General features: G+C 63.7%; 53 protein-coding genes, 1 pseudogene and 1 riboswitch (1 of these 55 cut by a window edge). Of the genes and pseudogenes, 13 read left to right on the forward strand and 41 right to left on the reverse strand.

Features of this window, described 5'->3' with window-relative positions:
* Positions 1-254: 254 nt before the first annotated feature.
* From BJD99_RS04000 to disA, 3 genes are all read left to right on the forward strand, one after another.
* Positions 255-914, forward strand: coding sequence for a copper chaperone PCu(A)C (locus BJD99_RS04000; protein WP_084345497.1), 660 nt, complete (start codon positions 255-257; stop codon positions 912-914).
* Between the two features lie 35 nt (positions 915-949).
* The gene (gene radA, locus BJD99_RS04005) at positions 950-2,359 is read left to right on the forward strand and encodes a DNA repair protein RadA (protein WP_084345498.1); all 1,410 of its coding nucleotides are present in this window, start codon (positions 950-952) and stop codon (positions 2,357-2,359) included.
* 112 nt (positions 2,360-2,471) lie between these two features.
* Positions 2,472-3,569 carry a DNA integrity scanning diadenylate cyclase DisA gene (gene disA / locus BJD99_RS04010; protein WP_084345499.1) on the forward strand — a complete coding sequence of 366 codons (1,098 nt, stop codon included), beginning with the start codon at positions 2,472-2,474 and terminating at the stop codon, positions 3,567-3,569.
* A 16-nt stretch (positions 3,570-3,585) separates the two neighbouring features.
* On the opposite strand, the gene BJD99_RS04015 is transcribed toward disA, so the two are convergent.
* Entirely contained in the window at positions 3,586-4,320 is a 735-nt protein-coding gene (locus tag BJD99_RS04015; protein WP_084345501.1) for a hypothetical protein, read from the reverse strand.
* Positions 4,321-4,418: 98 nt separating this feature from the next.
* Positions 4,419-5,042, reverse strand: coding sequence for a carbonic anhydrase (locus tag BJD99_RS04020; RefSeq protein WP_084345881.1), 624 nt, complete (start codon positions 5,040-5,042; stop codon positions 4,419-4,421).
* Positions 5,043-5,110: 68 nt separating this feature from the next.
* Between BJD99_RS04020 and BJD99_RS04025 the strand changes: the two genes are divergently transcribed.
* Positions 5,111-6,007: an A/G-specific adenine glycosylase gene (locus BJD99_RS04025; RefSeq protein ID WP_084345880.1), complete on the forward strand. Its 897-nt coding sequence runs from the start codon at positions 5,111-5,113 to the stop codon at positions 6,005-6,007.
* A gap of 15 nt (positions 6,008-6,022) precedes the next feature.
* On the opposite strand, the gene BJD99_RS04030 is transcribed toward BJD99_RS04025, so the two are convergent.
* Both BJD99_RS04030 and BJD99_RS04035 read right to left on the reverse strand, forming a co-directional pair.
* Positions 6,023-6,829, reverse strand: a complete 807-nt coding sequence (locus BJD99_RS04030; RefSeq protein WP_084345502.1) for an alpha/beta fold hydrolase — start codon at positions 6,827-6,829, stop codon at positions 6,023-6,025.
* A 5-nt stretch (positions 6,830-6,834) separates the two neighbouring features.
* A complete protein-coding gene (locus BJD99_RS04035) occupies positions 6,835-7,572 on the reverse strand; it encodes an alpha/beta fold hydrolase (protein ID WP_084345882.1) in 738 nt (245 codons plus the stop codon).
* 44 nt (positions 7,573-7,616) lie between these two features.
* On the opposite strand from BJD99_RS04035, the gene mhuD reads away from it, so the two are divergent.
* Complete coding sequence (gene mhuD, locus BJD99_RS04040) at positions 7,617-7,925, forward strand: mycobilin-forming heme oxygenase MhuD (protein WP_084345504.1); 309 nt, start codon at positions 7,617-7,619, stop codon at positions 7,923-7,925.
* Positions 7,926-8,041: 116 nt separating this feature from the next.
* Here the strand turns inward: mhuD and BJD99_RS21400 are convergent.
* From BJD99_RS21400 to ftsH, 18 genes and pseudogenes are all read right to left on the reverse strand, one after another.
* A pseudogene (locus BJD99_RS21400) lies at positions 8,042-10,204 on the reverse strand (putative bifunctional diguanylate cyclase/phosphodiesterase); the annotation flags it as partial.
* Between the two features lie 134 nt (positions 10,205-10,338).
* Positions 10,339-10,776: an OsmC family protein gene (locus BJD99_RS04050; protein WP_084345513.1), complete on the reverse strand. Its 438-nt coding sequence runs from the start codon at positions 10,774-10,776 to the stop codon at positions 10,339-10,341.
* Positions 10,777-10,831: 55 nt separating this feature from the next.
* Complete coding sequence (locus BJD99_RS04055) at positions 10,832-12,430, reverse strand: MFS transporter (protein ID WP_084345515.1); 1,599 nt, start codon at positions 12,428-12,430, stop codon at positions 10,832-10,834.
* Positions 12,431-12,791: 361 nt separating this feature from the next.
* Complete coding sequence (locus tag BJD99_RS04060; protein ID WP_084345516.1) at positions 12,792-15,332, reverse strand: ATP-dependent Clp protease ATP-binding subunit; 2,541 nt, start codon at positions 15,330-15,332, stop codon at positions 12,792-12,794.
* A 310-nt stretch (positions 15,333-15,642) separates the two neighbouring features.
* Complete coding sequence (gene lysS / locus BJD99_RS04065; protein WP_084345518.1) at positions 15,643-17,163, reverse strand: lysine--tRNA ligase; 1,521 nt, start codon at positions 17,161-17,163, stop codon at positions 15,643-15,645.
* 39 nt (positions 17,164-17,202) lie between these two features.
* Complete coding sequence (locus BJD99_RS04070; protein ID WP_084345520.1) at positions 17,203-17,625, reverse strand: rhodanese-like domain-containing protein; 423 nt, start codon at positions 17,623-17,625, stop codon at positions 17,203-17,205.
* A complete protein-coding gene (locus BJD99_RS04075) occupies positions 17,622-18,170 on the reverse strand; it encodes a cysteine dioxygenase family protein (protein WP_084345883.1) in 549 nt (182 codons plus the stop codon). The genes BJD99_RS04070 and BJD99_RS04075 overlap by 4 nt, the downstream gene beginning before the upstream one ends.
* Positions 18,171-18,317: 147 nt before the next feature.
* A complete protein-coding gene (locus tag BJD99_RS04080; protein ID WP_084345531.1) occupies positions 18,318-19,118 on the reverse strand; it encodes a type III pantothenate kinase in 801 nt (266 codons plus the stop codon).
* Positions 19,119-19,120: 2 nt separating this feature from the next.
* A complete protein-coding gene (gene panD / locus BJD99_RS04085) occupies positions 19,121-19,552 on the reverse strand; it encodes an aspartate 1-decarboxylase (RefSeq protein WP_084345532.1) in 432 nt (143 codons plus the stop codon).
* A gap of 11 nt (positions 19,553-19,563) precedes the next feature.
* A complete protein-coding gene (gene panC, locus BJD99_RS04090) occupies positions 19,564-20,466 on the reverse strand; it encodes a pantoate--beta-alanine ligase (RefSeq protein WP_084345533.1) in 903 nt (300 codons plus the stop codon).
* Complete coding sequence (locus tag BJD99_RS04095; protein WP_084345534.1) at positions 20,463-21,407, reverse strand: Rossmann-like and DUF2520 domain-containing protein; 945 nt, start codon at positions 21,405-21,407, stop codon at positions 20,463-20,465. Before BJD99_RS04095 ends, panC begins: the two co-directional genes overlap by 4 nt.
* Before the next feature lie 155 nt (positions 21,408-21,562).
* Positions 21,563-22,780: a DUF6779 domain-containing protein gene (locus tag BJD99_RS04100; protein WP_084345535.1), complete on the reverse strand. Its 1,218-nt coding sequence runs from the start codon at positions 22,778-22,780 to the stop codon at positions 21,563-21,565.
* 100 nt (positions 22,781-22,880) lie between these two features.
* Positions 22,881-23,348, reverse strand: a complete 468-nt coding sequence (locus BJD99_RS04105) for a DUF3180 domain-containing protein (RefSeq protein ID WP_084345536.1) — start codon at positions 23,346-23,348, stop codon at positions 22,881-22,883.
* A complete protein-coding gene (gene folK, locus BJD99_RS04110) occupies positions 23,345-23,863 on the reverse strand; it encodes a 2-amino-4-hydroxy-6-hydroxymethyldihydropteridine diphosphokinase (protein WP_084345537.1) in 519 nt (172 codons plus the stop codon). Before folK ends, BJD99_RS04105 begins: the two co-directional genes overlap by 4 nt.
* Positions 23,860-24,222, reverse strand: a complete 363-nt coding sequence (gene folB / locus BJD99_RS04115; RefSeq protein ID WP_084345538.1) for a dihydroneopterin aldolase — start codon at positions 24,220-24,222, stop codon at positions 23,860-23,862. The genes folK and folB overlap by 4 nt, the downstream gene beginning before the upstream one ends.
* Positions 24,219-25,073: a dihydropteroate synthase gene (gene folP / locus BJD99_RS04120; protein ID WP_179142178.1), complete on the reverse strand. Its 855-nt coding sequence runs from the start codon at positions 25,071-25,073 to the stop codon at positions 24,219-24,221. Before folP ends, folB begins: the two co-directional genes overlap by 4 nt.
* Complete coding sequence (gene folE, locus BJD99_RS04125) at positions 25,070-25,675, reverse strand: GTP cyclohydrolase I FolE (RefSeq protein ID WP_179142207.1); 606 nt, start codon at positions 25,673-25,675, stop codon at positions 25,070-25,072. The genes folP and folE overlap by 4 nt, the downstream gene beginning before the upstream one ends.
* Positions 25,676-25,791: 116 nt before the next feature.
* A complete protein-coding gene (ftsH, locus tag BJD99_RS04130; RefSeq protein ID WP_084345539.1) occupies positions 25,792-28,491 on the reverse strand; it encodes an ATP-dependent zinc metalloprotease FtsH in 2,700 nt (899 codons plus the stop codon).
* Positions 28,492-28,826: 335 nt separating this feature from the next.
* Here ftsH and BJD99_RS04135 point away from each other — a divergent pair, with 335 nt between their 5' ends.
* On the forward strand, positions 28,827-31,133 hold the full coding sequence (locus BJD99_RS04135) for a serine/threonine-protein kinase (protein ID WP_084345540.1): 2,307 nt from the start codon (positions 28,827-28,829) through the stop codon (positions 31,131-31,133).
* Positions 31,134-31,359: 226 nt separating this feature from the next.
* Here BJD99_RS04135 and BJD99_RS04140 read toward each other — a convergent pair whose 3' ends face one another.
* The 5 genes from BJD99_RS04140 to dacB form a co-directional block, all read right to left on the reverse strand.
* On the reverse strand, positions 31,360-33,519 hold the full coding sequence (locus tag BJD99_RS04140; protein WP_084345541.1) for an acyl-CoA dehydrogenase: 2,160 nt from the start codon (positions 33,517-33,519) through the stop codon (positions 31,360-31,362).
* 378 nt (positions 33,520-33,897) lie between these two features.
* Positions 33,898-34,452 (reverse strand): hypoxanthine phosphoribosyltransferase, encoded by a 555-nt coding sequence (hpt, locus tag BJD99_RS04145; RefSeq protein WP_084345542.1) that lies wholly within the window; start codon positions 34,450-34,452, stop codon positions 33,898-33,900.
* Positions 34,453-34,499: 47 nt separating this feature from the next.
* Entirely contained in the window at positions 34,500-35,480 is a 981-nt protein-coding gene (gene tilS, locus BJD99_RS04150) for a tRNA lysidine(34) synthetase TilS (protein ID WP_373270516.1), read from the reverse strand.
* 14 nt (positions 35,481-35,494) lie between these two features.
* Positions 35,495-36,562, reverse strand: a complete 1,068-nt coding sequence (locus BJD99_RS04155; protein ID WP_084345886.1) for a zinc-dependent metalloprotease — start codon at positions 36,560-36,562, stop codon at positions 35,495-35,497.
* Positions 36,559-37,968, reverse strand: coding sequence for a D-alanyl-D-alanine carboxypeptidase/D-alanyl-D-alanine-endopeptidase (gene dacB / locus BJD99_RS04160; RefSeq protein WP_084345544.1), 1,410 nt, complete (start codon positions 37,966-37,968; stop codon positions 36,559-36,561). The genes BJD99_RS04155 and dacB overlap by 4 nt, the downstream gene beginning before the upstream one ends.
* A gap of 132 nt (positions 37,969-38,100) precedes the next feature.
* Here dacB and BJD99_RS04165 point away from each other — a divergent pair, with 132 nt between their 5' ends.
* Entirely contained in the window at positions 38,101-38,592 is a 492-nt protein-coding gene (locus BJD99_RS04165) for an inorganic diphosphatase (protein ID WP_084345545.1), read from the forward strand.
* Positions 38,593-38,710: 118 nt separating this feature from the next.
* The gene (locus BJD99_RS04170; RefSeq protein ID WP_084345546.1) at positions 38,711-39,184 is read left to right on the forward strand and encodes a PAS domain S-box protein; all 474 of its coding nucleotides are present in this window, start codon (positions 38,711-38,713) and stop codon (positions 39,182-39,184) included.
* Between the two features lie 67 nt (positions 39,185-39,251).
* Here the strand turns inward: BJD99_RS04170 and BJD99_RS21200 are convergent, their stop codons facing one another.
* Genes BJD99_RS21200 through BJD99_RS04190 form a run of 4 tightly spaced genes read right to left on the reverse strand, consistent with a single transcriptional unit; the run spans position 39,252 to position 41,406 of the window.
* The gene (locus BJD99_RS21200; RefSeq protein WP_084345547.1) at positions 39,252-39,704 is read right to left on the reverse strand and encodes a MarR family winged helix-turn-helix transcriptional regulator; all 453 of its coding nucleotides are present in this window, start codon (positions 39,702-39,704) and stop codon (positions 39,252-39,254) included.
* A 6-nt stretch (positions 39,705-39,710) separates the two neighbouring features.
* Positions 39,711-40,538: a crotonase/enoyl-CoA hydratase family protein gene (locus tag BJD99_RS21205; protein WP_084345548.1), complete on the reverse strand. Its 828-nt coding sequence runs from the start codon at positions 40,536-40,538 to the stop codon at positions 39,711-39,713.
* Between the two features lie 35 nt (positions 40,539-40,573).
* Complete coding sequence (locus BJD99_RS04185) at positions 40,574-40,795, reverse strand: DUF6480 family protein (protein WP_084345549.1); 222 nt, start codon at positions 40,793-40,795, stop codon at positions 40,574-40,576.
* A 29-nt stretch (positions 40,796-40,824) separates the two neighbouring features.
* Positions 40,825-41,406, reverse strand: a complete 582-nt coding sequence (locus tag BJD99_RS04190; protein WP_084345887.1) for a TetR/AcrR family transcriptional regulator — start codon at positions 41,404-41,406, stop codon at positions 40,825-40,827.
* A gap of 131 nt (positions 41,407-41,537) precedes the next feature.
* Here BJD99_RS04190 and BJD99_RS04195 point away from each other — a divergent pair, with 131 nt between their 5' ends.
* Both BJD99_RS04195 and BJD99_RS04200 read left to right on the forward strand, forming a co-directional pair.
* Positions 41,538-42,530, forward strand: a complete 993-nt coding sequence (locus BJD99_RS04195) for a hypothetical protein (RefSeq protein ID WP_084345550.1) — start codon at positions 41,538-41,540, stop codon at positions 42,528-42,530.
* A gap of 39 nt (positions 42,531-42,569) precedes the next feature.
* Entirely contained in the window at positions 42,570-43,043 is a 474-nt protein-coding gene (locus BJD99_RS04200) for a YbaK/EbsC family protein (RefSeq protein ID WP_084345551.1), read from the forward strand.
* A gap of 63 nt (positions 43,044-43,106) precedes the next feature.
* Here the strand turns inward: BJD99_RS04200 and BJD99_RS04205 are convergent, their stop codons facing one another.
* Together BJD99_RS04205 and BJD99_RS04210 are read right to left on the reverse strand one after the other, a co-directional pair.
* Complete coding sequence (locus BJD99_RS04205; protein ID WP_084345552.1) at positions 43,107-43,646, reverse strand: hypothetical protein; 540 nt, start codon at positions 43,644-43,646, stop codon at positions 43,107-43,109.
* Between the two features lie 141 nt (positions 43,647-43,787).
* Entirely contained in the window at positions 43,788-45,200 is a 1,413-nt protein-coding gene (locus BJD99_RS04210) for an aminotransferase class V-fold PLP-dependent enzyme (RefSeq protein ID WP_084345888.1), read from the reverse strand.
* Positions 45,201-45,254: 54 nt separating this feature from the next.
* A riboswitch (SAM riboswitch) is annotated at positions 45,255-45,370 on the reverse strand.
* 221 nt (positions 45,371-45,591) lie between these two features.
* Here BJD99_RS04210 and BJD99_RS04220 point away from each other — a divergent pair.
* Together BJD99_RS04220 and BJD99_RS04225 are read left to right on the forward strand one after the other, a co-directional pair.
* Entirely contained in the window at positions 45,592-49,521 is a 3,930-nt protein-coding gene (locus BJD99_RS04220; RefSeq protein WP_143542045.1) for a Pls/PosA family non-ribosomal peptide synthetase, read from the forward strand.
* On the forward strand, positions 49,518-50,861 hold the full coding sequence (locus tag BJD99_RS04225) for a M1 family metallopeptidase (RefSeq protein WP_084345555.1): 1,344 nt from the start codon (positions 49,518-49,520) through the stop codon (positions 50,859-50,861). The genes BJD99_RS04220 and BJD99_RS04225 overlap by 4 nt, the downstream gene beginning before the upstream one ends.
* Before the next feature lie 122 nt (positions 50,862-50,983).
* On the opposite strand, the gene BJD99_RS04230 is transcribed toward BJD99_RS04225, so the two are convergent.
* The 4 genes from BJD99_RS04230 to BJD99_RS04245 form a co-directional block, all read right to left on the reverse strand.
* A complete protein-coding gene (locus BJD99_RS04230) occupies positions 50,984-52,219 on the reverse strand; it encodes an MFS transporter (RefSeq protein WP_084345556.1) in 1,236 nt (411 codons plus the stop codon).
* Complete coding sequence (locus tag BJD99_RS04235; RefSeq protein ID WP_256895477.1) at positions 52,216-52,878, reverse strand: GntR family transcriptional regulator; 663 nt, start codon at positions 52,876-52,878, stop codon at positions 52,216-52,218. The genes BJD99_RS04230 and BJD99_RS04235 overlap by 4 nt, the downstream gene beginning before the upstream one ends.
* A 207-nt stretch (positions 52,879-53,085) precedes the next feature.
* Positions 53,086-53,535 (reverse strand): DUF2752 domain-containing protein, encoded by a 450-nt coding sequence (locus BJD99_RS04240; protein ID WP_084345557.1) that lies wholly within the window; start codon positions 53,533-53,535, stop codon positions 53,086-53,088.
* An 18-nt stretch (positions 53,536-53,553) separates the two neighbouring features.
* The gene (locus BJD99_RS04245) at positions 53,554-53,907 is read right to left on the reverse strand and encodes a cupredoxin family copper-binding protein (RefSeq protein WP_256895478.1); all 354 of its coding nucleotides are present in this window, start codon (positions 53,905-53,907) and stop codon (positions 53,554-53,556) included.
* An 83-nt stretch (positions 53,908-53,990) separates the two neighbouring features.
* Between BJD99_RS04245 and BJD99_RS04250 the strand changes: the two genes are divergently transcribed.
* Complete coding sequence (locus tag BJD99_RS04250) at positions 53,991-54,425, forward strand: hypothetical protein (RefSeq protein ID WP_084345559.1); 435 nt, start codon at positions 53,991-53,993, stop codon at positions 54,423-54,425.
* A 10-nt stretch (positions 54,426-54,435) separates the two neighbouring features.
* Here BJD99_RS04250 and BJD99_RS04255 read toward each other — a convergent pair whose 3' ends face one another.
* The 4 genes from BJD99_RS04255 to BJD99_RS04270 form a co-directional block, all read right to left on the reverse strand.
* Positions 54,436-55,611: a Dyp-type peroxidase gene (locus BJD99_RS04255; protein WP_084345560.1), complete on the reverse strand. Its 1,176-nt coding sequence runs from the start codon at positions 55,609-55,611 to the stop codon at positions 54,436-54,438.
* Positions 55,604-56,083 carry a copper chaperone PCu(A)C gene (locus BJD99_RS04260; protein ID WP_084345561.1) on the reverse strand — a complete coding sequence of 160 codons (480 nt, stop codon included), beginning with the start codon at positions 56,081-56,083 and terminating at the stop codon, positions 55,604-55,606. The genes BJD99_RS04255 and BJD99_RS04260 overlap by 8 nt, the downstream gene beginning before the upstream one ends.
* Positions 56,080-57,486, reverse strand: coding sequence for a PepSY domain-containing protein (locus BJD99_RS04265; RefSeq protein ID WP_179142179.1), 1,407 nt, complete (start codon positions 57,484-57,486; stop codon positions 56,080-56,082). Before BJD99_RS04265 ends, BJD99_RS04260 begins: the two co-directional genes overlap by 4 nt.
* A gap of 84 nt (positions 57,487-57,570) precedes the next feature.
* Positions 57,571-57,671: the 3' portion of a hypothetical protein gene (locus BJD99_RS04270; protein WP_256895479.1), read on the reverse strand. Its footprint extends 427 nt past the window's final position; 101 of the gene's 528 nt are visible here — the last part of the coding sequence; its start codon lies beyond the right edge, outside the window; its stop codon occupies positions 57,571-57,573.

A 57,671-nucleotide genomic window follows, 5' to 3' on the forward strand; every position in this document is an offset into this window, starting at 1 on the left:
AACGTGTATCCGCAGCCCCCCAGGCGGGCAACTCGGCACCCTCCGCCAACGTGGTCCACGTAACAGCAAACACCGGTCAACATGCCGGTCGGAGCCCGATACCGCACGTTCCGGACGCCCCAGAGGTCTACCCTCGAAAGCTGACTACTACTCTGCCTAGTGGACCTGGAGCTACCGGCCTAGGCTCGGCAAAGGCACTGGCCCGGAACCGCATCGGCACCCCCGGACACACCGGCACAACTGGAGGACGACCCGTGACTGCGTTCAACGCTGCGACCACGCACCGAAAGACCCGCCTGTGGGCAACCGCTCTCGCGGCAGGCGCAGCACTGACTCTGACTGCCTGCGGCTCCGGCCAAATTTCTCAGACCGCCCAGCAGGTCTCGGCCGTCAACGGAAACTTCGCCAATGTCGGCGACATCTCACTGCGCAATGTGCATGTGGTGTACCCGCAGAGCGAGGAGTACTCGATCGAGCCGGGTGGCAAGGTCGAACTCGGCTTCGTCGCCGTCAACAACAGCGCGACGACCCCCGATCGCCTCACACGGATCTCCACGACAGCGGCGTCCTCGGTGACGGTCGGCGAGGAGCCTGGCGGAAGCGAGATTGCACCGTTGACCGCCCTCGGGGCCGGAGCGCCCACCGACACCGAGGTCGATGACGAGCTGATCCCCTTGCAGATGATCGTTGTCGAACTCAACAGCATCAGCGAGGACGTTCGCCCAGGCCTGACGGTTCCCGTCACGTTCACGTTCGAAGAAGCCGGTGACGTCGAGGTTCTCGTCCCCGTCGATGCAGGCCCGGTTCTCCCGCGCGATGTCTCGACCAAGTCGCCCGTCGAAGCCGAGGCACACAGCGCCGAAAACCGCGTCGTGGAGACTCAGGTCGAAGAAGGCGCCGACGGCAACAACTGACGTTTCTGTCAGTACCGTCCTCTAGCGTTCGCCACGTGGCCAAACTGAAGACGAACTACCGATGTTCGGCCTGCAGGCACACCGTAGCCAAATGGGTAGGCCGATGCCCGGAATGCGGTAGCTGGGGATCGATGGACGAGGCGCCCGTGCTGACTCCGGTTGCAAGCAGACCGGGCGCATCAGGTCTGGGCGCCGGCAACACACGGTCGGCGACCACCGCGATGATTCCGACTTCGCCTGCAACCGCCCTCACCCAGGTCAGCAGTAGCACTGCACAGGCGAACTCGACCGGTATCCCGGAGTTCGACCGCGTACTCGGCGGTGGACTGGTCCCCGGCTCTGTAGTACTGCTCGCCGGTGAGCCTGGGGTGGGCAAATCGACGCTCCTTCTCGAGGTCGTGCACCGCTGGGCCCGTACCGGTGAAGACCGGCGTGCGCTCTATGTCACGGGCGAGGAATCCGCTGGTCAGGTTCGGTTGCGGGCAGACCGGACAGGCGCGGTCCACGAACGCGTCTTCCTCGCCGCAGAATCCGATCTTGCGACGGTGTTCGGCCACGTAGAGCAGGTCGCGCCGAGTCTGCTGATCGTCGATTCGGTCCAAACGATGCTTGCCGCGGACGTCGACGGGGTCATCGGCGGTGTCACCCAGGTCCGCGCGATCACCAGTGCGCTCACGTCGCTGGCGAAGACGACCGGCGTCGCCGTCCTCCTGATCGGTCACGTCACCAAGGACGGAGCCGTCGCGGGTCCGCGTTCACTCGAGCATCTGGTCGACGTAGTTCTCCATTTCGAAGGCGACAAGCACTCCACTCTCCGCATGATCCGCGGGGTCAAGAATCGCTTCGGTGCTTGCGACGAAGTGGGGTGCTTCGAACTGCGGGATACCGGCATCGAGGGCATCACCGATCCGTCGGGCCTGTTCCTGCATCACCGCACCGACGCGGTACCCGGGACGGCCGTGACTGTGACCATGGACGGTAAGCGTCCGTTGCTCGCCGAAGTGCAGGCACTCGTCGTCGATACACACATGCCTTCCCCGCGTCGAGCCGTGAGCGGCCTCGACCATGCGCGAGTAGCCATGATTCTGGCCGTCCTGGAGCGACGCTGTGGGGTGAAAGTTGCACGGAGCGAGGTCTATGCGGCAACGATCGGCGGAATGCGTACCAGCGAACCTGCTGTGGACCTGGCACTCGCGGTGGCAGTGGCGTCGGCCGTGACGGATCGTCCGATACCTACAGGGCTCGTCATCCTCGGCGAGGTCGGGTTGGCGGGAGAAGTCCGTCGGGTATCTGGGCTGGGTCGACGCTTGGCCGAGGCGGCGCGGCTCGGTTTCACCCACGCCATCACCCCCGAACACGACGACACCGTGCCGAAGGGAATCGAAGTCCGCACCGTCACCAATCTCGGCGAGGCACTCGATTACGCACATATGCGGACGGTTTGATCAACTCCCGTAGCCTCTAGCTGCGAGACTGTGAGACACCACTGTTGTAGAAGTAGTGCCGATGCAGCCGACAAGCCGTTGTGGAAGTAAATGCTGGGACGAGGGGACGAACGTGGACGAGAACGCACGCGATGCCAGTGCATCCCCGGCGCTACGTGAAACCATCGCCCGGTTAGCACCGGGCACAGCCCTGCGCGACGGGCTGGAACGAATACTTCGAGGCCGTACCGGCGGTCTCATAGTCCTCGGCTACGACGAAGAAGTCGAGAAGATCTGCGACGGCGGATTCGAACTCGATGTCGAGTTCGCGCCCACCAGGCTGCGTGAACTCTCAAAGATGGACGGCGCCGTCGTCCTGTCCACGGACGGCAAACGAATCGTCCGCTCCAACGTGCAGCTTGTGCCGGATCACAAGATTCCTACAGTCGAATCAGGAACGCGGCACCGCGCCGCCGAACGTACCGCCATGGAGACCGGATACCCGGTTGTCTCGGTCAGCCAGTCGATGAGCATCGTCAGCGTCTACGTGGCCGGAGTTCGACATGTCATCGAGGGCTCGGCAACCATCCTCTCGCGTGCGAATCAGGCCGTAGCAACGCTCGAGCGCTACAAGCAACGTCTCGACGACAACACCCGTCAGCTCTCGGTCGTGGAAATCGAGGACTTCGTAACACTGCGTGACGCACTCACGGTCGCTCAGCGTTTGGAGATGGTTCGCCGTGTCTCGGTCGAAATCGAACAGAACGTCCTCGAACTCGGCACCGACGGCAGGCAGTTGGCGCTGCAGCTCGAGGAACTACTCGGCGACAACGACGTCGACCGTCAGCTCGTCGTCCGCGACTACCTTGCCGGCCCGGAACCGTCGACGACGGCAGCCGTGGAGAAGGCCTTGGCTGCTCTCGACAAATTGACCGACGTCGATCTGCTCGACCTCACGACGCTCGCACGCGCGTTCGGCTACCCGGCGACCATCGAAGCACTCGACACTCCGATGAGCCCCCGGGGATACCGTGTCCTCACCCGGGTACCGAGGCTGCAGTTCAGCCAGATCCATCGACTGGTCGTCTCGTTCGGCACGCTGCAGGGGCTTCTTGCCGCAACAGCGGCAGACCTGCAGTCGGTCGATGGCATCGGCGGATTGTGGGCGCGCCATATTCGTGAAGGGCTTTCACGTCTGGCCGAGTCGTCCATCGCGGGCCCGTTCGACTGACCGGACCCGCACCGGATCAGGTCATGTTGAACGGCTCGGGAGAGCTACGCAGCTCACCGAGTTGAGCGATCACCTTGTACGAGCCGACGCCGACAGGTATCCGCTCCTCACCACAGCCGGGAACCGAATTGGTACCGGACCACTTGACCGTGAACCCAGCCTGCTCGCCGGGCTTGAACGTCCGCAGATCGGATTGCGCGTCGGGGAAGCAATCGGTGTTCGACCAGATCCGCAGATCGTCGAGCGTGTACACGAGGGCCTGCTGCAGACCTGCACCCACGTCGCGCTGGCACTCCGTGGAACTGATGTTGGTGATGACGACGGTGAAGCCTGGCTCTTCGCCGACCTTGTACGACGCTTTGTCCGGCGTCGCCTTGATGGCGAGGCTTTGATCCGAGCACTGATTGCTCGGGACGGCAGCTGCCCCGGCCGGCTTCGAGGGCGTCGTGGACGCTCCGGTGCTCGCCGGCTTACCACTTCCGGATCCACCCGATGCCGATGCGCCTGAACCAGCGCCCGAACCGGCCGAGGATGCACCCGACTCCTTCGCGGCGGAGGCACTCGGCGTTGCGGCCGGACCCGGCGAAGTCACGACACCTGCCGGCTCCGCCTGCGGCGGTTCTTCGCTGCCACCACTGAGAGAGGAGATGAACCACACGATCAAACCCAGCACCACAACAGCCGCACCGATGGCGAGTGCGCGACGACGCCAATAGATTTCGGGGGGCAACGGCCCGCTTGGTTCCAACACAGACCAACCGTAGGCGTTACGCAGCTACGATTCTCTGAAGCGCCTACGGCGTGTCGCCTTGTAGGTCACGAAGAAACCGTCTGAAAAGACGAACAAGCTCAGGGAAGCTCGCCGATATCGCCGATTACCCCACGCAAGCGAGCGTTACCTTCGGACAACTGATAGGTCAGGCCGACGATGGCAACTTCCCCGGCGTCGACCTTCTCCGCGATGATCCGCGACCGCTGCATCAACAGATTGCCGGTCTCCTCGACGTGCCGTGCCTCGAAATCGTCGACGTTGGAGTAGCCGTCACGGCGGGCGGACAGCACGGACGGGGTGACGCGTTCGACGAGGTCACGAATGTAGCCACCGGGGATGTCACCGGTGTCCAACGCGTCGAGAGTTGCTTTGACTGCCCCGCACCCATCGTGTCCGAGCACGACGATGAGCGGCACATCGAGAATCGCCACACCATATTCGATCGAGCCGAGGACGGAGGAATCGATGACGTGACCTGCGGTTCGGACTACGAACATGTCGCCGAGGCCCTGGTCGAAGATGATCTCGGCGGCGACGCGGGAGTCCGCGCAACCAAAGAGCACGGCGCGTGGGTGCTGCTCGTCGGCGAGACGGGCACGGTCCTCGATACCCTGGCTCGGGTGCAGAGATTCGCCTGCAATGAACCGCTGGTTACCCTCTCGAAGAGATTTCCAGGCCGTTATCGGATTCGTCGAAGGCATAAGCATCATTGTGCACCGATCCCACTGTTACCGGCGAGTCGGATACCGAAGAACCCGAGGAGACAAGCGTGCCGATCAGTCCAGTTGCACTTCTCGGGTGGTTCGACACCGAGGAGCGCGACCTGCCGTGGCGACGGCCCGGTGTCAGCGCTTGGCAGATTCTGATGAGCGAAATCATGCTGCAGCAGACGCCTGTGTCCCGCGTTGCTCCGATCTGGGAAGAGTGGGTCGTACGGTGGCCCGTCCCGTCGAAGATGGCGGCGTCTTCGCAAGCCGATGTCCTGCGCGCATGGGGCAAGTTGGGCTATCCGCGTCGGGCGTTGCGTTTGCATCAGTGCGCGGGAGTGTTGGCTGCCGAGCACGGCGACGCCGTGCCGCGGGACGTCGAGACGCTGCTGTCGTTACCCGGGATCGGCGCTTACACGGCTCGCGCTGTCGCATGCTTCGCGTACGGCCAACGCGTTCCCGTCGTCGATACCAATGTTCGACGCGTCGTCGCTCGGGCAGTGCACGGCGCTGCGGAACCGGGCAACCCGTCGACGACACGGGATCTCGCCGACGTCGAGGCGTTGCTTCCCGCAGGTAACGCGCGCGCGGCCAGGTATTCGGCGGCACTGATGGAATTGGGCGCGTTGATCTGTACCGCGAAGAATCCTGCGTGCCTGCTGTGTCCACTGCCCGAGTGCTCGTGGATCGAAGCAGGCCGCCCGGCCTACAGCGGACCCGCCAAGAAGGTGCAAAAGTTCACGGGCACCGACCGGCAGGTACGCGGGAAACTGATGTCTGTTCTACGTGAAACCGACGGTCCGGTAGAGCGGGCCCGGTTGGACGTCGTGTGGCTCAGCGATCCCGGGCAACGCGATCGCGCCTTGGATTCCCTGCTCGTGGACGGCTTGGTCGAGCAGACCGCGGCAGGGCTTTTCGCTCTGGCCGGTGATGCGGGGTCCCCGACCGGTCTCGGATAGCCGATGCCCCGGGTATCAGCGCAAGAAGTCGATGAGCACTTCGTTGATCTTCTCGGGACGCTCGAGGTAGCCGAAGTGTCCGGTGTCCGGGATCTCCTCGTACTGAGCTCCCGGAATCGCCTGCGCGACTTCGCGGCTCAGATGGACGGGGATGAGTCGGTCGTCGGCGAACCCCACCACGAGGGTCTTGGCTGCAATCGTGCGATATGCGGTGAGTCGTTCGGATCCGGCACACATTTCGAGGCCGATCTGCGCGCGCTTGCCCGCCGATCTGGTGCCACCGGAGAACTCCATGACGGCGAGCCAGTCACCGATAGCCGCCTCGTCGCGCAGGGTTTTCGGTGAGAAGTTACTCAAGGCGGTGATTGCCGCGCGGTAGGTGGCCGGGAGTGCGATGCTCGCGTCGTACAGATCTCTTTCGCCCTGGGCCATGGCCTTCTGCATCGTCGACGAACGGCCGTACGTCGCCATCATCACTGCATGCGAGACGAGGTCCGGCCGCGCCAACGCGAGTTCCTGGGTGACACGCGAGCCCATCGACGTTCCGACGACTCGTGCCGGCGCAGCGCCCACATGCTCGATCAACGCAGCGGTGTCGGCAACCAGATCGTCGAGCACCATCCCGGCGCCGCACTCCGACGACGGCGCTATCCCCCGGTTGTCGAACGTGAGGACCTGGAAGCCTGCCTTCACCAAGGCCGGCACCTGGTGCGTCTGCCACACCCGCCCCGGGCTCCCCGATCCCATCACCAATACGACGAGCGGGCCGGTACCTTTGACGTCGAAGTTGATATCGATTCCGTTGAGCTTCACCAGGGACATTCGCGTCATAGTAGTTGTCGGAGGAACACTTCCACAGCTGCGCGGTAGAGCTCGGGCTGCTCATCGTGCACGAGATGCGCCGCCCCTGGAATCAGTACGTAGCTCGACTTGGCGTTCCTCTCGTGCATCCGACGCATTTGCCCCGGCGGTGTGATTCCGGACGCACCCTCGATCAGTAACGACGGAGCGGTGACGGATTCCCACTCGTTCCAGAAGTGCCTCGCACCCCACTCCTGCGAGATCGCCTCGAACGTCGATATGTCACCGTGCAGATACCAGCCGTCGACTCGACGTTGGAAGGAATCCAGGAAGTACTGCCCTGCGACGTCGCCGAAGAACTCACATACCGCCGATTCGGTCGCGAACGGCTGTGGCCACCGACGAATGAGTGCAGCCCAGTCATCGGCCGTGCGCCCGCGGAAGTCCGGTGCGATGTCCTCGACGACCAGACCTGCCACCAGATCGGGTCTCGCCGCGGCGAGACACCAGCCGTGCAGCGATCCCATCGAATGCCCGATGACGACACATTCCCCGAGTTGCTCCGCGTGAGCGGTCAGGTCCTCGACGAACGCCTCGGTACCGATCCCGCGCGGAGCGGGCCTGCCGTGCCCCGGCGCGTCGTAGGTGTAGACGTGGCCGAACGCACGCAACCACGGCACTTGGCGTCGCCACGTTCGCGCGCTGCCCATCAACCCGTGCAACAGCAAGATCGGTCGCCCGTCCCCACCCTCGTCGTGCAGCATCGTCACGACTGTAGCTCTCCGCAGGACCGAGTAGCCTCTCGGTCATGGCTGTCGTGAAGATAAATGCAATCGAAGTTCCCGAGGGTGCAGGCGCGGAATTGGAGAAGCGTTTCGCTGCCCGCGCCGGCGCTGTCGAAGGTTCGCCAGGTTTTCTCGGCTTCCAACTCCTGCGCCCGGTCAAGGGTGAAACCCGCTATTTCGTAGTGACGCAATGGGAGACCGAGGAGGCATTCCAGGCGTGGTCGGCGGGCCCAGCCAGGGCAGCGCATTCGGGCGAGCGCGCCAAGCCCGTCGCCTCCGGAGCATCGCTACTCGAATTCGAAGTAGTCCTGGACGTCGCAGCCAAGGCCTGACGCCCCGTCGGAGTGCCAGTCGTCGGCAATCGTTCCTGCAACGCTGCGACGGAGAGCTCGCGTTCGATGCGAGTGATCGACTCCTCCAGCTCTTCGGCCGGCACCGGACGTCCGATATAGAAGCCCTGCGCGCCATCACACCCGAGTGCGCGAAGTCGATTCAACGTGTCCCCGTCCTCGACCCCCTCCGACACCACGTTCATTCCGAGACTGCGTGCAAGGTCGATCGTCGACCGCACGATCGAGGCATTGATGGGCTGAGAAACCATCGCCGTCACGAACGACTTGTCGATCTTCAGAGTCTGAACGGGCAGCGAACGTAAATATGCCAGCGAGCTGTATCCGGTCCCATAGTCGTCGATCGCAATGGTCACACCCAGATCGCGAAGCGCGACAAGGGAATCCACCGACCGACGTGTATCGGTCATGGCCGAGGTCTCGGTCACTTCGAATTCCACCGCGTCCGGAGGCAGATCGTGACGCTGGAGTGCCTTGGCGACCTGCCCGACGAGCGTGGGGTCGATCAGATTCCGGACCGAGAGATTGATCGCGACCCGAATGTTGGATCCCTTGCGACGCAGCGCACTACAACACGCCAATGCATCCTCGAGGACATACGCGGTGATCGCGGGCAGCATGCCGGTGCGCTCGGCATCGGGAAGAAACGACGAGGGGGCGATCAACCCCTCTCGTGGATGCTGCCAACGAATGAGCGCTTCGACGCCGGTCACCGATCCGGACCCGAGATCGAGACAGGGTTGAAAGAAGACTGTGAGCTGGCGTTCGCTCAGCGCTGTCTTCAATTCCCCCAGCAAACGCATCTGCTCATGGCGATCGCAGTCCATGGAGGGTGCGTACACCGATAATCGAGTGTGCTCGTGCTTGGCCGACGTCAGGGCAACATGCGCATGTTGCAACAACCCGTGGGCATCGACACCGGGTTGATCTGCGGACAAGGCCATTCCGACCGTTGCCTCGAGCGCGATGTTGATATCGGTGACGAACATGGTGCAATTCACCGCGCGCTGAAAGTGCTCGGCGCACCGAGACGGCGACAGCTCCATCGAGTCCGAGGGGACGGATACGACGAACTGATCGCCACCCAATCTTCCGACGACCGCATCCACGACGGCGGCCGAGACCAATCGGTCCCCGATCTCCCGCAGCACCCGATCGCCGACGGCATAGCCGAACGTCTCGTTGACGTGGGCGAACCTGTCGATGTCCACGACCATCACCACAATCCCGGCCTCTCCTGCGGACTGGATCGAGAGGTCGAGCAGCTCCCCTAGGTGAGTGCGATTCGCAAGCCCGGTGACAGGGTCGGATATGGCCGCATGGGTCAGCGCGGCAGCCTGCCTGCGTAGCACCAACAGGAAACACGCTATCCGGGCCGCTGCAAGCGCGATGATCACCATCGTGGAGCCGAGCACGACCCATCCCCACTCGGCCGCAGGTAGCCCACGCGCCAGCTGCACTGCCATCACCGTGGGAGCCATCAGAATCGCCGAACCCAACCCCACCAGACGGGTGCGATCGAGCACGAAATGCGACTTCGGACCCCGACGCGGTTTCCATGCACGAGAAGGTGGATACAAGGCCACCGATCCCGCGAGGACGAACCCAGCGAGCCAACAGGCCTGGACGACGGCCGAGTCGCGCACCTCGACGCTGACGGCGACACGCGAAATCCACGTACCGGCGAAGAAGAACAGAAATGCGCAGGCAGCCAGCGCGAACGGCGCCTTCCGTGCCCTTTTCGACAGCAGCAGAATCACCATCAGCGATACGAGAAAACCGTCGGCTCCGGCGTAGACGATCGCCTGCCAGTGGCGAACGAACGACGTGATATCGAGGCTTGTTTCGACTCGCGCCTGAATGACGACTATCCAGGTCGCCAGTGCGACACCGCTGGCGACGATCGCGCCCTCGAGGATGTCCTCAACCCGGAACGCCCGAGCGGTGCCCACCCGAAAAAGAAGTAGCCCGGCGATGAGGGCAACGTGGCCGCCGACCCACAGAACGTCCGCCCAGGACATCACCATCGTATGACTCGGGTTGCCGACAAGATTGCCCAAACCCCACGCGAGCAGACCTACCACCCATAACGTCCAGCTGACGCCGTTCACCGAACGATTCATCCGGGCGCCGAAGACGACGAAGGCGAGCGCTACCGCCATCAGTACGCCATTGGCGATCGAGCGCGGCAGGCCTGCGGGCAGTACCAGGTACAACCCAGTGCCCGACAAGCCCAGCAGCAGAAACCTCGACCAACGCATCCTTTTCAGAGCGACCCCTTGTCCACCGACTACAGCCGTGCCCGACACCGAGTAGAAACGGTCCAACAGGGAGCATTCGGAGCGAGAAGCTCAGCGGATTGGTCGAACATCAAGATGAGCAAAGTCCGATGGAATCAGGATTCGAGTGCAGCGTCCAGAGTGATGTCGACTCCGGTCAGCGCCTTGCTCACCGGACAGGTTTCCTTCGCGGCCTGCGCAGCCTTCGCGAAACCGTCGGCGTCGAGACCGTCGACCTCGGCTCGGACGGTGAGCTTGATCCCAGTGAGTTTGAAGCCTGGCGTATCCGGTCCGAGCGAGACCTCTGCGGTGACGTCGAGGCTCTGCGGAGTACCGCCCGCCTCGGCGATCACGGCCGAGAGCTGCATCGCATAACAAGCCGAATGCGCTGCAGCGATGAGCTCCTCCGGACTCGTCGTGCCATCAGCGTTTTCAGCCGCGCGCTTGGGGAAGGACACGTCGAATGTCGCAGCACCGGAACTGGTCAGCTCGACCTGACCCGAACCCTTCTCCAGTGTTCCGTTCCAGGCTGTGCGTGAAGTGCGTGTAGGCATCGCTTTTCGACTCCTCGTTCGAATTCAGGCTCGGACGAGCCCGAAGAATCCCAGGCTAACCGGGTTCGTCGATCGGCGTTGCAGATCGACCCGCGTCGATCGAATGATATTGAGCGAGAAGCTTTTTCTCCTCGTCGCGCCCCGGAAAAGCGAAGAAGACCAGTACGGCACCGACCAGGACCACGATTATCGCGGCGGCGTAGGACATTTGATCACCGTCGAGAAACGCTTGTTTGGCTGCGCCGATGATCTGATCGGCGTACTGCGGATAGCTGCTTGCCAAATCGGTTGCCGACGAGAACGACTTGGTGAGAATCGACTGGGTTTCCGCGCTGATATTGCTCGCCTCGGGCGAACTCGAAATCTGCGACGTCAACGATGCCGCGTACCCAGCAGTGAGCAGTGCACCCAACGTCGATTGCATGATCGCTCCGCCGAGATCGCGTTGGAGATCCGCTGTTCCCGACGCCATTCCGGCGCGATCGACCGGCACCGAGCCGGTCAAGGAACGCGAGGCAGGTGTGCCTGCGAGGCCAACGCCGATACCGAGCAACACGTAACTGATCGCCACTACTGCATAGGACACGTCTTCCTTCCATGTCAGCCAGGCCATCACCAATCCGAGAACGATGAAGACGTAACCGAGCAGCAAAGTGAATCTCGACCCCCGATGCTCCACCAGCTTCGCCGACTGCGGCGCCACCAGCACCATCGCGACGGCCGCAGGTAGCGTCGACGCACCGGCGGCAAGTGTCGAGTAACCGAGCACGTTCTGCAGAAACTGCTGACCGACGAAGATGACACCCATCAGCGAACCGAACACGATGATCCCAGCCAGGGCCGCAACCCAGAACGTCCTCCGACGAGCGATTTTCAGATCGAACAGCGGGAACGACGTGCGGTTCTGCCGGACGAGAAATACCGCCCCTGCTGCAAGAGCGATCGCACCCAGCCCGAGCGCGACGGTTCCCATCCCGTCGACCGGCGCGAAATTAATGCTCAGCACCAGCGCTGCAATGAACACAACCGACACGATTCCACCGAGATTGTCTACCGGATCGGTTGTTTCGTTCACATGCGCTGGCACGAACGCAGCTGCCAGAACCAGGGCGACCAACGCCAGCGGTGACGTCACCAGGAAGACCGATCCCCATTGAAACTTCTCCAGCAACGCCCCGGACAACAGTGGTCCGAGCGCGGACATGGCGCCGCCGAGAGCCGACCACAACGCAATTGCTTTCGTGCGCGAAGCCCCGGACCACAACGCAGTGATGAGTGCCAGGGTCGTCGGGTAGGCCAAGCCTGCGGACAGACCACCGAGCAACCTCGCACCGAACAGAACTTCGAAATTGGGTGCGAAACCGGCAATGACACAGGCAGGTATCGACAACGCCATACCCAGAACCAACAACAGTTTGCGTCCGTAGCGGTCCCCGAGCGCACCGAGATAGAGGACCGAACCAGCGAGGCCGAGCGAATAGGCGACCGCGATCAGATTGAGCTGCGTCTGACTGGCGTCGAAGTCTCTACCGATTTCCGGCAGTGCGACGTTGGCGACCGCCAAATTCAGGTTTGCGACGGAAGCAACAAGGATGAGTACGAACAGAACCAAACCGGCTCGCGCGGGCGCAGTGTGCCTGTCGACTGTAGTCACGCACTCAGTAAAACCCAACGTTGCGTTCTCCGCCTCACCTATTGAGTGCGAATCCGACGGTTCCGCCGCCGCTTGAATGTGACATCGAAGCCATCAGATCGTATGAGTGGACCATTGAAGCGGTGGGGCGGGCGAATCCGACGGTTCCGCCGCCGCTTGAATGTGACATCGAAGCCATCAGATCGTATGAGTGGACCATTGAAGCGGTAGGGCGGGCGGGGAAGTGGGGCGGGCGGGGAAGCGGCGGGGCGGGCGGGCGAACCACCCAGCCCACAGACGACAAAGCAGGCCGCACCCCTTTCGGAGTACGGCCCGCTGAGTCGAAAATACTGGGCCGAAACTACTGGGCTGAAACTACCGACTAGTCGCTGTCACTGTCGCCGGTGGCCTTGGCCAGGTCGACGGGCAGTTCGTCAGGAACACTGATCGGCTTCTTCTCGCCGCGGAACGTGAACTTCGCGTCCTCGCCCGAGCCTTCGCCGTCCCAGTTCTCGACGTCGACCAGGATGATCTGGCCGGCTTCGACCTCGCCGAACAGGATCTTCTCCGACAACGCGTCCTCGATCTCGCGCTGGATGGTGCGACGCAGTGGCCGTGCACCCAGTACCGGGTCGAATCCACGCTTGGCCAGCAGTGACTTGGCCTTCTCGGTGACCTCGATCGACATGTCCTTGTTCTTGAGCGCACCTTCGACTCGGTTGAGCATGAGGTCGACCATCTGGACGATCTCGTCCTTGGTGAGCTGGTGGAACACGACGATGTCGTCGATACGGTTGAGGAACTCCGGGCGGAAATGCTTCTTCAGCTCGTCGTTGACCTTGAGCTTCATCCGCTCGTAGTTCGATCCGGTGCCTTCACCTGAGGAGAAGCCGAGTCCGACTGCCTTCGAGATGTCCGCGGTACCGAGGTTCGAGGTGAAGATCAGCACGGTGTTCTTGAAGTCGACCGTGCGTCCCTGGCCGTCGGTGAGACGGCCATCTTCGAGCACCTGCAGGAGCGTGTTGTAGATCTCCTGGTGTGCCTTTTCGATCTCGTCGAACAGAACGACGGAGAACGGCTTGCGGCGGACCTTCTCGGTGAGCTGGCCGCCCTCTTCGTATCCGACGTAACCGGGAGGAGCACCGAACAGCCGCGACGCGGTGAAGCGATCGTGGAACTCACCCATGTCGATCTGGATGAGGGCGTCGTCCTCGCCGAACAGGAAGTTCGCGAGTGCCTTCGACAGCTCGGTCTTACCGACACCGGACGGGCCGGCGAAGATGAACGAGCCCGACGGACGCTTCGGATCCTTCAGTCCTGCACGAGTACGACGGATTGCCTTCGAGACGGCCTTGACTGCCTCTACCTGGCCGATGATCCGCTTGTGCAGTTCATCTTCCATGCGGAGCAGACGAGTGGTCTCTTCCTCGGTGAGCTTGAACACCGGGATGCCGGTCCAGTTTCCGAGGACCTCGGCGATCTCGTTGTCGTCGACCTCGGCAACCACGTCGAGGTCACCGCTACGCCACTGCTTCTCACGCTCGGCGCGCTGGGAGACGAGCTGCTTCTCCTTGTCGCGCAGGTTCGCGGCCTTCTCGAAGTCCTGCGCGTCGATCGCGGACTCCTTCTCCCGACGTGCGTCGGCGATCTTGTCGTCGAACTCGCGCAGGTCTGGTGGAGCGGTCATTCGACGGATGCGCATCCGCGCGCCCGCCTCGTCGATCAGGTCGATCGCCTTGTCCGGCAGGAATCGATCGTTGATGTAACGATCGGCCAACGTGGCAGCTGCGACGAGTGCACCGTCGGTGATGGAGACGCGGTGGTGAGCCTCGTACCGATCACGCAGACCCTTGAGGATCTCGATGGTGTGCTCGACAGTCGGCTCGCCGACCTGCACGGGCTGGAAACGACGCTCGAGAGCGGCGTCCTTCTCGATGTACTTGCGGTACTCGTCGAGGGTGGTGGCACCGATGGTCTGCAGCTCACCGCGAGCCAACTTCGGCTTGAGGATCGAGGCCGCATCGATAGCGCCCTCGGCTGCGCCTGCGCCGACGAGAGTGTGCAGCTCGTCGATGAACAGGATGATGTCGCCGCGGGTGTTGATCTCCTTGAGAACCTTCTTCAGGCGCTCTTCGAAGTCACCGCGGTAACGGCTACCGGCAACCAGCGAACCGAGGTCGAGGGTGTAGAGCTGCTTGTCCTTGAGTGTCTCGGGCACCTCACCGTTGACGATCGCCTGAGCCAGGCCCTCGACAACAGCGGTCTTACCCACGCCGGGCTCACCGATGAGAACAGGGTTGTTCTTCGTACGACGGCTCAGCACCTGCATGACGCGCTCGATTTCCTTCGCACGACCGATGACCGGGTCCAATTTGCCTTCGAGTGCAGCCTGGGTCAGGTTGCGACCGAACTGGTCGAGAACCAGCGACGTCGACGGCGTACCGGCATCGCCGCGTCCGCTACCACTCTCGGACGGCTCCTTGCCCTGGTAACCGGAGAGCAGCTGGATAACCTGCTGACGCACCCGGTTGAGGTCGGCTCCGAGCTTGACCAATACCTGAGCCGCAACGCCTTCGCCTTCGCGGATCAGACCCAGCAGGATGTGCTCGGTGCCGATGTAGTTGTGGCCGAGCTGCAGTGCTTCACGCAGACTGAGCTCGAGTACTTTCTTGGCGCGCGGGGTGAACGGGATATGACCGGACGGAGCCTGCTGGCCCTGACCGATGATCTCCTCGACCTGGCTGCGGACTCCTTCAAGGGAGATACCCAGCGACTCCAGAGACTTCGCTGCGACACCCTCACCCTCGTGGATGAGGCCGAGCAGGATGTGTTCCGTGCCGATGTAGTTGTGGTTGAGCATCCGGGCTTCTTCTTGAGCCAGGACGACAACACGCCGCGCGCGATCGGTGAACCTCTCGAACATCGCTCTCCCTCACTTCTCGGTGGGTGGTAGCACTCCGCCCACCAGGTCTTCTAGCACCACGGTATTTGGTAAATCGGGTTCGCCGGCATTTGAAGGGTAAGTCTCACGTAGATGCCGAAAGGTATCCACGCCTCCAGCCTTACTCTAGTTGGCCGAAGGTTCACTTGCCGACCCTCGACCCCCTCTACAGGTCATCTCTGATCTGTAGCGACGGACCTATGTGCCTGCTTACTGTTCATAACGCACCGTCGGGGCAATTCGTTTCCCCTCTAGTGTCCGCTGTTGGCGAACAATAAACTTTGCTCGCAAGTCAGCCCTGAGACGGCTTCACGATCGGAAACAGAATCGTCTCTCGTATTCCTAGTCCTGTCAGCGCCATCAGGAGCCTGTCGATTCCCATACCTGTGCCTGTGGTCGGAGGCATGCCCTGCTCCATCGCGGCCAGGAAGTCCTCGTCGAGAACCATGGCCTCGTCGTCTCCGGCCGCAGCCTGACGTGCTTGATCTTCGAAACGCTCCCGCTGGATGACCGGGTCGACCAGTTCGGAGTAACCCGTCGCGAGTTCGAACCCGCGGATGTAGAGATCCCACTTCTCGGTGACGCCCGGCTTGCTGCGGTGCTGACGAGTCAGCGGAGACGTCTCGACGGGGAAGTCACGAACGAAGGTCGGCGCGAACAAATCGTTACCGATCTGGTTCTCCCACAACTCCTCGACGAGCTTGCCGTGACCGTAGATCGACTTGCCGTCCTTGCGCGGCACGTCGACACCGATCTTCTCGGCGAGGGCCAAGAGTTCTTCGACCGTGGTATCGGGCGTCACGACGATGCCGAGCGCCTCCGACAGGGACGGGTACATCTCGAGTGTCGTCCACTCACCGCTCATGTCGTAGGTCGTGCCGTCGGGCAGCAGGATCACCTGAGTTCCGAGCGCGGCCTCGGCAACCTCTTGAATGAGCTCACGGGTCATCTTCGCCGAGTCGTCGTACGTTCCGTACGCCTCGTAGGTTTCGAGCATCGCGAATTCGGGAGAGTGCGAGGAGTCGGAACCTTCGTTACGGAAGTTGCGGTTGATCTCGAAAACCTTCTCGATGCCGCCCACGACGCAACGCTTGAGAAACAGTTCGGGTGCGATCCGGAGAAAAAGGTCGGTATCGAGTGCATTGGAATGAGTGACGAACGGGCGGGCGGCAGCGCCACCATGCAAGGTCTGCAGCATCGGGGTCTCGACTTCGAGGAAGCCCCGTCGCTCCAGGGCATTGCGCAGTTCGCGTACGACCGCGATGCGCTTGCGAGCGACCGCGCGTGCTTCCGGGCGGGTGATCAAGTCCAGGTATCGCTGCCGAATACGCGTCTCTTCGTTCAGTTCCTTGTGCGCCACCGGGAGCGGTCGCAGAGCCTTCGACGCGATCTCCCACGAATCGGCCATCACGCTGAGCTCGCCGCGACGCGAGCTGATGACCTCGCCGTGTACGAAGACGAAGTCACCGAGATCGACGTCCGACTTCCAGGCCGCCAAGGCGTCCTCACCGACACCCGCAAGGCTGATCATTGCCTGGAGTTGAGTTCCGTCGCCTTCCTGGAGAGTGGCGAAACACAACTTGCCGGTGTTGCGGACGAAAATCACGCGACCGGCGACTCCGACGAGCACGCCCGTCTTCGCATCGGCTTCGAGGTTGGAGTACCGGTCACGAATCTCGAGCAACGTGTGCGTCCGCGCTACGGACACCGGGTACGCCTCACGTCCCTGTTCGAGCAACCGGTCCCGCTTGGCGCGACGGATCCGAATCTGTTCCGGAGTGTCGTCGGCGGTGGAGGAAGCTGAATCAGTCACAGACGCACACTTTATCTGTCGAACCCCTCAACAGGAGAATCAGTGCGCACTGACGGCCTTGGCCTCACGGACGGTGTGCTTGGCCTTGGTCAGCACGCCGAGCAGCCCGGCCGACTTCAGTGCCTGGTACCCGCCGACGAGGTCGGTGGCCTTCGTGAGCCCCAAATCCTGCAGCGACGCCGCGGCGAGGCTGGAGGTGTAGCCCTCGGAGCAGATGACGATCCACTCGACGTCGTGATCGACTGCGACAGCGAGCCGGGCATCACTCGTTGGATCCAGGCGCCACTCCAGCACGTTGCGCTCGATGGCAAGCGCGCCGGGCAGCGTGCCCTCGACGGCCCGTTGCGCCTGAGGCCGAATGTCGACGACGACGGCACCACGGGCAATCGCGTCGCGCAGCTCGAAGACGGTGGTGCGCTCGATGCGGCTGCGCGCCTGATCCAACATTTCGACGATCGTCATTTCGATGCACCTTCGGGTTCGTCGGTCAGCTCGGTACGGGTTCTTCGGAGCGAGGACTGCTCGGTGACTTCGTAGTAGGACATTGCTGTCAGCGGTGGCGAGTACGCGTGAACGCTGAGCGTGGGGCCGGGCGCGGTGGTGTCCGGTGCATGCATGACGTCGTGGACCCACCCGAGCGGGAACGACGCTTGATCCCCGGCATCGAGGCGCCGGCTCTTCAGTTCATTTCCAGCCCAACGAGATTCGACGAGGGAGCCACTGAGGACGGTCAATGCGCCGATCGAGCCCGCATGATCGTGAAGCTCGGTGGACCTGTCCGGTACCCAGCTGATGAGCCAGACGTCCAGGTCGTCGTCGGCGTGCAAACGACTCGCCCAGCGTTCTTCGGTCGGCCAGAGGCCGCTCTCGGGCAGGATGTCGTCGAATCGGCCGTCCAGCACGTCCGAAGCGCCCTGATCGGTGATACGCAGTAGGTCATGCGGCCTGAGCCGGGTAGGTAGAGAAAGCTGAGGCGCGGAACGGGCGCGGCTGAAAACAGAGCGCACCGGTGGGGAAATGAAGACAGGTGTGGAAAGCACGGGGAGTACTCCAGAGTCGATGTTTGAACGAGGCAGCGATCAGCCTCGACAACACTCCTGGGGTCCCATGCACGTCATCACGAGAAAGATTGTTACACACGCCACCCGCAAGCGCTAGCGCATCCGTCGTTTCGCGAGATTGCGCTCGTAGACCAGTCGCAGGCCCTCTAGCGTCAGGTCGGGCTCGTGATGCTCGATTGCACTGCTCTCCCCCATGATCAGCGGGGCACTGGCGCCGGTACCGATCACGGCCACGTCCGCACCGGAGAAGTCGGCGAGTTCACGACGGATGCGGGCGATCAATCCGTCGACCAACCCGGCGAACCCGAACACGGCACCGGACTGCATGCATTCGACGGTATTCTTCCCGACCACCGAGCGGGGCCGTACCAATTCGATCTCCCGTAATGCTGCTGATCTGGAAGACATTGCTGCAGTGGAGATCTCCAACCCGGGCGCAATGGCACCGCCGAGGAATTCGCCTTTGGCAGAGACGACGTCGACACAGGTCGTGGTGCCGAAGTCGACCACGATGCAGGCACTACCGTACAAATCATGCGCAGCAAGGGTATTGACGATCCGATCGGCGCCGACCTCCTTGGGATTGTCGACCAACAGCGGAACACCCGTTCGCACACCAGGTTCGACGACGACGTGCGGAATGTGCTCCCAGTAACGGGTCAACATCGTCCGGATTTCCCGCAGCACCGAGGGGACGGTCGACAGGGCGCTCACGCCGGTGATCTGATCGACGTCGTCGCCGAGAAGGCCGCGAAGCATCAATGCCAGCTCGTCCGCCGTTATTCGCGAATCCGTACGCATCCGCCAATCACGCAACAACTTTGCGTGATCACCATTGCCGCTGAACAGGCCGAGCGTCATCGATGTGTTGCGAATGTCGATCGCAAGCAGCATCTTTACACCAGAACGGAATCGGCACGAAGCGTGCGAGGTGTGATCAGGCCCGAGCCCTCGGGTGCATATGCGGGGTCACTACCGAGTTCGACGGGCTTGTTCTTGTCGTCGACGAACACCACTCGGGGTGCGTAATCCTTGCATTCCTGCTCGTTCATCACGCCGTAGGCAATGAGAATGACCAGATCACCAGGATCGACCAGATGTGCTGCGGCACCGTTTATACCGATCACCCCGCTGCCACGCTCGCCGGTGATTACATAAGTTTCCAACCGTGCGCCGTTGTTTATGTCGACGATGGTCACCTGCTCACCTTCGAGGAGATCGGCCGCCTCCATCAGGTCCTTATCGACGGTCACCGAACCTACGTAGTGCAGGTCCGCATGGGTTACGGTCGCGCGATGAATCTTGGACTTCATCATTGTGCGAAACATGTTCTATCCCTTCAATTCTTCGGGTCGTCGGGGTATTCGAGAAAGCCGGTCCCGACAGCGACACCGACGTTGTCGATGAGTCGGGTGGTGCCGAGCGTCGCGGCCACGAGAAGTCGACCGTCGCCACGCTCGGGAGCAGGTCCGAGATCGACACCTCGAAGTTCGAGATAGTCGACCTTCACCTCGGGCACCGCCGCGAGCACTTCGCCTGCCGTAGCCAGAATCACTTCGGCTCCGCCGGCCGCGGCGTGGGCCCCGGCTACCAGCGCCGCCGACAAAGCCATCGCCGCCGTACGCTGGGCGTCGTCGAGATAGCGATTGCGAGAAGACAACGCGAGACCATCCTGCTCGCGCACGGTGGGGACACCGAAGATCTTCACGTCGAAGTTCAGATCTCGCACCAGCTGTCGGATCAACGTCAGCTGCTGGTAATCCTTCTCACCGAAGAACGCTGCATGCGGGGAGGTGATCTGCAACAACTTGGTCACCACTGTGAGCATCCCGGCAAAGTGCGTCGGCCGGCTAGCACCCTCCATCTCGCTGCCGAGCGGACCGGGGAGCACGGTCGTACGTGGCCCGGCCTGGTACAAATCCGACACCGAAGGAGCGAAGACGATCTCGACTCCCTCACTTGCCAGCAACTCCACGTCCGCGTCGAGGGTGCGTGGATAGGCGTCGAGGTCTTCCCCTTCGCCGAACTGCAGGGGGTTCACGAAGATCGACACGAACACCACGGCCCCGGTGCGCTTCGCCTGCCGAACCAAATGGATGTGCCCGGCGTGCAGCGCACCCATAGTCGGCACCAGCGCTATCTGCCTGCCGACGCCGCGCAGTGCCTTCGACACCGCGGAGACGACAGTCGGATCGTGATGAACTGTCAACTCCCCCGCCTTGTAGCTACCTGCCAGGGTCATAACTCGCCTTCCAGAATCTCGATGAGTTCGGGTTTCGATCCGATGCGTTGGGCGGATCTGAGCGAGAGCGCTCGGTATCCCGCCGCGATCGCAGGATCGACGTCGCTGAGCACGTCCAGATGCTTCTGCACGGCGGCGACGTCGCCGCGCGCCACCGGCCCGGTAAGAGCGCTCTGACCGTGCCGCAATGCGTTGTCCAACGCTGCTCGCACGAGCGGACCGAGAACTCGCTGTGCTGCTTCGGGTTCGGAATCGATCCCAGGAAAACCTGGGCCGTCGAGTGCGACTCGCAATGCGTCGACGGCGTCGGCAACCAGCGTGACGAGGTGATTGGACCCGTGAGCCAACGCTGCGTGATAGAGCGCGCGATTGTCTTCGGCGACATGAACCGGTTCACCACCGAGTTCGAGAACCAAGGCTTGCGCGACGGCATAACCGATCTCGTCCGCTGCGGTGATTCCGAAGCACGCAGCGGCCAGCCGATCGGTGTCCTCGGGCCCGCCGGTGAACGTCATGGCCGGGTGAATAGCCAACGGGATAGCACCTTGTGCGGCCAACGGGGCGAGGATGCCGATGCCGTTCGCGCCGGAGGTGTGCACGACGAGCTTTCCCCGGGCAACGACACCGGTTGCCGCCAACCCTGCGGCGATGGATGCCAACTCGTTGTCCGGAACTGCGAGGATCAGCAACTCGGCACGCCTGGCAACCTCGTCGACAGGCAAGATCTGCGAATCCGGCAGGCGCGTGCGTACGCGCTCCTTGGACTCTTCCGACACTGCAGCACAACCGAACACGACATGCCCGACGCGCTCGAGAGCCTCGCCGAGTGCGGTACCGACCCGTCCTGCGGAGACGATACCTACGCTCAAACGCGCAGGTGCCGGGTCGGCAGAGCTTGGGGGTATTCCGCGGGCACCACTCCTGAACTCAGGTGAGGTCACCGAAACTTCCTCTCGTTCGTTCCAGTCCCGCTCGGCGGGTACCAGACGTCCTGAACGAAGGATAGCGGCACCGGGATACCTCGGGCCACGGCCTGAGCAGTGATCTATTTCACCCTTCGGTGCCGCGCCCGGCGTTCGGACGAGATGTCAGCAGGTCAGTCGGCGCGGCGTCGATGACGACGTGCGCTCGGCTCGGTGTCACTGGATTTCATTCCTGCCATGATCTCGGCCACCGAACGACCATTGGTGTGCGCACCCGCGCCATCACCGTCCGGCTCGGCTCGACGCCGTCGCCTCGGAAGATCGGAAGCAGGCTCCGAAGCGTCGTGACTTTCCACGTCCTCGGTGTTCGAGTCGGGCGCAGGTGCCACAGCTTCCTCGGGAACCGGTGCAGGTTGTTCCGTCGACTCCGCAACAACCTCAGGCTCGGACACCCGGCTCGCGTACGGCTGCGGGCTCGAAGACGGCTGGCCCGAATATGGCTGCGAACTCGCGCCCGACCCCTGGGCTGCCGCGAGCGGTTCTTCGGCTTCGACGGCCGTCGACCGATCGGACGAATAGCCGACGGGCTCACTCACCAGCGGTGGTGTCGGAGCCGGGGCCTGCGGCGGTGTGGGTACGCGTCGACCGCTGGCCGGGGATCGCGATTCTGCGCGACGGGCCGGCTCGCTCGACACATAACCCCCGCTGGGCACAGAACCCGCGCCGGGCACGTCCTCGCTACCGATGGGGACGTCGGGATAGAGCACCGAGGTCTCGGCTGTGACGGGCTCGTCGTACGGCGTTCCGAGACCGGGCACGGGGGCGTTCGGGCCCTCGGCGCTCGGGGAAGAGGACTGCGAAGATTTACCGGGAACGAACAAGCCCGAAGGTGCCGGCTGGTAGCTGGCGTAGCTGCGACCGCCGAGCTCCTGCACACGCGTCGCATCGGCTCGCAGCGCCACTCGTTCGGTGGGCAGGTTGCCGTCGAACAGTAGTTGCAGGTTGTTGCGTAGGTGAGCCAGTTCTGCTCGGAGTGCCGCAATCTCGCTGGTCTCGACAGCCACTTCGCTTCGTACGCGAGATTCGACGCCGAGTTCGTACTCCCGCCGAGCGGAAATCTCACGCGCGAGCTGGAGCTCGTACACAGTCTGAAGATCCTTGGCCTTGGCTTGGTCGGCCACTGCTTCGCGGCGGTACTTCGTCATCGCGAACGCACCGATGATCGCGGCCCACAACGCTGAGACCAAGCCCACACGTAGCCACTGCACATTTTCGCTGAACAACATCAACATGCTGGCGATGATGCCGAATACGACCAGCGCTGCAATGAAAAGCTGGCTCGCACTCCGCCGTTGACGGCGTGACGCTTTCGCGCGAGTCGGTTCGGTCATGACGTCCAGGGTAGCTGGCGAACCGTCGACAAACGGGGAAGCCGGACTACGCTTGTCCGCTTCGGTGGTAACGATCCGGCTCCGGGGACGGTAACTGTCTTCAACGTTCGGGCCTGTCACCGGAGTCGGTCGGGGTCCTGCAGCAACGTTCGAGCCACAGGGCCGCACCCACCAGAGCCACTGCAGCAACGAGCCCGACGATGACGCCCGCCCGGTCCGAGGACGCGGCCCGCACCGACGACGCGAGCGGGACGATGTGTAGCAGGAATCCGAACCACACTCCGGCAGCTGCTGCACCGACCAGAGCAGATGCCTTGGCCAGGGCCAGCGCTCGGGCCGCGGTGATCGGATGTAGCTGATTCGGCCCGTCGCCGACCTGCAGTTTCTCGATGCGCGATCGGATCACGAAGCCGAGCACCGTCTCGGCGATCGCGACGACGTAGAGCGATGCGCCGGCGAACACGTGAATCGGTGGTAGCGATCCGTAGAACGATCGCACGAGCAGCCAGGTTGCGAGAGCCGCGAATCCGGCGAGGCCGACAAGATCTCTGATTCTCGTGGCCGTCATGGAGCGGTGTTCGGTGTGTGCAGTGTCATCTCCGTGCGGTGAACGCCCGCCCGTTCTTCCTCGCTCAGCGATTGTATCCATTCGCCCACCGACCGAGCGTCCCCGGACACTTCGAGCGACGCCCCAGGGTCGACCTCGAGCCAAGGGACCAGGACGAATGCTCGCTGGTGTGCTCGAGGATGCGGAAGGAGCAGCTGTGGATCGCTACTGGAAATGTCGTCACACGTGATGATGTCGACGTCGAGACTTCGCGGTCCCCAACGCTCGACCCGTATGCGGTCCGCTGCCTTTTCCAGTTCACGAGCAACCTCGAGCCAGTCGTACGGGCCCCGTTGATCATCGTCCGCTACGACGATGGCATTGAGAAAGTCCTGTTGTTCGACGCCTCCCCAGGGCGCCGACGAGTACACCGAAGACACCGCAACGACGCGGTCGCCGAGCGCGGACGTCACCGAACGCAGATGCGCATACGAGTCACCGACGTTGCTGCCGATCGACAGCACCGCGCGCGTCACCGACGACTCCGCGAGGCGACTACAGCCACATCGTCGAAGGAGAGTGGGATCGGCGCGGACGGTTTGTGCAACACCACCTCGACTGCATCGACGCGCGTGTCCGCCATGACTCCGTCGGCGATTTCGGCTGCGACGGTTTCGATGAGGTCCCGCGACGGACCTGCGATGATCGCCGCTGCCGCTTCCGCAAGCTCGCCGTAGTGCAGCGTGTTCACCAAATCATCCGTCGCGGCAGCAGGGCGCAAATCCATCCAGACGGTGATGTCGACGACGAAGTCCTGACCGTCACGTTTCTCGAAGTCGAAGACTCCGTGGTTGCCGCGAATCTTCAACCCGCGCAACTCGATTCGGTCACTCACCTTCTCAACCCCTGCCATGCCTTCACTACTGCTACCGCGTCCAGTGAGGCCTGGGCGTCGTGAACGCGAACACCCCACGCTCCTCCTGCGACCGCAAGCGCGGACACAACCGCTGTTGCGACCTCACGTCCGTCGGGCGGTCTCGGTTCACCGTCGGATTCGAGAAGTGTGCCGAGAAAACGTTTACGTGACGCGCCGATCAGAATCGGCATGCCGAGCTCGACGAACGTCGGTAGCGCTCGCAGCAGTTCCCAGTTGTGCTCGGCGTTCTTCGCGAAACCGAGACCTGGATCGAGGATGATGGCCGCCGGATCCACACCTGCGGCTACGGCACGATCGACTTGCTCGAGCAGTTCGCGTCGAACATCGGCGACGACGTCGTCGTAATACGCGATGGCGCCACTGTCCTGATGAGCGGCCGCGCCGTCAGGGCCGTAATCGGCGGCCGAGCGCCAATGCATGAGAATCCACGGCAGACCGGCATCGGCGACCACCGACGCCATCGCAGGATCTGCGCGGCCTCCGGAGACGTCGTTGACGATCGATACCCCTGCTTCGATCGCCGCCGCCGCCACCGATGCCCGCATGGTGTCCACGCTGGTGGCGATGCCGCGCGCCGACAGTTCTGCGATGACGGGCACAACTCGGCGCGCCTCGACAGCAGGGTCGATTCGATCGGCACCCGGACGCGTGGATTCACCACCGACGTCGACGATGCCGACACCTGTCCGGTGCAGTGTCGTTCCGTGTGCAACTGCTGCGTCGACGTCCAGGTACCGCCCCCCGTCGGAGAACGAGTCGGCGGTCACGTTGAGGACACCCATGACGACGGGCGCGACGGGCAAGGTCATTTGCGCAGGATGAGATCCAACGCTTCGGACCGAGACGCGGCAGAAGATTGGAACAAGCCCCGCACAGCCGACGTCGTCGTACTCGCTCCGGGCTTTCGGATGCCACGCATCGCCATGCACAGGTGCTCCGCCTCGATGACGACGATCGCGCCGCGTGGGCTCAGCTTGCGCATCACTGCGTCGGCAACCTGACTGGTCAGCCGTTCCTGAACCTGTGGCCGTTTGGCATAGAGGTCTACCACTCGTGCCAGCTTCGAGAGGCCTGTCACCTTGCCGTTGCTACCGGGGATGTACCCGACGTGCGCAACTCCATGGAACGAAACGAGATGATGCTCGCACGTGGAGAACATGGGGATGTCGCGGACGAGAACCAATTCCTGGTGGCCTTCGTCGAACGTCGTGTTCAGTACGTCGTCCGGGTCGGTGTAGAGGCCTCCGAAGATTTCCTTGTACGCGCGTGCGACGCGGGCGGGAGTCTCGAGCAGCCCCTGCCGATCCGGGTCTTCGCCGACTGCGATGAGCAGTTCGCGCACTGCGGCCTCCGCGCGCGGTTGATCGAACGCGTTTCCGGTTGCCACTGCGACGAACTCGTCGCCGGGTATTACCCCGTCTTGGTCGATCTGCCTGACTGACACTGAGCTTGTACCTCCGGTTGCGGGGCGCCGATGCCCCGAGGTTTGACGGTCAGCCTATCCGGCGGCGCCTCGGGCCGACCGAACTAGTGCTGTCCGTTGGGACCTTCCCAGCGTTGCGTGCGAGGGCCCTCGTTCTGCTCGCCGTCCGGATTCGGGGTCTCCCAGGGTGGATTCGGTTCTTCGTTTCCACCGCCGCGAACGGCGTCGTCCGGCAGGGCTCCGTTCAAAGGATCCCATCGCGGGGCTTCCTGACCCTGGGACTCCGGTTCCCGGTATTCGGGCTGGCGATTGTCGGGCTGGCGGTACTCCGGGGGCTGATATTGCGGCGGCTGATAGGAGGGATCGGTGTAGCGATTGCCCTCCGAATAGCCTGCTGGGGGTCCGCCCTGAACGGGACCGAGCGGATCTCGTGGAGGCCAGCCTGGGGCGGACCATCCGGCCGGGGCACCGTAATCGGGACGCGAGCTCTTCGGTGGCTCCGGCTTGCGATACGACCCACCGTTGTAGGGCGCGCCGTCATTGTGTGCTCCGCTGGAGGGTGCACCCCCACCGTTGTACGCACCCCCGTTGTACGGTCCGCCGTTGTACGGGCTGCTGTTCTGGGTGCCACCGTTGTACGGGCTACCGCCATTGTTGCCGGCTGGATTGTTGCCGGCTGGATTGTTGCCGGCTGGATTGTTGCCGGCTGGATTGTTGCCGGCTGGGTTGTTACCCGCTGTGGGCGCTCCGTTGGCGTGACCACCGCCGTAGTTGCCCGGGCCCCCCTTGGAAAGCTGGGGTGCACCTGCGTACGTGGGCTGCGGGAACTGTTGTGGTGGAACGACCTTCGGGGCGACAGGCTCGGGCGGCCAGGGCTCACCGCGCTCGGCAGCGAGTTCGCGTGGCGTTTTCACCGGTGGCTTGTCCGATGGGATCCGTGCGCCGAAATCGTTGAACGCGGTGATTCGAGGGCGTTTGCTGACACTCGTGAAGATCTTTTCGAGATCTTTGCGAGTGAGGGTCTCGCGCTCGAGCAATTCGGTGGCGAGGATGTCCAGGATGTCGCGGTATTCGTTGAGGATCGCCCAGGCCTCGGTGTGCGCTGCTTCGATCAGATTGCGCACCTCCTCGTCGATCTCCCGTGCGACCTCGTGCGAGAAGTCGGACTGCATGCCCATCGAGCGACCGAGGAACGGATCGCCCTGCTCCTGCCCGTAACGAACTGCGCCGAGCTTGCTGCTCATGCCGTATTCGGTGACCATTGCCCGCGCGATCTTGGTGGCCTGGTCGATATCGGAGGAAGCACCGGTGGTCGGCTCGTGGAAAACGAGTTCTTCGGCTGCGCGACCACCCATTGCCATGACCAGACGAGCGATCATCTCGGACCGCGTCATCAGGCCCTTGTCGTCCTCGGGCACCGTCATGGCGTGGCCACCGGTTCTACCGCGAGCGAGGATCGTCACCTTGTACACGGGCTCGATATCGGGCATCGCCCACGCCGCGAGCGTGTGCCCGCCCTCGTGGTAGGCGGTGATCTTCTTCTCGTGCTCGCTGATGATCCGGCTCTTGCGGCGGGGTCCACCGACGACGCGGTCCACCGACTCCTCGAGAGCTGCCTCGGTGATGACCGTGCCGTTCTCGCGTGCTGTCAGTAGTGCTGCTTCGTTGATGACGTTCGCCAGGTCTGCACCGGACATGCCGACCGTGCGTTTCGCGAGGCCTTCGAGATCGGCGTCGTGTGCCACCGGCTTGCCCGCCGAGTGCACGGCCAGGATTGCGCGTCGACCAGCGAGGTCGGGAACCCCGACGGGGATCTGACGGTCGAAGCGACCCGGACGTAGAAGAGCGGGATCGAGGATGTCGGGGCGGTTGGTGGCGGCGATGAGGATGACCCCGGTGCGCTCACCGAAGCCGTCCATTTCGACCAGCAGCTGGTTGAGGGTCTGCTCGCGCTCGTCGTGGCCGCCACCCATGCCCGCTCCACGCTGGCGTCCGACGGCGTCGATCTCGTCCACGAAGATGATGCAGGGGCTGTTCTGCTTGGCCTGTTCGAACAGGTCGCGCACACGAGAGGCGCCTACGCCGACGAACATTTCGACGAAGTCCGAACCGGAGATGGTGAAGAACGGCACTCCTGCTTCACCGGCGACTGCACGTGCAAGGAGTGTCTTGCCTGTTCCGGGAGGGCCGTACAGCAGCACGCCACGCGGGATCTTCGCACCGAGGGCCTGGTAGCGAGCCGGGTTCTGGAGGAAATCCTTGATCTCGTACAGCTCTTCGACGGCCTCGTCGGCACCGGCGACGTCCTGGAACGTCGTCTTGGGCATGTCCTTGGTGAGCTGCTTGGCTTTCGACTTACCGAAGCCCATCACGCCACCACGACCGCCGCCCTGCATACGGCTCATGAAGAACACGAAGATGCCGAGCAGAATGACCATCGGGAGAAGGAAGAGCAGCAGTGAGCTGAACCAGCTGTCCTGGGACACCACGGTGTTGTAGCTCTTCAGCCCGTCCTGGCCGACCTTGTCGAAGATCTGTTCCGACGCCGAGGTCGGGTACTTGGCGAGGATCTTCGTCTCGCCGTCGGTTGCGTCGCTGCCGGACTTGAGCTCGAGGCGTATCTGCTGCTCACGATCATCGATCTGAGCTGTGTCGACGTTCTTGGAATCGAGCTGCGCTATCGCCACTGACGTGTCGACAGTCTTCCACCCGCGTGTGTCGTTTCCGAAGTAGCTGAAGGCAGCGATCACCATCAGGACGCCGAAAACGATGGCCAGGTTCCGTATAACTGTCTTCCGATTCATACAGCTTCAGCCGAGACGGCCTCGTCCTTTCCAGTCTTCTCCAGTACGCAGACTCCGGCCGCGCACCGGATGATCCAGGTTACCGCGAACGGCAACCGACTGCCCCAGGTGCATCACGTGCACAAACGGGCCGGCAACACTGCTGCGTTGCACAACGCATCTCCCCCTTCAACGTCTCCCCTGCCCCACAGGTTCCCCACCACAGTCTTCTTATTGTCCGACCTACCGCTTTCGGCAGAGGACAGCGACGCTGGAGGGTCTAGTCTGTCAAAGTGCAGCCAGGCTCGGACAGAGTCACCGTAAATTCGGATGGTGTCACAACCCATCCGGACGGCATGGCAGTGCCGGAGCACGCCGACGCAGCCGCTGAGCTGCTGAGATCCGCCTGGTGGACGAGTACCTCGACGGCTGATCCACGGGCGCCCGACCTTGCCGAATTCCTACCCGATTCGGCCACTCTGCGGCATCGGTGGCTCGTAGCGCTCATCTCGGTCGACCTCCAGGAGCGCTGGTTACGTGCGCACTTGCCCAAGCGACTGCGGGACTACTGCACCGAATTCGACCTCGCCGAGGCTCAGGTCCCGGTGGGATTGATCTATGAGGAATTCTGCGTGCGACGTCAGAGCGGGGACTCGGTATCGCCGTCCCACTACGTCGCGGAGTACCCGGTGCAAGCAGCGGCGCTGGCCGAATTGCTCAACGTCGTTCCGGGTGAAACCACCGAGCTCTCCTCGACCGAGCCGGAGTCGGAGCTCGATGCCACCCAGGTGGAACCCACGACCGCCGACATGACGGGAACCGCCTCCGCCGGCCTGGAATGGACCCGCCCAGGATCCCAGGACGAGCTCGAGGATCTCGACGTCGGCGATCGGTTGGACGATTTCGACTTGCTGATGGGCCTCGGCCGTGGCGCTTTTGCGCGGGTGTTCCTGTCCAGGCAGCGCTCGATGCAACGAATCGTGGCGGTGAAGATTTCCGAGGACCGCGGGACCGAACCGCAGACTTTGGCGCAGCTCGATCACGACTACATCGTTCGGGTGTTCGATCAACGTGTTCTCCGGGACCGCGGGCTGCGGCTGCTGTACATGCAGTACGTGCCTGGAGGCACCCTGCTCAATGTGCTCGGAAGGGTCCGGGCGAATCGAGAAACCGACCGCCACGGACGACTACTTCTCGACAGCGTCGACGCCTCACTCGCTGACAAGGGTGGCCTTCGCCCCACCGACTCGACTGTGCGCGAACAGATTTCGTCCTTGTCGTGGCCGGAGACGGTGGCTTGGATCGGCCGTCGACTCGCGGATGCACTGCATTACGCGGGCGAACGCGGTGTGTTGCATCGCGATATCAAGCCGGCGAATGTGTTGTTGACCGCCGAGGGCGTCCCGAAACTGGCCGACTTCAACATCAGCTTCAGCGGCGCCGTGGCAGAGGACAGCCCAGTCGCCTATTTCGGTGGGTCGCTGAGCTACATGTCGCCGGAACAATTGGAGGCCTGCCATCCCGGACGGCCGGGGCGCGCCGCAGATCTCGACACGCGCAGCGATCTGTATTCGCTCGCGGTGGTGCTGTGGGAACTGTTGACCGGCCACAAGCCGTTCCCCGACCCCGAAGACTCCGCGGCCGGGGACCGTACGGCCATCGACGGCCTGCTTGGGGTGCGCCGGGGCGGAGTCGGCGCGCAGGCACTGTCCGAACTGCCACAAGACTGTCCGGCGACGCTGCGACGCATCCTCGTCAAATGCCTCTCGCCCGACCGGGAGGATCGCTGGGCCACCGGCCAGGAAATGGCTCAGCAATTCGACCTGTGCCTCGACGCTCGCGCACGCAATCTGGTCGACCCCCCGCCCACCAGCGCACGCGTGAGACTTCGGCGACACACGGTTCCTGTCATGACCCTCGCGATCGGCGTTCCCAATGCCGTCGCTGCGGTCTATAACTACCAGCACAACAAGGCGCTGATCATCAGCGACCTCGCCCCGGCGGCACAGGAGAGATTCGGGATCGTCGCGACGGCCATCAACGGCCTGGTCTGGCCCCTGGGGCTGGTGTTGATTCTCTGGTTCTGCCGTCGAGTACTCGCAGTTCCGCATGCACTGCGGACCGGAAAAATCGTTCCGGAAGAACGATTGGCCCAGGCAAGAGCAGACACGCTCATGGCCGCGGGCCGAGTGGTCGCGGTATGCCTCGGTCTGTGGGTCGTCGCAGGTATCGCATTCCCCGTGTCCCTACAGTTCGCCGCCGGTTCGGTGCCGACCGAGGCGTACGTGCACTTCATCGCATCGCTGGTCGTCTGCGGCGCGATGGCAACCGCCTACCCGTTCTTCCGGGTCTCGCTGTTCACCGTTCGATGTCTGTACCCGTCGCTGCTGCCCTACGGTCGTGCGGGGAGCGGAGACGCCTCACGACTGCACACGTTGCAGCGCCGTAGCGTCGGGTTTCTGACCGTCGCCGCGTCGATTCCGCTGATCGCCGTAGGTGGCCTGACCTTCGTTCCTACTGCGGACATCCCCAACATCATCGACGTCGTACGGGTCGTCTGTGTGGGCGGGATCTTGGCATTCGTCGCGTCGTACTCGATTTTCCGGCTGATCGAGGGCGATCTCAACGCGCTGCTGCGGGTCGTCTCCCGCAGGTCGCGCTAGCCTTGGCCAAGCCCGGTATCGCACGGTTCGATGCCAGTGACTCGGTACCGCCGCGTCCATTGCAGTGGTGTGGACAGAGGTGCCTGAACCGTGATTTTCGGTCAGGCACCTCTGTCGCGTTGGCGCTAGCCCAGCGGGGCTTGCCGGGGGTTCGAAGCGTTCGCCGTACTTGGCGGCGAGCTCCTTCGGCGAGCCGACGTGGACGTGATGATCACCGAGAGCAAGGTCAACGCAGGGACTGCTCGCGGGGCAGCCCCAGGATCAGCTCGGCGATCTGATTGCGCAGGACCTCCGAGGTACCCCCCGCGAGGGTGCTGTAGCGCGCGTACAGGAAGCTGCGCTGCAGCTCGTTCAGCGCCTTCGCCTCCAGCGCGCCGGCCTCGCCGGCCACCGCGAGGCTCACGGTCGCCAGGCGCTGTGTATGTTCGCTGCCGACCAGCTTGAGCACTGCCCCCTCCGGCCCGGACGCGCCGCCGCGCACGGCCTGCTCAGCGATGCGGCGGGTGAGCGCCGCCAGCGCGAGATCCTCCGCGACGAGGTCCGCGATCGACTGGTCCAGCCCGGCGTCGCCGCGCACTTCGGCGTACAGCGCGAACAGGTCGTAGGACAGGTCGAGGCCGAGCCGATCGCGCCCGATGGTCACGCGCTCGTTGCCCAGGGCCGAGCGCGCCACTCCCCAGCCGCCGTCGACCGCTCCCAGGACATCCTCGTCGGCAACGAAGACGTCGTCGAAGAACACCTCGGCGAACAGTTCGACGCCCCGACTGTCCTGGATCGGCCGGACGGTGAGCCCCGGTGCGGCCATGTCGATCAGCATCATGGAGATGCCCTTGTGCTTGGCCGCGTCCGGGTTGGTCCGAATGGTCGCCATACCATGCGTCGACGTGTGCCCGCCGCTGGTCCAGGTCTTCTGGCCGTTGACGATCCAGCCGCCCTCCGCCCGCTTGGCCTTGGTGGTCACGCCCGCGGCGTCCGAGCCGGCGCCGGGCTCGCTGAACAGCTGGCACCACGTGATCTTGCCCAGCAGGCTAGCGTGCACATAGCGGTCGAGCTGCTCCTGCGTGCCATGGTCTACAACCGTGCGCAGCACCCACTCACCGATGCCGTACTCCGGCCGCTCCTGTCCACGCAGCTCCTCATCGAGCACCAACTGCTCGACGGCGCCGGCACCCCGGCCCCAGGGCCGGGGCCAGTGTGCGATGGCGTAACCGGAGTCCACGAACAACTCGCGCCGCTCGGCCCCGGCCGCCGAGCCCAACTGCGCGACGAACTCCCGCGCTTGGGCGCGGTAGCCCTCCGCCTCGGGCGGCAGGTCGATGCCGGACACTCGGCGCACGCCCGCGACGGTCGCGGCGGCGATCTCGCGACGCGCGGCGACGACGCTGAACATCATGCTCAGCACTCCGGCGCGACGCATGTACAGGTGCGCGTCGTGCTCGCGGGTATAGCCGATGGCGCCGTGCACCTGGACGTTCTGCTCGGCGGCGCTCACCGCTGCGGGCAGCGCGGTCACGACCGCGGCCGCGGCAGCGAGGCTCCGCTGCTCCGGGGCGCCTGCCAAGATGCCGGCCGCGTCCCAGGCCTGAGCCATGCTCAGTTGCTGATCGACGAGGACATTCGCCAGGATGTGCTTGATCGCCTGGAAGGACCCGATGGCCCGGCCGAAGGCCTGTCGCTGCTTCGCGTAGTCCACAGCCATGTTCTGGCAGGCGCGTGTCACGCCCGTTGCCTCCGCGGCCGCCAAGACACGGCCGATGGCCTGGGCCAGCTCCGCGGCGCCCGGCAACTCCATCCGCGGCTGCACGGGGCCATCCGCACTGATCAGCGCGACGCTGCGCGTCGGGTCCATACTCTCCGCGTCCACGCTGCCCAGCTGCACGCGGTCGAAGGCCAGCACGTCCGCTCCGACCGTCAGCAGGATCAGATCCGCCTCCATGCCTCCCAGCACCTGGACCGGACCGGCGAGTCGGAACGCCCCGTCCGCGTCGCGCGAGGCGAGCCCATCCGGCACGGAACCAACCGCGCCGACGACGGTGCCCTCGGCGAGCCCCGTCAGCGACAGCTGCTGCTGCTGCTCGGGGGTGCCGCTCGCGGCGAGCAGCGCCGAGGCCCAGACTGTCGGTAGGACGGGACCCGGGGCCAGCACTGCCGCGAGCTCCTCGACGACCACCGCGGCCTCGCCCATACCCATGCCCGCCCCGCCGACGTCTTCAGGGAGGTGGATGCCGAGCCACCCGAGCTCCGCATATCTCGCCCAGTCGCCCGGCAGGCCCACAGTCGGACTCTCCAGCCGGGCACGGGTCTGCCCGAGGGCGTCCGTGCGGCGGTAGTAGTCATTGATTGATTCAGCCAGCGAAAGCTGGTCCTCGGTAAGCGCAATAGGCATATTGCGGACATTACTGTAAGGCTGGGGTGAGGTTCGACACGTCCTAGGCGTAGGCCGGCACCGTCAGTAGGCAAAATTCGCGGCCGGCCAGATGTAAGACCAACTTGCTCGTCTGCTCGAGGCCGTCCCAACTCGCCGTCGATCCGGTGTTCCCCGTCCATCACACAACAGCAATGTCCGTAATTCTTCCCTCGCGATGTACGCCGACAATATCTGCGCCCTGGGATCTCGAGCATCGACGCCGTCTCCACATCCTAGTGAAACCGTTGTCCAATACGTTCCCGCGCTCGGAGTAGTCGGCGCCGGTTCGGCCAGACGGTGCTACTCGTGAACCGGGATGAAAGCACGAGGCCAGGTCAGGCGAAGACCAGGCCGGCCTCAGCCGCCGTAGACCTTCGGGTGAAGAGTTCCGATGTACGGCAGATCGCGGTAGCGCTCGTTGTAATCGAGGCCGTATCCGACGACGAATTCGTTGGGAATGTCGAAACCCACGTTCGCGACCTCGATGTCCACCTTGATTGCATCGGGCTTGCGAAGCAGAGTCACCACCGCCAACGAGGCAGGGTTACGAGTGGCGAGGTTGCGCTTGAGCCAGGACAGCGTCAGACCCGAATCGATGATGTCCTCGACGATGAGTACGTGACGGCCGCTGATGTCGCGGTCGAGGTCCTTGAGAATCCGAACCACTCCGGAAGAGGACGTCGACGAGCCGTACGAGCTGACTGCCATGAACTCGAGTTGCGTCGGAATCGGGAGCGCGCGAGCAAAATCCGTCATGAACATGACAGCACCTTTGAGGACACCGACCAGGAGAAGATCACCTTCCGGCGCGCCCTGGGGATAGCGCTCGGCAATCTCGTTGGCAAGCTCGATCGTACGAGTCTTGATCTGCTCCTCGGAGATGAGAATCGATTCGATATCGCCCTCGTACACGGCGCTTCCCTTCAATTGTTTCTCGTACCTTCACAACTGTTGCAGATTCAAGCACCGCCGTTTCGCAGGCTCCACTCTTGCTCGAGCACCAGCCTGCCACGTCGACGCGCGACCACCAACCTGGCGTCGGACGCCCCTGAACGGACGGCAACCCCGCCCTGTCCACGCCAGTGTCCGACGAGATCGTCGATCAGCCGTAACTGCTTGTCCGACAGTGCCTTCACTCCACTGCGCAGCAACCACAACCGCAATGCCCGACGACGCAGCGCAGCGGGGACCGACGTGAGGGTCGTCACGTCCACCTCGGGTTCGGCGAAGTTCTCCCGTACCAAGGTCTCGGCCATGGCGTCGAGAACCGTGAGGTCTTCACGAAGCTGCGTCGCCGTGCGAGCAAGAGCCGCTGCGACGCCACCGCCGAGCGCATCTTCGAGCAGCGGCAGAATCTCGTGCCGAAGCCGGACGCGAGTGAAATCGGTGTCGGTGTTGTGCGGATCCTCGAACGGCGTCAACCCCAACTCGGCGCACGCTTGCCGGGTAACTGCTCGCCGAACCCCCAGCAGTGGTCGGCCCCACGGCTGATCCACCGGGGACATACCGGCGATCGATCGCGGCCCGGAGCCCCGCGAGAGTCCGAGCAGAACGGTCTCCGCTTGATCGTCGAGAGTGTGCGCGAGAAGGACCGTGGCGTCGCCTCGGTGGCGGTCCAATGCCTCGTACCGCGCGCGACGAGCCGCGGCCTCCATTCCGCCCGAGCCACCGACGGTCACCGTCAGCACCGACGCGTCCACGCACCCCAGCTCCAGTGCCGTCGCTGCGGCAGCTTTCGCCACCGTGTCCGACCCCTGCTGAAGCCCGTGGTCGACGACGAGCGCTCGGACGTCCGGGGCCTCCGCGGCCACCGCAGCGGTCAGCGCGAGCGAGTCGGCACCGCCGGACAGTGCGAGGACCACTGGGCCCGGGCTCGACGCGAGCCACCGACGAACTGCCTGGCGCAGCTCGAGGATCGCAGGCTTCTCCGGCAGCGCCACCGCGATACGCCGCGTCATCGAAGTACGCGGGCGATCCACCGGTCGGGGTCCTCGATCTCGTCGAGCAGCGGCAACGTGGCGGCGTCGGTCCAGATGGTGTTGAACTGCTCCATGCCGACCCTGCCGACGACGTGGTCGACGAACGCTTTGCCTCGCACGTACTGCGCCATCTTCGCGTCCATCCCGAGAAGGGCCCTGATGACGCGTTGGAGTGGGTTGGTCTTTCGTCGACGCCTGCTGTCGAACGCCTGGCGGATCTGCAGGACCGAGGGCACCACTGCCGGCCCGACCGCGTCCATGACGTGATCGGCGTGACCTTCGAGGAGCGTCCCGAGCACGAGGAGCCGATCGATCGCTTCCCGCTGGGCCGGGGCCTGCGTTGCGCGCAGCAGCCCCACGATGCCCGCGTCCTCGGCTTTGTCGGACTGCCTACGGTTCTTCAGCGCGCTCGTCAATCTCGTCGCGAACTCACCTATCGGTTCGTCGACACCACCGGACAACAGTGCGACGGAACTGCGCATGTACTCGCCCAACCACGGCGCCGAAGAGAACTGAACTCGATGCGTCACCTCGTGCAGGCAGACCCACAGCCGGAAGTCGCTCGGCGACACTCGCAACGCCCGCTCGACGGCGACGACGTTCGGTGCGACGAGCAGAAGCGTCCCGTGCTCACCGGTGAACGGGTCGTACTGCCCGAGAATCGCGCTGGACAGGAACGCGAGCATCGCACCTGCTTGCAGGCCCGCGGGTTTACCACCGAGCAGGCCGGACGGAGGTTCTGCCTCGGCGTCGCCGGTCAGGTGTTTCATCGATGCCGATGCTGCGTCGATCCACCCTGCACGATCGACGACGAGGGCCTGAGGTACCGGAAGTCCGTCGGCGAGACCGGTCGTTTCACGTACCGGTCCTTCGGCGCGCACCGACGCCTCCGACAACTCGGCGACGACAGCTTCAGCGGTGTATCGGGAGATCGACGGTTCTTTCGGAGCGAATTTGGCACCGGTCTTCGCGGCCAGTGCCCAATCCACGGACCCGCTGAAGCCTGAGACATTGCCTTCGGTGTCCGCTGCGTCGTTCGTCATCGGCAACCACACAGTCTGAGAGTAGCCGCCACCGCGTCGAGCGCCGGTCTGCTGACTTCGGGTGGGCGGTCGTTGGACATCAACGCGAACGTCAACGTCCGGCCGTCCATGTCCACGACGTACCCGGCGAGAGCACTTGCGGCCGACAAGGTGCCGGTCTTGGCCCTGACCCAGCCTGCTCCGACGCGTTCGGCGCTGGCATATCGATCCGACAGCGTTCCGGTGGACCCGGCAACGGGAAGGTAGTCGAGCATCGGGCGGAGTTCGGGTTTGCCCGATCCTGCGGCCGAAGTCAATATCCGATCGAGCAGTCTGGCCGGAATCACCCCGTCGACCGACAGTCCGCTCGAATCGTGCAGCTCGAGTCCGGACATGTCGTACCCGGCGGCGAACAATGTCTGCTCGATCGAGTCCACTGCACCGGTGAAAGAAGCTTGCGCATTGGTCTCGATGGCGATCTCGCGCCCGATGGCTTCTGCGAGGACGTTGTCCGAGCGGCCCATCATCTGACCGAGACGATCACGAAGAGGCGCAGATTGGACACTCGCCACCTGATCGGCACCGGGTGGCGCCGCACCGATGGATACCCGTGCCGGGTCGAGCCCCAGGCCCCGGGCCAGCGCGCGACCGGCATCGAGAGCCGGTTCGACGCTTCGGGGCGACTCGTCTTCCAGCGGATCCGATCTGCCGCCGTCGATCATGATCGGTTCGATCGGCGTGATGTAACCGGCCGCGATGTCAGGAGCAAACCATCCCTGTGCCATCGTCGGACCGCTGTAGATGGACGTGTCGACGACGATTCTGTCGACCGGCGTACCTGATTTGGATATCTGCTCCACCAGATCGTCTATACGCGCCGAGCCTGAGTAGAAGCTTTCGCTGCCCAGGGGCCGAGCAGTGATCGTCGGATCGCCTGCGGCCACGATGACGATCTCACCATCGGATTGTCCCTTCACCACACGGGTGGTGACGCGATGTTCCGGTGACAGCGCGAGCATTGCCGCCCCTGCCGTCAGCACCTTGGTCGTCGATGCGGGAGTCATCGGGGTGTCCGGACCCGAGGACCACAGCACCTCCCCGGTGACGGCGTCGGCAACCGATCCGGTGAATGCGCCGAGATCCGGCGATGCGACCACCGGCGCGAGCGCGGCAGCGATACCTGCGACGGAGGGTGCAGGTGAGATGTCCGATATCGGCGCGATGGTCGGTACGAGTGTTACCGGGTCCGGCTCGGGCGCGAGATGCACCTCGGCCTTCGTGTCGGATTCGCGCGGGACGATGGCCGCAAGTGCTGTTCCGCCCGCCGCAACGACCGACACCGCAACGAGAATCAGAAGAATGCGGGTTCTCCGTCGCCGCCTTCCAGCGGTGGGACCGAGATTTCGCTTGGTCAACCTGGCCAACATTCCTCCATCGGTGTCTTCTTCTTCCCGTTGCCAGTTTCTCCAACAGTATCCTCGGGTCCGGTACGCTGACCCCGCCACCATCGTGCGTCACTCGAGACGCAAGACGAGAACAAAGAAGAGCGAGGGCAGCGCGTGTCGTTCGACGTCACCATCGAGATCCCCAAGGGTCAGCGAAACAAGTACGAAATCGACCATGTTTCCGGTCGAGTTCGCCTCGACCGCTACCTGTACACGGCGATGGGTTACCCGGCCGACTACGGCTTCATCGAGAACACCCTCGGTGAGGACGGCGATCCGCTCGATGCTTTCGTTCTTCTCCCGGAATCCGTTTTCCCCGGAGTCATCGTCGAGGCCCGCCCAGTGGCAATGTTCAAGATGGTGGACGAGGCCGGCGGTGACGACAAGGTTCTGTGCGTGCCTGCAGGCGACTCACGCTGGGACCACATCCAGGATCTCAGCGATGTCTCGACGTTCGAATTGGACGCGATCAAGCACTTCTTCGTCCACTACAAGGACCTCGAGCCCAACAAGCACGTCACGGCCGCGGACTGGGTAGGCCGGGCCGAAGCAGAAGCCGAAATCGCTGCATCGTTCAAGCGTTTGGCAGACAATCCAGAGCACTGACAACTTTTAGGCACCGGCAGTTCCGTACTTGGATGTTTCCGGCAGGGGAAGTGTTCACCCTTCCCCTGCGGGTATGCAACACAGCTTGGTTCTTTTCGACGCACTAGTGGGGAGATTTATGAGCGAAAGCAATTCCGTCGATTCGTCCGCAGGAGATACGGGCGAGCGTCGTAAGAACAGGCAAGCTAGCTTCGTCTCCGATGCAGGACAATTTCCAGAGCTGCCGGTGACGGTCGTTCTCGACCGCATCCCCGTGCCGATTCTCGCCGTCGATCCCAGTGGCGCAATCGTGTTCGCGAACGAAGCCTTCGACGAACTTTTCGGCACCGAGGAATCGGCTCGTGCGGACTTTCATTTGCACGACATCTTTCCCGATCAGGCTCCCGAGGGTGTCAACGTCGCCGAGATGTTCTTGACGACGGTTGCCACGCGAGCCGATTCGCTGTGGCGCATGACCGACAAGACCGGCGATGTGGTGCAGGTTCGGGCCAGCAAGTCGATTCTTCGTCGAGCCGAGGACACGGTCGTACTCGTCGCGCTGGAGGACTTCACCGATCAGCTCTGGAACGACCCCAAAAGCGCGCTGCGCTGACGCCGGGTCGTCATGCCTCGCTCTGGGAAGCCGGAGAAGGAGACATGACCGACCTGGGGTTCTGCCGTCACGAGCCTTTGGACGTATCCACTCTGGATCGCTCGTAGTCGGTCAGGAATCTGTCCAGCAGTTCGACCAATGACGCGCGGTCCTCGTTCGACCAGTCTTCGATGATCTTGCCGATGTGCGCGTTCCGACGCAGCTGAATTCGATGGACTACCTGCTTGCCCGACTCTGTGACGGCGAGGGCGAACGCCCTGCCATCGCTCTCGTCGCGAACACGTTCGACGTGCCCACGGTCGACGAGCTGGGCGACCTGCCTGCTCACCGTCGACGGGTCCGAGTTGACCAGTGCCGCCAGCTCACTCGACCTCATGGGGCCGTCGCGAAGCAGTCGAAACAAGCACACGAATGCTGCTCCGTCGACGCCACCGGACTCTTCGGTCAGCTGCGCAATATTGCGGTCCCGTGCGCGCTGCAGACGCACCAGCTGGGTACCGATTTCTTCGGCGTACTCCACGGTGGGTCAGCTTCCGGAGAACTCTGCCGGGCGCTTCTCGAACACTGCGGTGATCGCCTCGGTCAGATCGTTCGAGGCTAGGAAAGCCGCGTTCCAGGCAGCTACGAATCGCAGACTGGCATCGACGTCGGCTGCACGCGAGTTGTCCAGGACCTCCTTGACGCCTTGCACCACCAGAGGCGGATTGGCGGCAATCTCTGCTGCTGTGGCCCGAGCACCGGCGATCAGCGCGTCGTGGTCCTCGAACACGTCGTTGACCAGTCCGATCTTCTCGGCGCGAGCGGCGTCGATGTCTTTGCCCGTCAATGCGAGTTCGCGAAGGTGACCGTCGCCGATGATCGCGGGCAGTCGCGCGAGCGAACCCATGTCGGCGACGATGGCGACCCGTACTTCACGAACACTGAACTTGGCGTCGGCGCTGGCGTACCTGATGTCGGCGGCACTGATGAGATCGAGTCCGCCGCCGATGCACCAGCCGTGCACGGCTGCAACGACGGGCTTGCGGCAGTCGGCAACGGCGTTGGTGGCCAACTGCATCCGCTTGATCGTGTTGTGGAATGCGGTGCGCGGACCGGCGAGGGCCTTGTCGGCCATCAGCGGCGCGAACTCCCCTGCCATCGCTGCCAGGTCGAGACCGAAAGTGAAGTGTTTGCCCGAACCGACGAGGAGTATTGCGCGTACGTCGGGATCAGCGTCGAGCTGCGCGAAAACCAGTGGACATTCGTTCCAGAAGTCCGGGCCCATCGCATTACCCTTGCCAGGACCGATCAGGGTAACTACCGCCACATGGTCGGCGATTTCGACGGAAAATGCGTTCCAGATTTGTTCCTTCATGCCGCTGAGCCTAGCGGGCCGCCCGTTCTCACCTACTAGTAGAGACCGAAGATTCGACCGATCAGCCCAGCTGCGACGATGATCACCACCAGCCCGATAAGCCCGAGAAACACGATCGGCAATGCCAACCCTCGTTGCGGCGGTTCGTGCTGCGGACCACCGACGCTAGTTTCTGCCGGTGGCGTATCTCCGGGCTGAACACCGCCGCCTGGTTCCAATCCTGCGGTTTCGTTCGGGTCGGGGTTCTGAGCACTCATGTGGGGTCGGGTACCCGATGAGATCCGCTTCAATCTTGCTCGGTCGCCCGGGCGATTGCGCCAGCGAAGAGTTCGGTGATCGCTGCACCGATGGCTCGTTCGTCGATCTCGTCCGGATCGACGGAATGCTCGACGGACAGGCCGGAGATCAGCGCCAGCAGTGACGTCGCTACTTCTCGCGCATCGAGAGTGGCCGCCACGCCCCACGCCTCGGCCCTGGCGGAGATCAGGGTGGCAAGTTCTTCCCGAAGTACTCGACGCTCACGTCGGTAGCTTTCCGCCAACTTTGGTTCTCGACCAGCATGGATGCCGAACTCGGTCACCAGCAGTGGCCACCGGGGCTCGGCGACGATCCACGACGCGATGGCGCTGCCGCCTGCTCCGGCAGCATCGTCGGGGCCGAGGTCGGACACGTCGTCGATGACTCGTGCGGCGAGTTCCATCGAGCGGCGCGAGAGCAGCTCGGCGAACAGTGCCTGCTTGGACTCGAAATTGGAGTAGACGGCGCCCTTGGTGAAGCCTGCGCGTCTGGCGATGTCCTGGAGTTTGGCCGCAGCGAATCCGTGTTCGGTGAACTCGTCGGCTGCCGCGTCGAGCAGCCGTTCACGCACGTTCTCGCGCCCGGGCCGGCCCGACGCGATCTGTGTCGACAACCACTCTTCTTGACCGTCTACCGTCACGATACCTAGAGTATTCAATACCTTAGGTATTGACAATCCATTCGACAGGAAAGTTCACATCCATGCGCAAGGTTGTCTGGTTAGCGGCCGGAGTGCTGATACTCCAACTCGGCTTCATCCTCAGTTACGTAGCTGCTTTCCATCAGCCGACCCCGCGCGAGATTCCGATCGTGGTCGTTGCCGCGCGAGGGCTCCCTGCCGGCCTGGACGTCGATACGGCCGACAAGCTCAACGCCATCGAAGGCACTCCCCTCGATGCCCGCACCGCTGCCAGCACGGGCGATGCGCGTGCGCTGATCCGGAACCGAGAGGTGCTCGGCGCTTACGTTCTGAGCCCGACGGGCACGGACACACTCATCACCGCCAGCGCCGCAGGCAGCTCCATTGCCACCTCGCTCGACGCGATCTTCACCAAGATCGACAAGAGTCAGAACCGCACCTTCGTCGTTCGCGACGATATTCCCGTGGGCATCCACGACAACCGAGGATTGTCCGGCTTCTACCTCTCCGTCGGTTGGGTCGTCGGCGGGTATCTGCTCGCCGCGGCAATCGGACTCCTCATCGGCGCACCGAAGTCGCTACGCGGAGCGTCGACTCAGCTCGGGGTACTCGTCGGCTATTCGATCCTGTCCGGAATCCTCGGTGCGTTCATCACCACGCATGTTCTCGGCACGTTCGCCGGCCACTGGTTCCCTCTGTCGGTACTGGGAACAGCGGTGGTCCTGGCAACGGCACTGTTCACGCTCGGGCTACGCGCTGCGGTCGGCGTTGCCGCTGTTCCGATCGCGATCGTCGTGTTCGTCATTCTCGGAAACCCCAGCGCCGGAGGGGCATTCGGTCCGAACGTGCTTCCGGAGTTCTATTCTGCCGTCGGTCGCTGGATCACCCCGGGAGTCGGCACCGAAGGCGTTCGGAGCATCGTCTACTTCGCCGGCAACGGCGTCGGGCAGCCCGCGCTGGCACTCGTCCTCTATACGGTGGTCGGTCTCGCCCTGTTCTTCGGCTTCACCTACCGCACACAACAGAAACCGGCGAACCTCCCCGTCGACGCCTAGTACGAGGCACGGACTGCCGATTGGCAATACGCTTGCCCTATGCCCCGGCTTCTTCACCCGAACGCAGCCCACGTCGCGGACGTCCTGATCTCGCGTGGACATCACGGGGTGGTCGTCACCGCGCCCGTGCCGACAGTGACCGCCGACGCCGCCGCCGAATCTCTCGGCGTCGACGTCGGCGCGATCGTGAAGTCCCTGGTGTTTCTGCTCGACGACGACCCAGTGTTACTGCTCGTCTCCGGTGCGCACCGGGTGAACCTCGATCGGACAGGCCGGAGACTGGAGGGGAGGTTGTCGCAAGCTCCACTCGAGCTGGTCAAGCACTGCACCGGTCAACCGATCGGAGGCATCGCACCGGTGGGTCACCCGACGAATCTGCCCACATACGTCGACGAGCAGTTGGCCGAGTATCCCGAATTGTGGTCTGCTGCAGGGCATCCGAACACGATCTTTCGGACGACCTATTCGGAACTGCTGCGCATCACCGCCGGACTTGCCCTGTCCATGACATGACATGACAGCAGAGGCTGCGGGAACCTGAGGACAGATGCGGCCCGCTCGTAGTAGTAGTGCGAGCTACGAGGCGAGCACTCGCGAGGCAGGTCGAACTCCGGTGGCTCCCGCCACGTTCGACGCCGAGAACACGACTCCACGATCTTCCAGCCACGGCACGACGCCGTACGCGACCTTGCCGAAATTAGCTTCCTGGGGACCCGCTGCGATCAGGGTGACGCCATCGGCGACGTCAGCAGCTTTCACATCGGCTATCAGACCTGCCAGCCCGACGGGTGTACCGATATAACGAATCGAGGCCGGAACCACCGGGGCGTCGTGGCCTGCAAACTCTCGACGGGCAGTGCGTGCATCGTCAGCGATGTGAATCTCGATATCGAGGAACACGGCCACTTCGTCGGCGTCCTTGCCCGACTCGACGGCCTCCGCGCGAAGCCGAGTACGCAGATTCTGCGCTTCCCGCAGGTCTTCGGCCTGAATTCTCACCATTTCCGAAGTCGGAGTCGAGTCGGTGAGCTCGGTCCACTGCCCATTCAGGTCGAGGGCCACCCGGATGGGGCGAGCGTGGAGGTGATCGGAGGTGATATCGGAACTGTGCGACATGCGATTGTGTCCTTCGTACAAGGCAAGGGATGCGGCTTCTGTCTGGGGTCTAACCCGAGCGCCTACAAGATCCGGACGCTGTCCGGCACAAATCGACGTACCTGTCGTACCAGCGACGGTTGCGCCACAAGACAATTGCTGTCATATTCCGATGCTAACCGCTTCAGCCGGCGATGGGGCTTCGTCCCACTCAGCGGCACCTGACTCCCCGATGGCACTCACCGGCACCGTGGCCGGGACACAGGGAGATCCCACTCCTGCCTTTCCGTCCACCAGATCGGGGAAGGGACGCGGATCGGGCACCGGGTTCCACCATCCGTCCTCCTCCGCGTACGTCCACGACGCGCCCTCGTGCACGAGCTTCGTTATGGCTCCGAGCAGGCGATCGACGTCGGCGCTGGAGCTTCCCAGACCGAGGCTCGCACGCACTGCCCCGTCGGGACGACCGAGGCGCGCAAGAAGAGGGTGCGCACAGAATTTGCCGTCTCGAACACCGATGCCATGCTCAGCCGACAGGTAAGCAGCGATCTCACCGGGCCCAAAGCCGTCGATCGTAAATGTGACGATCCCCACAGTATCCGGAGAGTCGGTCCACACTTCGAGCAAGCGCACGCCGGGGGTTGCCGTCAGTCCGGCGCGCAATCGGTCCGACAGAGCACGCTCGTGTTCGACGGATCCCGACCTCTCGTGCTCGGCGAGCGCCTCGCAAGCGGCAGCCACTGCGGCGACGCCGAGGACATTGGGCGTGCCGGCTTCGTGACGCGCGGGCGAGAGCGCCCATGCGGTGGATTCCACACTCACACTGCGCACGGCACCGCCCCCGGCGAGGTACGGCTGAGCCGCATCGAGCCAATCGCGACGACCCACGAGCACTCCTGCGCCATGCGGGGCGTACAGCTTGTGGCCGGAGAAGGCGAGGTAGTCGACACCGAGGTCGCTGATGTCGACTCGGCGATGCGGTACCAGCTGGGCGCCGTCGACGAGTATGCGAGCACCGTACCGATGAGCCAGCTCTGCAAGTTCACGAATGGGCAACACTTCACCGGTGACATTCGAGGCGCCGGTAATGGCAAGCAACGCAGCCGGTTTCGTGGCGAGCTCGACCTCGATGCGCGCCACTGTCTCGGCAAGGGTGTCGGCGGCAACGACGACACGGCGGTCCCGCCACGGCAATAGATTCGCGTGGTGCTCGATGTCGAGTACCACGGTCTCACCGGGCACGCACCGCGCCAGCAGGTTGAGCGAGTCGGTGGTGTTCCTGGTGAAGATCGTCACTGAATCGCTCTGTGCTACAACAAAATTCGACACAGTCGTACGAGCCTTCTCGTACGCCGCCGTCGACACGCGCGAGGCGTAACCCGCGCCGCGGTGCACACTCGAGTAGTAGGGCAGCAACTCGACGATCCGATCGGTCACCGCGGCGAGAGCAGGAGCGCTGGCGGCATAGTCGAAATTCGCATACGTGCAGGTACTGCCGTCGACCAGCGGGACCTGAAGGTCTGCCCCACTGACCACGGCGAACGGTGCGCACGAGCTTTCGAGAACAGCAGTCATGACAAATATCCCCTTGTACATCAAGGGACTCGAAATATCGAAGAAGGACGATCGAGTCCGCGCTTGCCGCGCCGGTATTCCGGCGTCAGCCAGGTCGTCACCCGGAGCACCCCACCGCGGAGGAGGGTTGCCGACCAGCAAGCCGGGGCTCGATGCTGGTACTCATGACCTGTGAAGAGGATGGCAAACGGTCTACGAGGTTGTCAACCCCTCCGGTAGGAAATCGCGTCTCCAGCCGATCCGAAGCCGTATCCCGAGTAGAATTCGCGCGGTGTCGAGCCTCACCGATCCATCCGTCCGTTCACCTTCCGGCCACCCGAACATGAGATAACGACCATCGAGGTTCACTCGCAATTCGGCAATCAACGAGAAGAAGGACACCCCGTTTTCTGTGCAACCACAATCGGATTCGGCCCCCGAACTGCCTTCGAACGACGTACCCACCGACTTCTTGCGCTCCGAGCACGCGCCCGAGCAGCGCACGCTCATCGATGTTCTTCGCGCCACAGCAGAGCAGTACCCTGACGCACCCGCCATCGACGACGGCACTGTCGCGGTGTCCTACAGCGAATTACTCGTAGACATCGACGAGGGATCGCAGTGGCTGTATCGGGCCGGTGTTCGCCGCGGCGATCGCGTCGGAATTCGGATGCCTTCGGGATCCTTCGCTCTGTACGTCGCCATCCTGTCGATTCTCAACGCGGGGGCGGCCTACGTGCCCGTCGACGCGGACGACCCCGACGAGCGCGCCGAACTGGTATTCGGCGAGGCCCAGGTCACTGCGGTGGTGACCGCGAACGGGATCGTTGCCGGTACTGCCGAAAAGAACACACCACCCGCCTCGGACGTCGGCGTCCCGACACCCGAGGACGACGCCTGGGTCATCTTCACTTCCGGTTCGACCGGGACCCCGAAGGGGGTGGCCGTGAGCCACCGCAGCGCGGCGGCGTTCGTCGATGCAGAAGCGCGCATGTTCATGCAGGACGATCCGCTCGGCCCCGGTGATCGTGTACTGGCGGGCCTGTCCGTGGCGTTCGACGCGTCGTGCGAGGAAATGTGGCTCGCCTGGCGTCACGGCGCCGCACTGGTGCCCGCGCCACGATCGCTCGTGCGCAGCGGCCTGGACCTGGGGCCATGGCTCGTCTCGCGCGACATCACCGTCGTATCGACGGTTCCCACTCTGGCGGCCCTGTGGCCCGCCGTTGCCCTCGAAGCAGTCCGGTTGCTCATCTTCGGTGGCGAGGCCTGCCCGCCCGAGTTGGCCGAGCGTCTCGCCGTGGACGGGCGTGAAGTGTGGAACACCTACGGTCCGACCGAGGCGACCGTCGTCGCCTGCGCATCGATCATGGACGGCAAGGGTCCGGTGCGCATCGGTCTACCGCTCGACGGCTGGGATCTCGCGGTCGTCGATGCTGCAGGCAATCCCGTAGCCGTCGGCGAAGTCGGTGAACTGGTGATCGGGGGTGTCGGACTCGCCCGCTACCTCGACCCCGAGAAGGATGCCGAAAAGTACGCGCCCATGCCCACACTCGGCTGGGAGCGCGCCTACCGCAGCGGAGACCTCGTCGAACTCGAGCTCGAGGGCCTACTTTTCCAGGGGCGCGCCGACGATCAGATCAAGCTCGGCGGGCGACGCATCGAACTCGGTGAGATCGACAACGCACTACAGGCCCTCCCCGGTGTCGCCGGTGCTGCCGCGGCAATCCGCACCACGGGTGCGGGCAACTCCGTGCTCATCGGGTATCTGTCCAGCACCGACCCGAACTTCGATCTCGACGCCGCGCGGACCCTGCTCGCCCAGCAACTTCCGTCGGCGCTCGTTCCGCGGCTCACCCTCGTCGACGAGCTGCCGACGCGGACGTCGGGCAAGGTGGATCGAAACGCGCTCCCGTGGCCACTTCCCGGCATGGGCGAACAGTCCGGGCTCGGCGGAACCGCAGGATGGGTTGCCGAACTGTGGACCGAAATTCTCGGCGCTCAGGTCTCCGACGACAACGCCGACTTCTTCCAGAACGGTGGCGGATCGTTGTCCGCCGCGCAGTTGGTGACAGCGCTGCGTCAACGTTTTCCCGAGGTCACCGTCGCGCAGTTGTACGACCACCCGCGGCTCGGCTCACTTGCCCGCATGCTCGACGACCTTGCACCGCCGGTCGACGTCGTGCCACGCGAGGTGATCCCGACGCCGCGCCGGGCTCAGTGGATTCAGATCGCCGCAACAGTGCCGCTGACCACGCTGACCGGCCTGCAGTGGGTCACCTGGCTCGGCATCCTCGCCAACGTCATGTCGTGGTTCGCCGACGTGCCATGGGCGCCGACGGTGTCCTGGTGGTGGCTCCTGGTCGCGTTCTCGCTGTTCATCACCCCGGTCGGCCGGATGGCGATCTCGGTCGTCGGCTCTCGCCTGCTGCTGACCGGGGTGAAACCCGGCGCCTACGACCGCGGCGGCAGCGTGCACCTGCGCCTGTGGACGGCAACGCGTCTCACCGACGCCAGCGGCGCCTCCAACCTGTCCGGCGCGCCATGGATGGTCTACTACGCCCGAGCACTCGGCGCGAAGATCGGCAAGGGCGTCGACCTGCACACCATGCCTCCCGTGACGGGCATGCTCGAGCTGGGCGACGGCTGCTCGGTCGAACCCGAGGTGGACCTCACCGGTCACTGGATCGACGGCGACATCGTCTACATCGGCGGCATCAGGATCGGTGCGGGGGCAACCGTCGGCGCTCGATCGACGCTCCTACCAGGCACTTCGGTCGGCAAGAACGCCGTCGTGACCGCCGGTTCCGCCGTCGTCGGACGCGTCAAAGCCGGCCAGATGTGGGCCGGCTCCCCCGCCACGAAAATCGGCAAGGCCGAGCACCCGTGGCCCGAGGAAACACCACCTCGCGCGACCCGGTGGATCGTGGCCTACGGCGTCGCGTCCCTGTTCCTGTCAGGTATGGCGATCTTCTCCATCGGCGTCTCGTTGGTACTGATGGGCTGGTGGCTGCACACTGCGACGACGTTGCTCGGCGCACTCGGCCGCGGCGTACTGCTGCTACCTGTCGCCACGATGGTCTCCCTCGCAACGTTCGCGCTCATCACGGTGGCCGCGGTGCGTCTGTGCAGCATCGGCCTGACCGAGGGCTATCACCCGGTTCGCAGCCGAATCGGCTTTCAGGTGTGGGCAACGGAACGACTCATGGACTCCGCGCGCACCTTCCTGTTCCCGCTCTACGCCAGCTTGTTGACGCCGGGATGGCTGCGACTTCTCGGCGCGAAGATCGGCAAGGACGTCGAGGCCTCGACAGTGCTGATGATTCCGAAATTCACCACCGTCGCCGACGGTGCATTCCTCGCCGACGACACGATGATCGCCAGCTACGAACTCGGCGGCGGCTGGATGCGCCTGGGCGATGCCAAGGTCGGCAAGCGGGCGTTCCTCGGCAACTCCGGCATGACGGGTCCGGGTCGCACCGTCCCGAAGAACGGCCTCGTCGCCGTGCTGTCGGCTACCCCGGACAAGGCGAAATCCGGATCTTCCTGGCTCGGCAGCCCACCCGTGCGGTTGCGCCGCACCTCCGGGAAGACCGACTCCTCACGCACATTCGATCCGCCGACCGAGCTGAAGATCGCTCGGGCATTCGTCGAGACCTGCCGACTGATTCCGGTGGTGGTGACATTCGCGATCGGCCTGGGAGTGCTGTTCGGGCTCCTCGCACTGGCCGACAGTCATGGGTACTGGCTTGCCGCGCTACTCAGCGGAGTCGTACTGCTGATTGCCGGTGCCGTCGCCGCTGCGGTGTCTGCGCTGGCGAAGTGGGCCTGGGTCGGCCGTATCGACAAGGTGGAACACCCACTGTGGAGCTCCTTCGTGTGGCGCAACGAAGTGTCCGACACGTTCGTCGAAACCGTCGCGGCCCCGTGGTTCGCGCGGGCAGCAGAAGGCACGGCAGTGCTCAACATGTGGCTTCGTTGGCTCGGCGCGGACATCGGCCACGGAGTCTGGTGTGAAACGTACTGGCTACCGGAAGCCGATCTTGTGACACTTGCCGACGGCGCAACAGTCAACCGTGGGTGCGTTGTGCAGACGCACCTGTTCCATGATCGGATCATGTCCATGGACAGCGTCACCCTCGGGCGAGGAGCCACATTGGGGCAGCATTGCGTCGCACTTCCGGCCGCAGGAATCGGCGACGGCGCGACCGTCGGGCCTGCATCTCTGGTGATGCGCGGCGACACCGTGCCTGCGCACACGCGTTGGCAAGGCAACCCGATCGCACCGTGGGCAAAGGGCGATCCGTACCGCCGGATCACTGCGGCGGCCGAGGCGACCCTGTGAAACCTGGCTCGAAGACGGTGACGCCGACGTTCGACCTCGACGCCAACGATGCGCCGATCGACGCGTACCTACCCGAGAGTGGCAACCGCGGATATCGGGTCTCGCGGTACGAGCTGGATCTCGAGTACAAGGTCGACAGCAATCGATTGACCGGAACAGCGCAGATCACTGCCGTCACCACCGCGACCATCGCCAAGTTCGCACTCGATCTCGGGCCCGCGCTGCGGGTATCCAAGGTGTCGGTCAACGGGTCCCGCTCGGTGAAGTTCTCGCAGCAGCGCGGCAAGCTGAAGATCACCATGGCCAAGCCGATCCTCTCGGGTGGGGCGCTCGTCGTGACCGTGCATTATGGCGGAATCCCCAAGCCCATCAACAGTTTCTGGGGTGAAGTCGGCTGGGACGAACTCGCCGAGGGAGCCATCGTCGCAAGCCAACCCAACGGTGCCGCATCCTGGTTTCCCTGCGACGACCATCCGGTATCGAAAGCAAGCTACGGCATCACGATCACCACGGACTCGCCCTACTACGCGGTGGCCAACGGAACGTTGGTGCGCAAGCAGGCTCGGGCGAGCCGAACGACGTGGGTGTACGAGCAGCCCGAGCCCATGGCTACATACCTTGCCACCATCCAGATCGGGCACTACGAGCATCGCGTCACCAGCACCGAGCCCGTACCGATCGAGGCGATCATCCCTCCACGGCTGCGTCGGCACTACGATCACGATTTCGGTCGTCAAGCCCAGATGATGGAGACCTTCGTACGTCTGTACGGCCCGTACCCGTTCGCGGCCTACACCGTTGTCGTCACCGATGACGAACTGGAAATTCCGATCGAGGCGCAAGGCATTTCGATCTTCGGCGCCAACCATTGTTCGGGTGATCGCAGCTCCGAACGCCTTGTCGCACACGAGCTTGCGCACCAATGGTTCGGCAACAGCCTCACACTCGGAACCTGGGCGGACATCTGGTTGCACGAAGGCTTCGCGTGCTACTCCGAATGGATCTGGGTCGAAAACTCCGGTGGCGCAAGCGCTCACGACAAGGCGCAGCGCGCATACGCCATACAGCAGACATTGCCGAAGGATCTGATACTCGGCGATCCAGGCAAGGCCAAGCTGTTCGATGATCGGGTCTACAAACGTGGCGCGCTGGCACTGCATTCACTGCGGCGGACCGTAGGCGACGAGCGGTTCTTCGCACTGATTCAGCTGTGGACCAAGGATTATCGCTATTCGACGGTATCGAGCCAGGACTTCATCGACCTGGCTTCGCGCTTCGGTTGTCCGCGAACCCTCTGGGACAGCTGGCTCTATCAGGCGGAGCTGCCGGCGCTTCCGTAGGCGCCGCCGGAGCTTTTGTAGACTCCGCCGGCGCAAATTTACTCCTCCATTCGGAATCCGTACCGCCTGCAGGGGGTACGGATTCCGAATAGGGGAGTAAATTGCCGCCCCGCTCACGAAACTCAGGGAAGGTGCGCTCTCGACCGAGTGCGAACGAACACCCAGCAGAGCGCGGCGAGAACCGAACCGAAGACGAAGATGACGGGATAGGTCACGACCCCCGGCCACTGCTCGGTGAGCGCGGACAGAATCGCCGGTATCGCGAACCCCAGGTACGTGAGTGAATAGAAGACGGCGGTCAGCCCGGCGAGATCATCAGGGCCGGCGATACGTTGCACCTCTTGCAATCCGGAGACCAACGCCATGCCGTAACCGCAACCGAGCACTGCCGCTGCGATGAGAGCGGCGGCGATCGTCAGTACCGATGCGGCCCACGCTGCGAGCAGCATCCCGAAGACCAGAATGGCGAGCGCAACGAGTGCTCCTCTGGCGTGGGTCGGAGTGTCGATCTTGCGCCCGACCGCCTGAATGGCGAAGCCGGAGCCGAGCGCGATCACCGACATCAGTGCCGATAGTGCGATGGGGTAGCCCCCACTGCTGTCGGCCATCAACGACGGCAGTACCGCGTACGCGACGCTCGCTGCACCGAACACCCACGGCGCCAACGGAACGACGACCAACAGGAATCTGCGGTGCGACGCCGCGGGGATCAACAGATCTTTGCGAAGCGGTTCACGATCCGCAACCGGCACCGCAGCACGCGTCTCCGGCACCGAAGCCATGCCGATCCCCGCGAGGACGCAGATGCCCACATGAACGAGGTACGCGAGGTGCGTCGGCCAAGGCGCCCACTGGGCCAGGATGCCCGCGACGCCTGCACCGAGCGCGAAACCTGCAGTCAAACTCATCGCCGCGCGACGCGCTCCCGCGCCGCCTGACGCCGAAGGGTCCAGGGCGGTAAGCTCTTTCACCCAACTGCCTCCGACGGCCATCCCGATACCGAGAGCGACTCCGCTGAGAACCCGGCCGCTGAACAGCACACCTGCGCTGTCTGCGCCGAGCGAGATGAGAATCGATCCGGCAGCGGCCACCGCCGTCGCGGGCAACATCACCGGCCGTCGACCCAGCCGATCGGACAGCGGCCCACAGATGAGCAGCGCGGGCACTATCCCGATGACATACGCGAACAGGAACATATCGACCGTGACGGCGGAGAAGCCATGCTCGAGCCGGTACATCACCAGAAGTGGGGTGAATTCGTTTCCGCCCCACGCGACGGCGAACATACCTGCCGCGACGAGTAGCCAGCGAGCAGTACCGACCTCGGTGACGTTCGACCCGGTGGAGACAGTGGTCATCGCCGACCACCCTCGGACAATCCATGCACCCGGTTCATGTGTTGCTCGACCGCATCAGCGAAACCGTCGACGTCGCCTGCTTCGATCAAGTCGGCGAGCCCGGCGTGATCGTCGACGATCCGCGAGATCTGCCCGGGATCGCGGATGAGCGAATGCGCCGTCATCCGTCGTTGACGCTCGCGGAGACCGGTGTAGAACTCGTCGAGGAGTGGGTTGCCACCTGCACGCACGATCAGCCGGTGAAAGTCCGCGTCGGCAGCACTGAATTCGGCTGCCGTGCCGGTTTCGGCGAGGCTACGTTGACGCTCGAGGTTACTGCGGAGATCAGCGAGAAGTTCGGTTCGGGCCCGTTCGTCACGGACGACCGCGCGAACGCTGGCAGTCTCGACGATCCAGCGCGCCGAGACGATATGTTCGGCCTCTCCGGGCGCGATCGGCACGACGAGTGCCCCTCGCTTAGGATAGAGCCGCATCCATCCTTCGACCTGAAGTCGGAGGAACGCCTCACGAACCGGAGTCCGGCTCACGTCCAACCGGCCGGCGATGTCACCTTCGCTGACCAGCTCACCGCCGGGAAGTTCACCGGTGACGATGAGTTCCTTGACGGTCAGGTAAGCCTGCTCCGATGCCGAAGCCTGGTTCGATGAGGGGATAGACACAACATAGATACTAGATGCCGACGCTTCCCTGCCCCATCTGGGGCTTCGTCCGACACGCCCCTACAGCGAATCGCTATTCGTCCTTGCCCTTCTTGAACACGCGCCGAGCAGTCGGAATGAGCGCCACCAGTGCCCCTATGAGAACCACGACCGAGAACACTTCGAGCCACATACGCTTACTCCTTCGGGAAGACCAAGAGCGGACAACTATGACGCCGGCGCGAGCCAACTGCCGGCCGGTATATTGCGCAGAATCGTGAACGCCACCACGACGGCGACACTCGCGACGAACAGCCACGTCGGCGGACGCCTGATACCGAAGACCATGCCGCGTGCACGGGCGCGCAGCCACACGCCCCACACCACAACCCCCACGAGAACGAGTACGACGGCCAGCGCGTTCGTGGTCAGGGCGGACTGTAGGTCACCGCGCACCAGGTCACCGAGGGCCCGCGTCGTGCCGCACCCTGGACACCACAACCCGGTGACGGCATGGATCGGGCAGGGAAGATACGTCGACGTCCGCGGGTCCCGGATGTACAGCAGTGCCCCGGCCGCGACGGCGAGACCGCCGATGGCCAACGGCGCTCTTGTCCCCGTACGCAGGTCGAGTGAGATCACCTGTTCCACGATATCGGTGATGCGAGCCCAGGTCATCCGACCAACTACTACAACTCAGCCCTGAACGAGAACGGTTCCCATCATGTCCGGGTGCGGGGTGCAGTGATACGTGTACGTTCCCGGCTCGGTGAACGTGTGGGTGAACGTATTCGAGGTCATCAGCGGGCTACGGAAGGACTTGTCATCGGCGACGACGTCGTGCGTCATGCCGCCGTCGTCGAACACCCAGGTCACCGTGTCGCCGACGGCGACGGTGATGCTCGCGGGCGAGTAGGTGCGGTTTTTCACCGTCACCTGGTTCGCCACCGGCGCCTGAGCTTGTTCGGGTTCCGGCGACGAACAGCCGATCAGAGACGCGATGAGGAATGCCGATGCGATACACCCTGAGAAGGCCCTCGAAGTTTTCACTACACCGAGGCTACCGGCAGGTGGGTAGTCCTGAGCTCGGGTAACATCATCGCGGAAGTTCACCCCTGCGAGAGGCACCATCCATGACCGAGCGACGCGGCCGCAGCAGCGCAGCTGCCCTGTTCTCCCTCCTGTTCGTCCTCGTCGCTTCGCTGATGGGGTCGGCCACCGCTCAAGCAGCGCCTGCACGCTTCGTGCCTGCAGGGGAGATCAGCCCAACCGTCGGCTTCGATCCGGCAGGAGTGCTCGAATGGCGGCTCGATCAGGTGTTCATCAACCAACCGATCTTCGTCCGGGTCGATCCCGCACTCCCCGGCTTGACCGACTTCTCCCTCAACAACTGGTGTAACTGCGCCATCAACTGGTTCAACAACACCACCCAGGTCGGTGGCGTCGCATTCCCCGGACCGCTGGACACCGGGCCGATCCGCACCGGATCTGGTGACGTCTCGGCGTGGACCGACATCCCGGGCGGCTGGACGATCGTCCGCGGCAACGGTCACTGGTGGGTTCCTTAGGTTTTCGGAGCTATCGGAACACCTGCTCGCCCAGATAGCCGCCTTTCTCGACCCCCGGCGGAATCGCGAAGATCGCAGACCCAATAGGGGTTGTCCACTCGTTGAGCGCATCATGGGCGTCCAGTCGTTGTTGCACCGGAAGAAATTGACTGTCGATATCGCGTTGGAAAGCGGCAAAGATCAGGCCGGAGTTGCTGGTCGTGTCATTCGACGGCGGATCGTCGTAGTTGTAGGCGCGGCGGAAGAATCGCTCACCGTCATGGGTGTGATGCGCACGGGCGATGTGCGAAGCCGGTGAGATCACCGGTATACCGAAGCGGTCGGTAGCCTCGAAGTCCGCGACGTCACGCTCGAGCTTCCCGGTCAGCGGCGCCCCGGTGTCGAGTCGACGCCCCAGTACGAACTCTCTTCCTCCACGATCCAACTCGTCCCACGTATCGAGTTCGACGGCAATTCGGCGCAACACCAGTGAAGTTCCGCCGGTGCTGTCCCACACCAGAGCATCGAAATCCGTTGCTGGATCTGGATTCTCCGTACCGTCGACCTGCCCCATCAGATTCCGCATCGTGGTGCCAGGGGGCTGCGCTCCGTGTGCTGCTCGAAAGCCGCGTTGAACCCAGCGGATCGACGACGTCGAGCGCACATTCTTGGCCAACACGCGGACTGCATGCGCGAGGGAAACGGGGTCATCGGCGCACAGCTGTAGCAGTAGATCACCTCCGCTCCAACGTGATTCGAGTCGGTCGATACCGAACTCTGGCAATGGGGCCAACCACCCCGGCTTGGTTATGCCGGAGGCGTCGTATGCGCCGGGGCCGAATCCGACAGTGACGGTGAGCCTTGCTGGGTCCAGTGCCAGTTCGGGCTCGGTATCGGCCAATGCCGGCAATCCTTGCGTCAATCGCGCAGCATCGGCTGTCCACATCTTCATGATGCCGACGACATCGGACTTGGTCGTGCCCGCCCGCAAGTCGAAAGCCACGAACATTCCATGGGCCTGCGCTGGGGTGGAGATCCCGGACTGGTGCTCACCGTAGTAGGGAACTGTCAGGCCTCCGAATTCGGATTCAGCCGGCTCCCTGGCGATTCCGTAGGTCAATCCGGCAGCGCCGAGTGCGGCGACACCTCCACCGAGGAGGTGTCGCCGACTGATTCTCGTGCGATGCGGAGGTGTCCGCTCAGCCACCGTAGTTTTCCTGCGCGCCCGCGAACTCGCGGACCTGCGCCGTGAACGTCGAAGTCGACCCGTCCTCGAAGGTCAGCGTGAACTCGGTGTCACTACCCGGGTCCAACGGTGCACTCACCCCCATCAGCATGATGTGGTCGCCGCCTGCCTGAAGCACCTTGGTGTCGCCACCTGCGACGACGAAGCCACCGTCCTTGGGCTTCATGACCATGGAACCATCTGCGCTGGAAACTATCTCGTGCAATTCCACCAGCGGAGACGAAGGCGACTGCGCGGATACGACGCGCACCTGCCCCTCCCCGGTGTTTTGGATTTCAGCGAATGCCGAGGTCATGCCGTCGTCTGCCGCCTTGACCCACCCTTCCCTGACGGTGACGGAATCCGCCTCGGTCGTCGGGGCGTCGTTCGAGGAGCAGCCGACGAGCAGCGTTCCGGCAGCCAGTGCCACAAGCAATGTTTTTCCGAATGTCATGATGCCTCCATAGTGTTGGTTCGATGCCGAAGTCCGAGTGCGGCATCGATGATGAGAAATGCAAGAAGGCTGATTCCGAGCAGTGGCACGAACCACCCGAGGGCGGCGAACCCGATCGCGAAAGCCGCCTTTTTCCAGAGGGATCGGCGTGCGAACCCGCCGCGAGCAGCTGGCCTACCCACCGCTGCGCCCACGGGACGTCGTTGCCACCACATCAGGTACCCGCGAAGGATGACGGTGACCAGTGCGGCCACGAGCAGAGCCAGCGCGATCTGATTGACCAAGCCGAACAGAATGCCCATGTGCAACGCGATACCCCACGTCGAGAGCTTCGCCGCGAGGGGCCACTCGCTGAACCAGTTGGTGTCCACCACATCGTTCGTGGCTCCGTCGATGGCGATCGAGCTGGGCGAGAATACGAACGGTTGCCGGGTCTGTGTAACGACGAACGCGGAACTCGGATCGGTGGGGATGGTGACCTCGACCGTGCCGTCGATACCCTGCGATCGAGCAGTTCCGAGCACGGCATCGACCCGGCCGACGGTGGAACCGAACGAGTCCGGGGCGATGGGTGCCATCGCGGACATGTCGTGCCCTGCATGTTCGCCCGCCGACGTGCTCAATGCCGGAGTGGTCCATTTCAGCGCAGTCCGGAGCCCGGTGATGTTCTCGCCCGCATAGGCCGACCAGGTCAGACCGGTAGCGGACAAGAAGATCAGCCCGACCGCGATCCAGATACCCACTCCTCCATGCCAATTCCTGGTACGGACGCGACCTTCGACAGAACGGTCGACGGTGAACAGGCGTCCACCGCGGCGGTAGCGTCGCACCCATAGGACAACGCCGCCGAGCGCGACGACCCACAGCCAGGAGGCAGCGAGTTCGCTGTAGATGCGTCCCGGTTCACCGAGATGCAGGTTTCGGTGTAGCTGACCGATCCAGGTGCGCATCGGAAGAGCATTGCTACTGCCGTAGACGACGGACTCACCGACGGAGCGACCGGTCACCGGGTCGACGAACACCGCCATCTGCTCGGATTGGCCGAGAGAGGTGTCGGTGAACATGACCCGGGTGGTGTCGCCCACCTCGGTCGAAGGCCTCACTGCCGACACCGTCAGGTCGGGTCGAACCTGTTGCGCTGCAGTGACTTGTTCGGCGACGGAGACAGTCGGGCCAGAAGAATTCGTCTGCAGCAGATCACTGTAGACGATGTTCTCCGCGGTGGGAGCAAGTGCGTAGAGACCGCCGCTGATGGCGGCGACGAGAATGAACGGGGCGATGAGAATGCCTGCGTAGAAGTGCAATCGCATCACCAGGGACGGGCGGGGTCGGGAACCTGTCGACCCCGATGCATCGGTCGAGGGCAGAACTGTGCCGCCTTCGACCGTGCCGGTTTCAGGCATGGGTGTGCTCGATTCGTTCGGATGTGGATGTGCCGAAGCGAGACTCCGCCATCAATTGGCGCGCCGCTTCGGAAAAGGGTGAGGTCAGGCGGGGCGGGGAGGCCCGCGTGTACCGACCCCGGAACACACCAACAGCCGAAGAACGACATCGGGACGATATTCGGGTGCACCGGCGCGGGGAAACT

The sequence above is a fragment of the Rhodococcus sp. 1163 genome (assembly GCF_002091985.1).
Classification (GTDB): Bacteria; Actinomycetota; Actinomycetes; order Mycobacteriales; family Mycobacteriaceae; genus Rhodococcoides.

Bases quoted from the DNA above. Each gene is read 5' to 3' on its own strand.
- BJD99_RS04020 (WP_084345881.1), bottom strand. From the start codon at position 5,042: ATGCCTTCGACGAATCCGATAACGGCCTGGAAATCTCTTCGAGAGGGT.
- BJD99_RS04030 (WP_084345502.1), bottom strand. From the start codon at position 6,829: ATGTCCCTGGTGAAGCTCAACGGAATCGATATCAACTTCGACGTCAAA.
- BJD99_RS04035 (WP_084345882.1), bottom strand. From the start codon at position 7,572: ATGCTGCACGACGAGGGTGGGGACGGGCGACCGATCTTGCTGTTGCAC.
- mhuD (WP_084345504.1), top strand. From the start codon at position 7,617: ATGGCTGTCGTGAAGATAAATGCAATCGAAGTTCCCGAGGGTGCAGGC.
- BJD99_RS04050 (WP_084345513.1), bottom strand. From the start codon at position 10,776: ATGCCTACACGCACTTCACGCACAGCCTGGAACGGAACACTGGAGAAG.
- BJD99_RS04060 (WP_084345516.1), bottom strand. From the start codon at position 15,332: ATGTTCGAGAGGTTCACCGATCGCGCGCGGCGTGTTGTCGTCCTGGCT.
- BJD99_RS04070 (WP_084345520.1), bottom strand. From the start codon at position 17,625: ATGACGATCGTCGAAATGTTGGATCAGGCGCGCAGCCGCATCGAGCGC.
- BJD99_RS04080 (WP_084345531.1), bottom strand. From the start codon at position 19,118: ATGCTGCTTGCGATCGACATTCGCAACACATCGATGACGCTCGGCCTG.
- panD (WP_084345532.1), bottom strand. From the start codon at position 19,552: ATGTTTCGCACAATGATGAAGTCCAAGATTCATCGCGCGACCGTAACC.
- panC (WP_084345533.1), bottom strand. From the start codon at position 20,466: ATGACCCTGGCAGGTAGCTACAAGGCGGGGGAGTTGACAGTTCATCAC.
- BJD99_RS04100 (WP_084345535.1), bottom strand. From the start codon at position 22,780: ATGACCGAACCGACTCGCGCGAAAGCGTCACGCCGTCAACGGCGGAGT.
- BJD99_RS04105 (WP_084345536.1), bottom strand. From the start codon at position 23,348: ATGACGGCCACGAGAATCAGAGATCTTGTCGGCCTCGCCGGATTCGCG.
- folP (WP_179142178.1), bottom strand. From the start codon at position 25,073: ATGACCTTGCCCGTCGCGCCCGTCGTCATGGGTGTCCTCAACGTGACC.
- ftsH (WP_084345539.1), bottom strand. From the start codon at position 28,491: ATGAATCGGAAGACAGTTATACGGAACCTGGCCATCGTTTTCGGCGTC.
- BJD99_RS04135 (WP_084345540.1), top strand. From the start codon at position 28,827: ATGGCAGTGCCGGAGCACGCCGACGCAGCCGCTGAGCTGCTGAGATCC.
- BJD99_RS04140 (WP_084345541.1), bottom strand. From the start codon at position 33,519: ATGCCTATTGCGCTTACCGAGGACCAGCTTTCGCTGGCTGAATCAATC.
- BJD99_RS04155 (WP_084345886.1), bottom strand. From the start codon at position 36,562: ATGACGAACGACGCAGCGGACACCGAAGGCAATGTCTCAGGCTTCAGC.
- dacB (WP_084345544.1), bottom strand. From the start codon at position 37,968: ATGTTGGCCAGGTTGACCAAGCGAAATCTCGGTCCCACCGCTGGAAGG.
- BJD99_RS04170 (WP_084345546.1), top strand. From the start codon at position 38,711: ATGAGCGAAAGCAATTCCGTCGATTCGTCCGCAGGAGATACGGGCGAG.
- BJD99_RS21205 (WP_084345548.1), bottom strand. From the start codon at position 40,538: ATGAAGGAACAAATCTGGAACGCATTTTCCGTCGAAATCGCCGACCAT.
- BJD99_RS04185 (WP_084345549.1), bottom strand. From the start codon at position 40,795: ATGAGTGCTCAGAACCCCGACCCGAACGAAACCGCAGGATTGGAACCA.
- BJD99_RS04195 (WP_084345550.1), top strand. From the start codon at position 41,538: ATGCGCAAGGTTGTCTGGTTAGCGGCCGGAGTGCTGATACTCCAACTC.
- BJD99_RS04200 (WP_084345551.1), top strand. From the start codon at position 42,570: ATGCCCCGGCTTCTTCACCCGAACGCAGCCCACGTCGCGGACGTCCTG.
- BJD99_RS04205 (WP_084345552.1), bottom strand. From the start codon at position 43,646: ATGTCGCACAGTTCCGATATCACCTCCGATCACCTCCACGCTCGCCCC.
- BJD99_RS04210 (WP_084345888.1), bottom strand. From the start codon at position 45,200: ATGACTGCTGTTCTCGAAAGCTCGTGCGCACCGTTCGCCGTGGTCAGT.
- BJD99_RS04230 (WP_084345556.1), bottom strand. From the start codon at position 52,219: ATGACCACTGTCTCCACCGGGTCGAACGTCACCGAGGTCGGTACTGCT.
- BJD99_RS04240 (WP_084345557.1), bottom strand. From the start codon at position 53,535: ATGACCTGGGCTCGCATCACCGATATCGTGGAACAGGTGATCTCACTC.
- BJD99_RS04250 (WP_084345559.1), top strand. From the start codon at position 53,991: ATGACCGAGCGACGCGGCCGCAGCAGCGCAGCTGCCCTGTTCTCCCTC.
- BJD99_RS04260 (WP_084345561.1), bottom strand. From the start codon at position 56,083: ATGACATTCGGAAAAACATTGCTTGTGGCACTGGCTGCCGGAACGCTG.
- BJD99_RS04265 (WP_179142179.1), bottom strand. From the start codon at position 57,486: ATGCCTGAAACCGGCACGGTCGAAGGCGGCACAGTTCTGCCCTCGACC.